The sequence below is a fragment of the Bacteroides sp. OM05-12 genome (assembly GCF_003438995.1).
In the GTDB taxonomy this organism is placed as follows: Bacteria; Bacteroidota; Bacteroidia; order Bacteroidales; family Bacteroidaceae; genus Bacteroides.
Map to the genome: position 1 here is coordinate 57,672 of NZ_QSUN01000012.1, position 44,311 is coordinate 101,982.

Below are 44,311 nucleotides of genomic sequence, written 5' to 3' on the forward strand. Positions count from 1 at the left end.
ATGTGAACATTACTTTCACCAGTGACATCAAAGAAGCATTAACAGGAGCCGAATACGTTGTTTCTTCGGGAGGAGCAGCACGCAAAGCAGGCATGACGCGTGAAGACCTGCTGAAAGGCAATGCGGAAATTGCCGCACAATTCGGTAAAGACGTTCGCAAGTATTGTCCGAATGTGAAGCATGTTGTTGTCGTATTCAATCCGGCAGACATCACCGGACTTATCACTTTATTATATTCCGGTCTGAAACCATCGCAAGTATCCACGCTTGCAGCATTAGACAGTACCCGTCTGCAAAACGAACTCGTGAAATACTTCAAAGTTCCGGCTTCCGAGATTAAGAATTGCCGCACATACGGCGGTCACGGCGAACAAATGGCAGTATTTGCTTCTACAACTACCATCAAGAATGAGCCGCTTTCTTCATGGATTGGTAGCGAGCACCTCCCCAAAACGGAATGGGATGCAATCAAACAACGTGTGATTCAAGGTGGTAAGCATATCATCGACTTGCGCGGACGCTCCTCTTTCCAAAGCCCGGCTTATCTTTCTATCGAAATGATTGCTGCGGCAATGGGCGGTGCACCTTTCCGCTGGCCGGCAGGTGTTTACGTGCATTCCGGGAAATTCAACCATATCATGATGGCGATGGAGACATCCATTACCAAAGATGGCATCAGCTATAAAGAGGTTAAAGGCACTCCGGCAGAAGAAAAAGAGCTGGAAAACAGTTATGAACACCTTTGCAAGCTACGCGATGAAGTAATCGCGATGGGTATCATACCCGCAATCAGCGAATGGCATACGCTTAATCCGAATATTGATTAAGACAGGCTCAATTATAAGGATACGGCTTGCTCTATTAATTTAGGGCAAGCCGTATTATTAATCCGCAATGACTAACCTAAACCGGCTTTCCACAAATCAGTTCTTCCCTTCCCTCAAACTCACATATAGCAGCTTTGCAAGCCTCCGAAATAGGTTGAGACTGTTTGGTGGCAATGTCATATCCTACCATTACAGTCTGGCAAACACATTTTACTTCACCTGTTTCCGTATTCACGGCACGCTGCACCAGTGTAAAACTCTTATTCCCGATCCTCGTCGTAGCAGTTTGTATCGCTACTTTCTCCGAGAAAAAGATCGGAGAAAAGAAATTCGCCTGTACGTTGGCCACTACTATCCCTGTCTTACGCCAATCCACTTTACCCTCCATTACATCATTCAAATAAGTGGTCTTAGCCAAATCATACAAAGAAAAATAAACGGAATTATTCACATGACCGAACTGGTCTACGTCACTAAAACGCAACTGCACGGGAAGCGTATGTTTAAATTGTATGTTATCCTCCATCTTTCCTTTATTTTTGCTGCAAAAATACTCTTTTATGGTCAAAATGCAACAATCTAACCATTTATTCTTTACTTTTGCGGTATGTTTAAAGCATAATATAATTTTCAATTAATATCATATGAATAAGAAATTTAAAAAAGGAACAGTCTGCGTACAGGGCGGGTGGGCTCCCAAAAACGGCGAGCCAAGAGTATTACCTATCTACCAAAGCACAACATTCAAGTATGACAGCAGCGAACACATGGCTCGTTTGTTTGATCTTGAAGACGCAGGGTATTTCTACACTCGTTTGCAAAACCCTACCAACGACGCTGTTGCCGCAAAGATAGCAGAACTTGAAGGTGGTGTTGCCGCTATGCTCACCTCTTCCGGACAAGCTGCCAATTTCTACGCCGTATTCAACATTTGTGAAGCCGGCGACCATATGGTTTGCTCATCTACTATCTACGGAGGCACGTTCAACCTTTTCGGCGTCACACTGAAAAAGCTTGGAATAGATGTAACCTTCGTTGATGCCGACGCCAATGAGGAAGAAATAAGCAAAGCCTTCCGTCCGAATACTAAAGCACTGTTCGGTGAAACGATGTCCAATCCGGGTATGAACGTTTTAGACATCGAAAAGTTCGCACGCATTGCACATAATCACGGCGTTCCTTTGATTGTAGATAATACTTTTGCCACTCCTATCAACTGCCGTCCGTTTGAATGGGGTGCAGATATCGTAACCCACTCCACGACCAAATATATGGACGGACACGCCACTTGTGTAGGTGGGGCTATCGTAGACAGTGGAAACTTCGATTGGGAAGCTCATGCGGATAAATTTCCGGGATTGACACAACCCGACGAGTCTTACCACGGTTTGGCTTATTCGAAGAAATTCGGAAAATTGGCTTACATCACAAAAGCCACAGCACAATTAATGCGTGATCTTGGTTCCATTCAGTCTCCGCAAAATGCATTTCTATTAAATCTAGGATTGGAAACGCTACATTTACGTATGCGCCAGCACTGTAAGAATGCTCAAGCTGTTGCAGAATATTTGGAGGCAAACGACAAAGTGGCATGGATAAACTATCCGGGACTGAAAAGCAGCAAGTATTATGACTTAGCTCAAAAATATATGCCTGAGGGGACTTGTGGCGTAATTGCCTTCGGTCTGAAAGGAAGCCGAGAAGAAGCCATTCATTTCATGGATAGCCTGAAAATGATTTGCATCGTAACACACGTTGCAGATGCCCGCACATGTGTTCTTCACCCCGCAAGCCATACACACCGCCAATTGTCTGATGAACAGCTGATAGCTGCAGGTGTAGCACCGGACTTAATCCGCTTATCTGTCGGGATTGAAGATGCAGAAGACATCATCGCCGATATTGAACAGGCTATCAATGCTTAACAGATAAATTCCGTTAAGGCAATCTGAGCCATATCGGAAGAAAAGAATTAGTAACGGAATTGTCAAAAGTCAAAGCATCCAAGTTTCCCCGCTTGAGCGGGGATTAAGGGGTGTGTGATCTTTCTTTGATTATTAAACTGTTAGAAAATTCACACACCCCCTACCCCCGCTCAAGCAGGGGAATTGAGATAGTTTTGACAACCTCTTATATAATTCAAACAAGACAATTAATCCCCACACAAGTACAAAGAAATGTATTCGCAAGGTAAAAGTAGTTATCTCACATATTATGAGGTAGCTGTCTCACAGTATGTGCAATAGTTATCTCACCTATTGTGCAATAGCTATTTCACAATAGGTGAGACAGTAAATTGTTCTTTATAAAACGACTAAAGAAGCAGAGAGAATCAACTAAAGACGGAGGAGGCAAAGGTTAGTTAAGGCATTCCCTTGAAGAATCATAATATATACCGCTATTTTCCGTTCTAAGAATAAAAAAGAATATGGACATACATACAATAATTGCCACTTATCAACAAACGATTCAACAAGGCCGGGAAAAACTATCGAAGGTTAAGAATAAAATATACCGTATCGGTTCCCTCAAGTTATTACTATTTGTCGCCTGTATTGCCGGCATCATCTACTTTGTATCGGCAGGCTGGACCACCATTCTGGGAGTTATCGCAATAACGCTTATCCCGTTTCTCGTACTGGTCAAGTACCACAACCGCTTATTCAACGAAAAAGATTATCTGGAGAAAGAGATAGAGGTGAACGAGCAGGAGCTTTCCGCAATCAATTACGACTATTCCTGTTTCGACGGAGGAAAGGAATATATCGATTCAGCCCACTTATACACATTCGACCTAGACATATTCGGTGATAAATCTTTATTTCAATACCTCAACCGTACTTGTACCGCTTTCGGAAAGCAGAAACTCAGTGAATGGTTCATGGCGCCTTCAAATAACAAAAAAGAAATAGAACAACGGCAGAAAGCTGTACAAGAATTGACACCGGAACTAAATTTCCGGCAACATTTCCGCATTCTGGGATTACTTTATAAAGGCAATGCCAACGACGGAAAAGAGATTATCCAATGGACGAAAGAACGGAATTATTTCTCGGAGAAGAAATTGTACCGTTTCGCCATCTACTTCGTACCGCTTACCAATCTCATCTTGTTCATATTGGGAATTGCCGGGATCATCTCGTTCAACTGGTTCGGGCTGGCTTTCGTAGCTTTCGTCATCCTCAACTTCTCACTTCAAAAAAGTATCACACTGTTTCAAATATCTTATGATAAGAAGTTGAGTGTACTCTCTACGTATGCCAAACTAATGGAAATAGCCGAACAAAAAGAATGGAAAGCAGACGAGCTTAAACAAATCAAAAGCCAACTATCCTCGGCATCTAACGCGGTAAAGCAACTGTCTGAGATGATGAACTCTCTCAACCAACGAAATAACATTATTATCTCGACCATACTGAACGGGCTCTTGTTTTGGGAGCTACGGAAAGTAATCAATATCGAGAAATGGAAGAATCAGTATGCCCGACAGCTTCCCGAATGGCTAAAGGCAATCGGGGAAATGGATGCCTTGTGCTCTCTTGCAACTTTTGCCTATAATCATCCGGAATATACCTATCCTACTATCGCTACAACTCCATTTACACTGGAGGCGACAGAAATGGGACATCCCTTGATGGAACGTGAGAAATGTGTCAGAAACAGCATTCATATCACAAAGAAACCATTTTTTGTCATTATCACCGGTGCAAATATGGCGGGCAAAAGCACTTATCTACGCACCATCGGAGTGAACTATCTTCTGGCATGCATCGGAGCTCCCGTGTGTTGCGACAAGATGGACATATATCCGGCTCATCTTATCACCAGTCTCCGTACATCGGACTCTCTGACTGACAACGAATCTTACTTCTTTGCCGAGCTGAAACGTCTGAAACTTATCATCGATAAACTAAATGCTCAAGAGGAACTTTTCATCATTCTGGACGAAATCTTAAAGGGAACGAACTCTATGGATAAACAAAAGGGCTCGCTCGCATTGATAAAGCAATTCATGTCACTACAAGCCAATGGAATTATTGCTACCCACGACCTATTATTAGGTTCACTAGCCGAAATATATCCCAATAATATAAAGAACTTCCGTTTTGAAGCCGATATAACCAACAATGAATTAACCTTCTCTTACCGGCTCAAAGAAGGGGTTGCGCAAAACATGAATGCTTGTTTCCTGATGAAAAAAATGGGGATTGTCGTCAATGACGACTAATCCCCACTAGAACATATATGATAGAAATTAAAAAGAGTTGTCTATCTCTTGCTTTGCTGCAAATAAGTGTTCAAAGCCAAAGCCTTATCACCAGTAAAATAAAATACCTTCGTAACCGGATTATAAGTATAAGGTACGAATTGGAACAGTTGAACTGCTGCAAATTTCGAATCCTGCGAACGCAGGATATCTAAACGAAGATTACCGTTACCTACCGTTTTAATACAGCTCTCCAAGGGAAATGTTCCTTCTTCAAGTAAAGAAATGAGTTTATCCATGTACTTCGGATCGAAAAACAGAGAAGATTCTTTCGTTACACTTCCGGTGGGAGCATAAACCAAATGTTTGGATTTCCAGAATAAGCGGAAAACGCCCATAAGCAAAGCCGCCGTACCAACCACCAATAATAGCATACCGATGCTGGATGCCTTATCATTCAACTGAAATGCAGAAATAAAAACTCCCAGACCGGCAACGATCAATGCGGAAGACAATATTAAGGAAGGAACAGACGCACGTTTAACAACATCCGGATGAGGACTTACAAATAAAGTAGCCTCTATAGCTTGTGAATTATTCATAATCATAAGTTTTAAATATTAATAATAAAGATATTAGAGGTAATAAGCACTCATAAATGCCTGCTACCCCGCTAACTGGATATTAATAAAAAAGGCCTAAATGATTATACGCCTTAGAGCAAAGACATAATAATGTTTGCTGAAAGGTTCACACACAGAGCAATTAACTGCATTATAGAAACGCCCGGAATTAAGGGCGGAAGCAGAATCTAAATCGGACAAACAGCGTGATACATTCTTAAAAAAGGAAGATATCTGCAATGAAACAGCACGTTTCATCCGTGGAAGATTAACCCCTTGCTGAGAGGAAGAATAACTATTTATCTCAATAGCTGCAAGTGTATTGTGAAAGCTATTCCCGTCTACATAATTCGTATTTTCATTAGAAGTTTGACTCATAGCTTCAATTTCCTCTACATTCATAGAGAAAGCGGTCTCTGCTATCCCGCCTGTAAAGAGCAAGATAAACATAAAACATATAGCCATCCAAAACTTCTTCATATCACTTAAATTTGCACAAATATAATCATTAATTGATTGCTTCAAAAAATTATCTGCTTGAAAGGAATGATTAAAACGATTCTTCAAACTTTTATATCTAACTTAACAAACAAAACCGGATATTGTTCAGTAAAAGTAAATATGAGGAAACAAAAAAAGGCCACCTTCACAGATGACCTTTCTTTTAGTATATAGTTCAGAATTATTCTGCTTTCGGTTCTTCAGCAGCAGGAGTTTCTGTTGCAGGAGCAGCTGTTTCAGCAGCAGGGGCAGCTTCAGCACTCTTTTTAGAACGACGAGTACGAGTTGTTTTCTTAGCAACCTTTTCCTTAGCCATGTTTTCGTTGTAATCAACAAGTTCGATGAAACACATTTCAGCGTTATCACCTAAACGATGACCGGTTTTAATGATACGAGTATAACCACCCGGACGATCAGCAATCTTCACAGAGATTTCTTTGAACAATTCCGTTACAGCAAACTTATCTTGCAAGTTGCTAAATACAACACGACGAGAATTAGTTGTGTCGTCTTTAGACTTTGTAATTAAAGGCTCAACGAATTTCTTCAAAGCTTTAGCCTTTGCTACAGTCGTAGTGATTCTTTTGTGCTTAATCAAAGAGCAGGCCATGTTTGACAGCATAGCTGATCTATGAGAAGCAGTACGACCTAAATGATTGAATTTTTTATTATGTCTCATTTTTTATTCTTTATCTAATTTATATTTAGAAATATCAGTTCCAAACGATAGATTCAGACTCTCGAGCAAATCATCAAGCTCCGTGAGCGATTTCTTACCGAAGTTTCTGAACTTGAGCAGATCGGTCTTATTGAACTGTACAAGATCTCCTAATGTTTCAACATCAGCAGCCTTCAAACAGTTAAGCGCACGTACTGACAAGTCCATATCAACAAGCTTCGTCTTAAGCAACTGACGCATATGCAATACCTCTTCATCAAATTCTTCATTCCCGTCAGAATCACTCGTTTCAAGAGTAATCTTCTCATCAGAGAATAACATAAAGTGATAAATCAATATTTTAGCAGCTTCTTTCAAAGCATCTTTCGGGTGAATGGAACCATCCGTTGTAATCTCAAGAACCAATTTCTCATAGTCAGTTTTCTGTTCTACACGGTAGTTTTCTACTTGGTACTTAACATTACGAATCGGAGTATAAATAGAATCAATTGGAATTACATTCACATCGGTACAGAGTTCCTGATTTTCAGTATAAGGAACGTATCCGCGACCTTTGTTGATTGTAAGATCAATTTGCATTGTTGCTTTTGAATCTAAATGGCAAATAACTAATTCAGGATTTAACACTTCAAATCCAGTCAAATACTTACCTATATCACCTGCCTTAAATTCACTAGAATTCTCGATAGTTATACTAACCTTTTCGCTCTCGAATTCTTCAACAACTTGCTTGAATCTCACTTGTTTAAGATTCAAGATAATGTTGGTTACATCCTCCTTAACTCCCGGTACAGAAGAGAATTCATGCTCAACACCATCAATTTTGATAGTAGTAATAGCAAATCCTTCCAAAGAAGAAAGAAGAATACGGCGCAAAGCATTACCTACAGTAATACCGAAACCAGGTTCTAACGGACGAAACTCAAACTTACCAAATTTGGAATCCGCCTCCAACATTAATACTTTATCAGGTTTTTGAAATGCTAATATCGCCATGAAATTAATTATTATTTAGAATACAATTCTACAATCAAATGTTCTTTTATGTTTTCAGGAATGTCTGCTCTTTCAGGAACATGCAATAATTTGCCGACTTTAGAGCTTTCGTCCCATTCCAACCAAGGATACTTGCTATGATTAAATCCTGCAAGTGCATTTCCGATCACTTCCAAAGATTTTGATCTTTCACGAACACCAATCAATTGTCCCGGTTTCACTGCATAAGAAGGAATATTCACAACCTTTCCATCAACTGTAATGTGCTTATGACCTACTAATTGACGGGCAGCTGCACGAGTAGGAGCAATACCTAAACGGAAAACAACATTATCAAGACGTGATTCAAGTGCTTGAAGTAAGGTTTCACCTGTAATACCACTAGCACTAGCAGCCTTCTCAAACATATTACGGAATTGTTTTTCTAATACTCCGTAAGTATATTTAGCTTTTTGTTTTTCAGCAAGCATAATACCATATTCAGAAGTTTTTCTTCTTCTAGTATTACCATGCTGTCCGGGAGGATAGTTCTTCTTTGAAAGAACTTTGTCTGCTCCAAAAATACCTTCACCGAATTTACGGGCAATTCTTGATTTTGGTCCAGTATATCTAGCCATTTTATTTTTAAAATTAAATTGTTACTAATGAACTCAATTTGTTGCAGCCGCGATTACAGAAAGGAAATTGTAATCCATTAACTAAACCAAGTTTCATCTTATAATAAGGAAAACTTAAACTCTCCTTCTTTTAGGAGGACGACAACCATTATGTGGCAATGGAGTTACATCAATAATTTCCGTAACTTCGATGCCAGCTCCATGTATAGTTCTGATAGCAGACTCACGTCCGTTACCCGGTCCTTTAACATATGCTTTCACCTTTCTCAAACCAAGATCAAACGCAATCTTTGCGCAATCTTGAGCAGCCATCTGTGCTGCATAAGGAGTATTCTTTTTAGAACCTCTAAATCCCATCTTTCCTGCAGAAGACCAAGAGATTATTTGACCTTCACTATTCGCGAGAGAAACTATAATATTGTTGAAAGATGAATGAACATGCAACTGTCCATTAGCATCAACTTTTACATTTCTCTTCTTAGCTGCGACTGTTTTTTTTGCCATATCAACAATTATTATTTAGTAGCTTTTTTCTTATTTGCAACAGTTTTCTTTCTTCCCTTACGAGTACGTGCGTTATTCTTAGTACTTTGACCTCTTACCGGTAAACCGATACGATGACGCACACCACGATAACAACCAATGTCCATTAATCGCTTAATGTTCAATTGTACTTCAGAACGAAGATCACCTTCAACTTTGAATCCAGCGCCAATAATCTCACGAATCTTAGCAGCTTGATCATCTGTCCAATCTTTCACTTTAAGATCTCTGTCTATTCCTGCTTTATCTAAGATCTTTGCTGAACTACTACGACCTATACCATATATATAGGTTAACGCTATCTCACCTCTCTTGTTTTGAGGTAAATCTACACCAACTATTCTTATAGCCATATACTAAATTATTTTTTTTGCAAAAATAATAAATTATCCTTGACGTTGTTTATACTTAGGATTTTTCTTGTTAATTACATACAAACGGCCATTACGTCTAACAATTTTGCATTCCGGCGTACGTTTCTTTAATGATGCTCTTACTTTCATATCTTATTTTATTATTTATATCTAAAAACAATTCTTCCTTTAGACAAGTCGTAAGGTGACATTTCCACCCTGACCTTATCACCGGGTAAAATTTTAATGTAATGCATTCGCATCTTGCCTGAGATATGTGCTGTAATCTCATGCCCGTTTTCTAACTCTACACGAAACATTGCATTAGACAATGCTTCTACAATTACTCCATCTTGTTCTATTGCGGATTGCTTTGCCATATATTAATTAAATTGCTTTATTTCCTAAAACTTGTTCTACAAACTCAAATGAGGATAATATATCTGCCTTTCCAACACCAACAGCAATTGTATGTTCAAAATGAGCAGCAAATTTCCGGTCTTTTGTACGTACAGTCCAACCGTCTCTTTCCATTACTATTTGACGACTGCCTTGTGTTATCATCGGCTCGATAGCAATACACATTCCTTTTTTAAGAAGTGTACCATACCCCCTTTTTCCATAATTGGGAACTTGAGGTTCTTCATGCATTTCCTTACCAATCCCATGACCAACAAATTCCCTGACAACGCCAAAAGAATTAGATTCACAATGTTGCTGAATTGCATACCCTATATCACCAAGCCGTTTACCCTGAACTGCATTCTCTATTCCTAAATAAAGAGCTTCTTTTGTTGTTTCCAAAAGATGATACACCTCCGGTTCAACTTCACCCACACAAAAGGTATAAGCGGAATCTCCACAGAAACCATTCATAAAAGTACCACAATCAACTGAAACAATATCACCATCTTTCAACGGAATATCATTAGGAATTCCATGAACTACCTGATCATTGACCGAAGTACAGAGTGCATTTGGGAAAGGAGATCCATATTGATTTGGAAATCCTTTAAAAGTAGGAATAGCCCCATTATCTCTAATGAACTCTTCTGCTACTTTATCCAATTCCCGTGTCGTAACACCTGGCTTTATCAATTTTGCTACTTCCGCCAAAGTTCTACCAACAAGCAGATTACTCTGTCGTAACAACTCTATTTCCTCTTCTGTTTTAAGAAATATCATTTCTTAAAAATTAATAAGCGGCAACACCACCAGTACGTCCCTTAATTCTTCCAGACTTCAACAGTCCATCATAGTGTCTCATTAACAGATGACTCTCTACTTGCTGAAGAGTATCCAAAACAACACCAACAAGAATCAATAAAGATGTACCACCAAAAAATTGTGCAAACTCAGCTTTTACACCAAACACACCAGCAAACGCAGGCATAATAGCAACTAAAGCCAAAAAGAAAGAACCTGGTAAAGTAATACGAGACATAATCTCATCAATATATTCCGCAGTCTTCTTTCCCGGCTTAATGCCTGGTATAAAACCATTATTTCTCTTCATATCCTCAGCCATCTGGGTAGGATTAATTGTAATTGCTGTATAAAAATAAGTAAATAATATAATCATAACAGCAAATATCAAGTTATACCAGAATCCAGTATGGTCAGTCAAAGCACGCGCTACACCACTTGCACTTGCAACATTTGAATAACCAATAAATGCAATTGGAATAAACATTATTGCTTGAGCAAAAATAATAGGCATCACATTTGCAGCATTAACTTTCAAAGGTATATACTGTCTTGCACCACCGTATTGTTTATTACCAACAATTCTTTTTGCATATTGAACAGGAATTTTTCTAGTTCCTTGCACTAAAAGAATAGCAGCAGCAATAACAAGCAGTAAGAATACTATTTCAAATAAAAACATAATCAAACCACCAGCACCCGGAGAAGCCATTCTAGAAACTATTTCTTGGAACAAAGCCTGCGGCAAACGGGCAATAATACCTACCAAAATAATAAATGAGATACCATTACCAATACCTTTATCCGTAATTCTTTCACCAAGCCATAGAATAAACATACTACCAGCTGCCAATATAATGGTAGAAGTAATCATAAACACTGTCCAATCTAAAGAAGCATTTAAAGAAGGACCTGCCTGCATTTTAAGATTAATCAAATATGAAGGTGCTTGGAATAACAATATAGCAATTGTTAAATAACGCGTATATTGATTGATCTTTCTTCTGCCGCTTTCTCCCTCACGTTGCAATTTCTGAAAGTAAGGAACAGCAATTGCCAAAAGTTGAATAACAATTGATGCTGAGATATAAGGCATAATCCCTAACGCAAAAATAGAAGCATTAGAAAATGCTCCTCCAGAGAACATATTTAACAAGGCTAAAAGACCTTCACTCGTTTGCTGATGTAATTGAGTCAACATTGCCGGATTAATTCCTGGCAGAACGACATAAGATCCGAACCTATAAATCGCGACAAACAATATAGTGATGAGGATCCGTTGTCTCAGATCCTCAATCTTCCATATATTCTTTAATGTTTCAATAGATTTTCTCATTGAATCAGAGTTTTACTGCATTTCCACCTACTGCTTCTATAGCCGCAACTGCACTTTTTGAAAAAGCATTCGCTTCTACATCAAGTTTAGAAGTAAGGCTACCGTTGCCTAGTATTTTCACTAACTGATTTGAAGAAATATAACCAGCAGCAACAAAATCACTGATTCCAACTTTTGACAAATTGTTTGCTTCAGCCATTTTCTGTACAGTATCAAGATTGATAGCTTTGTACTCTACACGGTTAATATTCTTAAAACCAAATTTTGGAACACGACGTTGAAGAGGCATCTGTCCACCTTCAAAACCGATCTTTCTAGAATATCCAGATCTAGATTTTGCGCCTTTGTGTCCTCTTGTTGAAGTACCTCCTAGACCAGAACCCGGTCCACGACCAATTCTCTTTCTAGTTTTCGTAGATCCTTCAGCAGGCTTTAAATTATTTAAGTTCATATTGTAATATTTTTTACTATTCAACAATAAATTACTTAACAACGGTAACTAAGTGTTTTACTTTCTCTACCATTCCAAGAATTGAAGGAGTACATTCGTGCTCAACAACACGATTTAATTTACGAAGTCCTAGTGCATCGAGTGTTCTTTTCTGATCTGCCGGAGCACCAATTCTACTTTTAATTTGTTTAATCTTTATAGTTGACATAAAACCTCCTTATCCTCTAAATACTTTATCCATACTTATACCTCGGTTTTGAGCAACCATTCTGGCATCTCTCATTTCTCCTAACGCCAAAATTGTAGCTTTAACCAAATTATGTGGGTTTGACGAACCTTTAGATTTCGCTAAAACGTCTGTTACACCTACACTTTCCAAAACAGCACGCATAGCACCGCCAGCCACAACACCTGTACCAGTAGAAGCAGGCTTAATGAATACTTCAGCACCACCAAATTTTGCAGACTGTTCATGAGGTACAGTACCTTTCAAAACCGGAACTCTTGTCAGATTCTTTTTTGCAGACTCAACACCTTTAGCAATAGCTGCTGTCACTTCACCTGCTTTACCAAGTCCCCAACCAATAATTCCATCTTCATTACCAACTACCACTATTGCAGAAAAGCTGAAAGTTCTACCACCTTTAGTTACTTTAGTAACACGGTTAATAGCAACTAATCTATCTTTCAATTCAATATCGTTAGTTATTTTAACTCTATTATTTACTCCTGCCATAATTGATTAAAATTTAAGTCCACCGTTACGAGCAGCATCAGCTACCTCTTTTATTCTCCCATGATATAAGTAACCGTTACGGTCGAATACGACAGTCGTAATGCCAGCTTCCTGAGCTTTTTTAGCAACTAGTTCACCAACTTTAGCAGCTTGTTCCTTTTTAGGCAACTTATTTTCTAAACCTAAAGAAGAAGCAGCAGCCAACGTTTTTCCCGATAAATCATCGATTATTTGAACATAAATCTGCTTGTTACTTCTAAATACACTCATACGTGGACATTCAGTAGTACCTGAAATCTTATTACGTACTCTATATTTAATTTTTATTCGTCTTTCTAATTTTGTAGTCATGATAATACAAATTTACGTAAATTACTTAGCGCCGGCTGATTTACCAGACTTTCTGCGAATTTCTTCACCAACAAACTTAATACCTTTGCCTTTATAAGGTTCAGGTTTACGGAAAGAACGTATTTTAGAACAAACCTGACCAAGCAGCTGTTTATCGCATGATTCCAAAATAATAAGAGGATTCTTATTTCTTTCTGACTTAGTTTCAACCTTAATTTCGGGAGGTAATTGCATAAAGATATTATGCGTATATCCTAACGAAAAATCAATAATGTTACCATTATTTGAAGCACGATAACCAACACCTACCAACTCTAATTCCTTTTTATATCCTTCTGATACACCAACAACCATGTTATTGATCAATGAGCGATATAAACCATGGAACGCACGTTCTTGCTTTTCATCACTTTGACGGCTCAAAATAATATGTCCATCTTCAACAACTACGCTAATAAGTGGATTAACATATTGGCTTAATTCACCTTTTGGTCCTTTTACAGTAACCACGTCATCCTTTAGAGTTACAGTAACTCCTGCTGGGATACTAATGGGTAATTTTCCTATTCTTGACATTGCTTGTTTCCTCCTAAATTAATATACATAACACAAAACTTCACCACCAATCTTCAAATCAGCAGCCTCTTTGTTAGTCATTACACCTTTGGAAGTAGATATTATAGCAATACCCAAACCATTAATAACACGTGGCATATCTTTATATCCAGTATACTTACGCATACCCGGAGAAGATATTCTTTCCAACTTCTTAATTGCATTCACCTTATTTACAGGATCATACTTCAAAGCAACTTTTATAGTACCTTGAGGTCCGTCTTCTACAAACTTATAATTAAGAATGTAGCCCTTTTCAAAAAGGATTTTTGTAATTTCCTTTTTAAGATTTGAGGCAGGAACTTCTACAATTCTATGCTTAGCATTGATTGCATTTCTCAACCTCGTTAAATAATCTGCTATTGGATCTGTCATATAAAAATAATTAAATTAATCAGGACTACCCTGACAATATTTAAACAATAATTTACCAGCTTGCTTTTTTCACTCCTGGAATAAGACCATTTGAAGCCATTTCACGGAATTGGATTCTTGAGATTCCAAATTGGCGAATATAACCTTTTGGACGACCCGTTAATTTGCAACGATTATGCAAACGAACAGGAGAAGCATTTTTAGGCAAAGCCTGCAAAGCTTCATAATCTCCGGCCTTTTTCAATTGAGCTCTTTTCTCAGCATACTTGGCTACGAGTTTAGCACGTTTTACTTCACGTGCTTTCATAGATTCTTTTGCCATATTATATTAGTCTTTTTTAGAACTTTTAAAAGGTAAACCAAATTCCTTCAATAATGCATATCCCTCTTCATCTGTTTCCGCAGAGGTTACAAAGGTAATATTCATTCCGAGAATTCTAGTAATACTATCAATATTTATTTCAGGAAAAATAATTTGCTCCTGAATTCCTAATGTATAATTACCTTTTCCATCAAATTTACTTTCGATACCCTTAAAGTCACGAATACGAGGCAATGCTACACGTACTAACTTCTCCAAGAATTCATACATTCTTTCACGACGCAAAGTTACCATAACACCAATAGGCATTTTTTTACGTAACTTAAAATTTGCAATATCCTTACGAGAAATAGTAGCTACAGCTTTTTGTCCTGTAATAGCAGTCATCTCATTTATAGCAACTTCAATTATTTTTTTATCAGCAACAGCCATTCCTAGACCTTGATTGATAACAATCTTCTTAAGAACAGGTACTTGCATTGATGAAGAATACTGAAATTGTTTTTTTAATGCAGGCGCAATACGTTCTGCATATTCTTTCTTTAGGCTAGCAGTATTACTCATTATTTAATCTCCTCTCCTGATTTTTTAGAATAACGCACTAAAGTTCTTCCATCAGAACTCTCTTTTCTCCCAACACGTGTTGGCTTACCCGTTTTCGGATCAACTACATTCAAGTTAGAGATATGTATAGCAGCTTCTTGCTTTACTATACCTCCCTGAGGATGTTTTGCACTTGGTTTAGTACTTTTAGATACCATATTGATACCTTCAACAAATGCACGTCCTTCTTTAACTAGAACTTTCAACACGCGACCAGTCTTACCTTTATCTTCACCAGCATTAACGTAAACTGTATCGCCTTTTTTAATATGTAATTTACTCATTACTTAAATCTTTTACAATATTAAAGTACTTCAGGTGCAAGTGATACAACTTTCATATTTACCGCACGAAGTTCTCTCGCCACTGGACCGAAAATACGGCTTCCTCTTATTTCGCCGGCATTATTCAATAACACACAAGCATTATCATCAAAACGTATATAAGAACCATCCGGACGACGGATTTCTTTTTTAGTACGCACGATTAAAGCTTTTGACACAGCACCTTTTTTAATATCACTTGAGGGGATCACACTCTTCACAGAAACAACAATAATATCCCCAACAGAGGCGTAACGTCTTCTTGTACCACCTAAAACGCGGATACATAAAGCCTCTTTTGCTCCACTGTTGTCACAAACTGTGAGTCTCGATTCTGTTTGTATCATAATTACTTAGCTCTTTCGATTATTTCTACTAATCTCCATCTCTTAGTTTTGCTCAAAGGACGAGTTTCCATGATGCGAACAGTATCACCTATATTACATTCGTTCTTTTCGTCATGAGCATGGTATTTCTTCGTTTTACTAACGAACTTACCATAAATAGGGTGTTTTTCCTTGAACTTAGCAGCAACAGTAATGGTCTTATCCATCTTATTGCTCAAAACGACACCCGTTCTTTCTTTTCTTAAATTTCTAGCTTCCATCAAGACCATTATTTATTGTTAAGTTCTCTCTGACGCAATTCTGCTTTCATACGCGCAATCGTTCTGCGTAATTGTTTGATTTGTGCAGGATTATCCAACGGAGAGATAGAATGGTTCAACACCATTTGATTATAATTGGCAACTTCAGTCTCAATTCTTTCCACCAATTCATTGGTACCAATTTCTCTAATTTCTGCAATTTTCATAACTCTTATGCATTTTGATTTTGAGTATCGTAATCACGTCTAACTATAAACTTAGTAGTAACAGGAAGTTTTTGAGCCGCAAGGCGCAAAGCTTCTTTCGCAATTTCGTAGGATACACCTTCAGCTTCAATAATAATTCTTCCTGGTGTAACTGGAGCGACAAACCCTTCTGGACTACCTTTACCTTTACCCATACGTACATCAGCAGGTTTTCTAGTAATCGGTTTATCAGGGAAAATACGAATCCAAATCTGTCCTTGACGTTGCATATATCTTGTCACTGCAATACGGGCAGCTTCAATTTGACGACCCGTAATCCATTTGGTTTCTAAAGCCTTAATCCCAAAAGAGCCAAAAGCCAACTGGTTCCCTCTTTGGGCATTACCTTTTGAACGGCCTTTCTGTTGTCTTCTGAATTTTGTCTTTTTCGGTTGTAACATATTTCCTAAAATTCAAATTCGTTAGCGATTGTTTTTCTTTCTTTTGAAGTTTTTTCCGCCGTTGCTTCCACCATTGTTTCCACGACCACCTTCTTTGTTTTGAGTAAAGTTAGGAGCTAATTCCTTCTTGCCATAAACTTCACCTCTACAAATCCAAACCTTTATACCGAGAAGACCTACTTTTGTCAATGCTTCTGCATGACAGTAATCAATGTCTGCTCTAAAAGTATGCAACGGAGTTCTTCCTTCTTTATACATTTCAGAACGAGCCATTTCAGCTCCATTCAAACGTCCTGAAATCTGCACCTTTATACCTTCTGCGCCCATACGCATTGTATTTGCGATAGCCATTTTAATGGCACGACGATAGGCAATTTTTCCTTCAACTTGGCGAGCGATATTATTTGCTACGATAACAGCATCAAGTTCCGGTCTCTTAACTTCAAAAATATTAATCTGAATATCTTTGTCTGTGATCTTCTTCAACTCCTCTTTCAGTTTATCAACTTCTTGACCACCTTTACCGATAATGATACCTGGACGTGCTGTACATACAGTAATAGTCACAAGCTTCAACGTACGTTCAATTACAATTCTTGATACGCTAGCCTTGGCAAGTCTTGCATTCAGATATTTGCGGATTTTGCTATCTTCAAGTAAAGAATCACCATAATCATTTCCGCCATACCAATTGGAATCCCATCCTCTGATAATTCCTAAACGGTTACTTATTGGATTAACTTTTTGTCCCATCCTAGCCTTTAATTTTGATCATCATTAGTACTCTTAGAATCAACAAACAAAGTCACGTGATTTGAACGTTTGCGAATTCTATATCCTCTTCCCTGTGGAGCCGGACGCATTCTTTTCAATGTAGCACCACCATCAACATAAATTTCAGTCACAAACAATTCACCACTTTCTGCTTTGCGTTCGTTCTTCTGTTCCCAGTTAGCAATTGCAGAGCGTAACAATTTTTCCACTCTTGCAGAAGCTTCTTTTGAAGAAAACTTCAAAACTCCAAGTGCTCTATTCACCTCCATGCCACGTATCATGTCAGCCACCAGACGCATTTTACGAGGAGAAGTAGGGACATTTTGCAATTTTGCAAAATACATGGTTTTGAGGGCTTCTTTCCTTTTATCAGCCGATATTTTTTTTCTTGCTCCCATTATTATTACTTATTTTTCAAATTTATTTTTTCTTATTACCAGCATGGCCTCTGAAAGTACGAGTAGGTGCAAACTCACCTAGCTTGTGACCGACCATATTTTCGGTAACGTAAACAGGAATAAATTTATTTCCGTTATGAACTGCAATGGTATGACCTACAAAATCAGGTGAAATCATTGAAGCTCTGGCCCAAGTCTTAACAACAGCTTTCTTGCCAGATTCATTCATGGCAAGAACTTTGTTTTCAAGCTTTACATTAATATAAGGACCTTTTTTTAATGAACGACTCATAGTTTACTCAATTAATTCAGATTACTACTTTCTTCTCTCAATAATATACTTAGAAGATTGTTTCTTCGGTGCTCTTGTCTTCAAGCCCTTAGCATACAATCCCTTACGAGATCTTGGGTGACCTCCGGAAGCACGTCCTTCACCACCACCCATTGGGTGATCAACCGGGTTCATAACAACACCGCGGTTACGAGGACGACGTCCTAACCATCTCGAACGACCAGCTTTACCTGAACTTTCCAATCCATGGTCAGAATTACCCACACTACCGATAGTAGCTTTACATGTACTAAGTATTTGTCTTACTTCACCTGAAGGCAATTTGATAACACAATATTTACCTTCTCTTGAAGTTAACTGAGCAAAATTACCTGCCGATCTTACTAAAGCAGCACCTTGTCCCGGACGCAATTCAATATTATGAATTACAGTACCCACAGGAATATTCTGCAAAGGAAGTGCATTACCAATCTCAGGCGCTGCATTCTCTCCAGACATCAACGTACTACCAACTTGCAATCCATTGGGAGCAATAATATATCTCTTTTCTCCATCTGCATAAAACAACAAAGCAATACGAGCCGAACGATTCGGATCATATTCAATTGTTTTAACAACAGCTGGAACACCGTCTTTATTTCTCTTGAAATCTATAATTCTTATTTTCTTCTTGTGACCACCACCAATGTAGCGCATAGTCATTTTACCGACATTGTTACGACCACCAGAAGAACGCTTACCAAATACAAGAGACTTTTCTGGTACTGATGCAGTAATTTCTTCGAAAGTACCAATAATTTTATGTCTTTGCCCCGGTGTAGTGGGCTTAAATTTACGTACTGCCATTTTTATTAAATATTGCTATAAAAATCAATAGTTTCACCGTCTTTCAATGTAACAATCGCTTTTTTATAAGCATTTGTTCTACCATTGATAATACCGGCCTTTGTGTAACGACTCTTATTCTTTCCTGAATATCTTACCGTATTCACATCAACTACTGTAACATTATACAAAGCTTCAACTTCACTCTTAATTTCCAATTTGTTAGCCTCAGGACGCACAATAAACCCGAAACGATTATTTTTCTTTTCGGATATATTAGTCATTTTCTCTGTTACCAACGGTTTAATAATAATTCCCATTATTTAAGCCTCCTTTTAAATTAAGATTTTGTCGATAGCTGAAAGTGAGCCTTCAGTTAATACAAGCACGCCTGCATTTAATACATTGTAAGTATTTAATGCAGAGGCAATCATAACATTCGCACCTTCCACGTTACGAGCCGACAAATATACGTTTTTATTTGCTTCTGGTAAAACTAAAAGAAGTTTTTTATCAGAAACTTTAAGATTATTTATCACAGAAACGAATTCTTTTGTCTTTGGAGCCTCAAAAGCAAAATCTTCAACTACAACAATTGCATTTGCTTTAGCTTTATATGCTAATGCAGACCTTCTTGCCAAAGCCTTCACTTTCTTATTCAATTTGAAGTAATAGTCTCTTGGTTTAGGACCAAATACACGTCCACCACCTACTAAAACCGGAGAATTCATATCACCGCGACGTGCACCGCCACCTCCTTTTTGTCTACCGATTTTGCGAGTAGAACCACTGATTTCACTTCTTTCCTTAGATTTATGTGTTCCCTGACGCTGATTAGCCATAAATTGCTTTACGTCTAAATAAATAGCGTGATCATTGGGTTCAATCCCGAAGATAGATTCGTTTAACGTAATCTTTCTCCCAGTGTCCTCACCTTTAATATTATATACGTTAACTTCCATTATTTCTCAATTATTACGATTGAACCTTTGCAACCCGGAACGGAACCTTTTATTAAAAGAAGATTGTGTTCTGGAATTACTTTTAATACCTGTAAGTTATGAGTAGTCACTCTATCGCCACCTAACTGTCCACCCATACGCATTCCTTTGAATACTTTTGCAGGATAAGAACAAGCACCGATAGAACCCGGTTTGCGGGCACGGTTATGCTGACCATGAGTAGTCTGACCAACACCGCCAAAACCATGTCTTTTAACTACACCTTGAAAACCTTTACCTTTGGAAGTTCCGATAACATCAACAAAAGTTGAATCATTAAACAATTCCACGGTAATCGTATCACCGAGATTTAACTCATTCTCAAATTCTTTGAACTCGGCCAAGTGTCTTTTGGGTGTTACTCCTGCTCTTTTGAAGTGTCCCATCAATGGTTTGGTAGTATGTTTTTCCTTTTTGTCTTGGAAACCTACCTGAACAGCTTCATAACCGTCTTTTTCAACAGTTTTAATCTGAGTAACAACACAAGGACCTGCTTCGATAACAGTGCATGGTACATTTTTACCATCAGCACTGAAAACGGATGTCATTCCGATTTTCTTTCCTAATAATCCTGGCATTTCACTAATTTTTAATTACTATACTTTAATTTCTACTTCTACACCACTCGGTAATTCCAACTTCATCAGAGCATCAACCGTTTTAGCTGTCGAGCTATAAATATCAATCAATCTCTTGAATGATGATAACTCAAACTGCTCTCTTGATTTTTTATTCACGAATGTAGAGCGGTTTACTGTAAAGATACGCTTATGAGTTGGGAGTGGAATAGGACCACTAACTATTGCTCCAGTGTTCTTCACTGTTCTTACGATTTTTTCAGCTGACTTATCAACCAAGTTGTGATCGTAAGATTTCAATTTAATTCTAATTTTCTGACTCATTACTATTCAAATTAATAATTTATAAATAAGTGCGGGTTAAGAGTCATTCGCTAACCCGCAACTATAAAATTCATTTTAGATCAAATCAACACGACCTTTTACTTCTTCCAATACAGCCTTAGCGATAGAAGAAGATACTTGTGCATGGTGATCATATGTCATAGATGAAGTAGCACGACCTGAAGTAATGGTACGCAATGCAGTTACATAACCGAACATCTCAGCCAATGGAACCATTGCTTTCACAATTCTTGCGCCTGAGCGACTTGACTCCATACCTTCAACCTGACCACGACGTTTATTTAAGTCACCGATAACATCACCCATGTTTTCTTCCGGAGTTACAACTTCCAGTTTCATAATAGGTTCCATCAATACAGGACCTGCCTTGGCACATGCATTCTTATATGCCTGAATAGCACAAATTTCAAAGGACAACTGGTCAGAGTCAACCGGGTGGAACGAACCATCAATCAAAGTCACCTTCAATGAATCAAGTGGATAACCCGCAAGTACACCATTCTTCATTGCTGTAGCGAAACCTTTTTGAACAGAAGGAATAAATTCTTTAGGAATATTACCACCCTTCACTTCGTCTACAAATTGCAAACCACCTTGTTTGAATTCTTCATCAACCGGCCCGATCTTAACAATAATATCAGCAAACTTACCACGACCACCAGACTGCTTCTTATAAACCTCACGCAAATCTACAGTTTTAGTAATGGCCTCTTTATAAGCTACTTGAGGACGTCCTTGATTACATTCAACCTTAAATTCACGTTTCAAACGATCAATAATAATATCCAAGTGAAGCTCACCCATACCTTCAATCACTGTCTGACCTGATTGCTCATCTGTATGTACACGGAATGTCGGGTCTTCTTCTGCCAATTTAGCCAAGCCATTAGAAAGTTTATCAAGGTCTTTCTGGGTTTTAGGCTCTACTGCAATACCGATAACCGGATCCGGAAATTCCATAGACTCCAATACAATAGGAGCTGTTTCATCACACAAAGTATCACCAGTGCGAATATCCTTAAAACCTACTCCCGCACCAATATCACCAGCACCGATTAATTCAACAGGGTTCTGTTTATTAGAATGCATCTGGAACAAACGTGATACACGTTCTTTCTTTCCAGAACGGCTATTATAAATATATGAACCCGCTTCAATCTTACCTGAATACACACGGAAGAAAGTTAAACGACCTACATACGGGTCAGTAGCAATCTTAAACGCCAATGCAGATGTCTTTTCATCATCATCCGGCTTACGATCCTCTTCTGCGCCAGTAGAAGGATTTGTTCCTACAATATTCGGAGTATCTACCGGAGAAGGTAAAAACGCACAAACATAATCAAGCAATGTCTGAACACCTTTATTCTTAAATGAAGATCCACAGAACATCGGAACAATTTCCATTTTCAGAGTACCGGCACGTAAAGCACGTAAGATTTCTTCTTCAGTGATAGTTGAAGGATCATCAAAGAATTTCTCCATTAAAGCATCGTCGAACTCAGCAACTTTTTCGAGCATTTTTTCTCTCCATTCGTTAGCTTCATCAACCAAGTTTGCAGGAATATCTTCTACATCATAATCAGCTCCCATCGTTTCATCATGCCACAGAATGGCTTTCATCTTAATAAGGTCTACGACACCTTTGAAGTTTTCTTCTGCACCGATAGGAATTACAACAGGACAAGGATTTGCACCAAGTACGTCCTTCATCTGACGAACCACTTCAAAGAAATCAGCACCGGAACGGTCCATTTTATTAACGTAACCAATACGAGGCACATTATATTTATCAGCCTGACGCCACACTGTTTCTGATTGAGGCTCAACACCACCAACAGCACAATATGCAGCCACAGCTCCATCTAACACGCGTAAAGAACGTTCTACCTCAGCAGTAAAGTCAACGTGTCCCGGAGTATCAATCAAGTTAATTTTATAAGTATCGCCCGCATATTTCCAGCGAGTGGTTGTTGCAGCAGAAGTGATAGTAATACCACGTTCCTGCTCCTGCTCCATCCAGTCCATTGTCGCTGCACCATCATGAACCTCACCTATTTTGTGAGTCAAACCGGTGTAGAACAAGATACGTTCAGAAGTAGTTGTTTTACCAGCATCAATGTGAGCCATGATACCGATATTACGGGTCAAATGCAAATCATTTTTAGCCATTTTAATCCTTTTCCTTTTTAAATTTTACCTGATTAGAATCTAAAGTGAGCAAATGCACGGTTAGCTTCTGCCATTCTATGCATATCTTCCTTACGTTTGAAAGCACCACCTTGCTCATTAAACGCGTCAATGATTTCGGCTGCTAATTTATCTGCCATTGATTTTCCGCCTCTCTTACGTGCAAAAAGAATCAAGTTCTTCATAGATATAGATTCTTTACGTTCCGGGCGGATCTCTGTAGGAACTTGGAAAGTAGCACCACCTACACGGCGGGACTTAACTTCTACTTGAGGAGTTACATTATCCAAAGCTTTTTTCCAGATTTCTAACGCTGATTTTTCTTCGTTAGGAAGTTTTGTTTTCACTGTTTCCAAAGCTGCATAGAAGATTTCATATGAAGTGTTCTTCTTACCATCATACATCAAGTGGTTTACGAACTTTGAAACTTTTTGGTCATTAAACACAGGATCCGGTAGGATAATGCGTTTTTTTGGTTTTGCTTTTCTCATTTGTTTGAAAATAATGTTTTGTTTGGGCTGTATGCTTTGTGTGCTTCAACGCTCCCTCCGGAACATTTACTCAACCTTTATAGCTTTCTTCCAACAAATCAAAACGAGTTTAAAACTTTTTCTAAATTCTTTCTGCTAAAAGATTATTTCTTTTTACCAGCTGCAGCAGGTGCTTGTCCCGGTTTCGGACGCTTAGCGCCATATTTGCTACGTCTTTGAGTACGTCCGGCTACGCCAGCTGTATCAAGTGTACCACGAACGATGTGATAACGTACACCCGGAAGGTCTTTTACACGACCACCACGTACTAAAACGATTGAGTGCTCTTGCAAGTTGTGTCCTTCACCCGGAATATACGAGTTCACCTCTTTTTGGTTTGTTAAACGCACACGAGCTACTTTACGCATCGCAGAGTTCGGCTTCTTCGGTGTTGTAGTGTAAACTCTCACGCAAACGCCACGTCTTTGAGGACATGAATCCAATGCAGGAGATTTACTCTTTTCAACCAAAACAGCGCGCCCTTTTCTTACTAATTGCTGAATTGTAGGCATTTTAATTGTTTTTTAATTATTATATATTGTTTATTACTTATCAAATTTCGCAAGCAGACACGTTTCGAGAGTCTACATTTCGGGCTGCAAAAATACGAATAATATTTGAAATACCAATGGACGTCCCAAATATTTTTATCTTTTCCTCTCCAAAAAAAATCTGAAAGACAAGTATTTATTTATTTAAGGATAAAAAAAGAAGACCAGAAACCATCTCATAAGGATATATGGTCTCCAGTCTTTTTTACTATTTTTTTAATTTTTCCGTATTATGCTTCTCCTTTAAAATCAGTAATCGGAGGCATATAAGTTCCTTTTCCTTCCGGAATGCGTATCGGTCCAAAATTATTTTCATACTTGCCAATATTCTCTTGAAGGGCATGCAATAAACGCTTCGCATGTTCAGGGGAAAGTATTACTCTGGACTTTACACCCGCTTTTGGTACACCCGGAAGAACTCGGACAAAGTCAAGCACAAATTCTGAACTTGAATGAGTAATGATAGCCAAATTCGCATAAACTCCCTGTGCTATTTCCGGTGTTAATTCTATTTCAAACTGATTATTTGCTTTTTCTTTTTCCATGATTATTCCTATAATTTATAATGTGAACCATATTTTGTGCGATAAAGATACGAATAATCCGCCAATATTTCTTTCTCCATAAAACAATTTAATGGATTTATATTCTATAAAAGTTCATAATCAGAATTATTCTACTTCTATAATTTTAAAACGAAACTTTCACCTTTTATACATTCCAATATTAATTTTTCATCATTATTACCAATATCATTATCAGAAGATTTTTTTATTTATATTTGCATCAAAACCCATTAATACAAAATTAAAGATGGCATCACAAAACATAATTCCCATCCTACTCTTTTCATTGAGTATATTCGCTATGATATTAAATCTCATAGCAGATTTTTCTAATGGTAAATTTATCACTTGGAAAACTTTCAATGCAACAGCTTTAACCACACTTTTAGCAATAGTAAGTTGCATATTCATTTGGATAGTCAGCTCACGTGCTGAAATGTTTTCTTCGATACAGTTCACATCAAACACACTCATAAATTTTTCTTTAATGATTTTTGCGAGTATGTATATGACTTACCAAGAATTTCTACTGTTTAAGAATGTCATGCGATGGATCAGTAGTCGTACAAGCCCATTCGATCTCCGTTATTCACTCTATGCAATACTTATTCCTCTTATTGTTATGATTGTCAAAATGCCATTTACAAACACATTAGATAGCTTTCCAAAAGATTTCTGGGGAGCATTAACCTATGATTATGGTTTTTGGCATTTTATTACGGCTATCTCTATTGTTTATGCCGTAGTAATGGTTATTATACAGTTAATTCAGTTTGTTGTTTTACTTCGAAATCACATTTCTTATCTGATACTTGTTTTCTTTATTTATCCCCTCGTCATGTCATCTATCTTCTTTTTATCTATGTATGCAGTAGTAGGTATTGTTCTACTTTTTGTCATTCATTTTATACTAAAGATAATCAGCAGTCCAAATAAAAGATCCGAAGATGATGAATAATTTTCTTCCAATATTCGAAATAATCCTCATTAAAAAAGATAAAACTACATAACAAGGCGATAGGATATATAAACAGCAAGACACCTACTGAAATGCAACCTTACGCTCAAGGGGAAATATGCCGATACTCCTTTGCGAGTAACTCAACGCCCCGGTAAGTAAAAAAAAGAAAGGTACAGGATTTATAAAAGCAGCCTTGACGCTTTACAGAAGACAGTATAAACTTAAAAATAATCACTAGGTCAATTAAAAACAAACATACGGTCGATTGTCGACAAACGATAGGAGTTTGTAAACAATCAACCGTATGTTCATAAGATCCTATATATAGCTAAACTATTACGAGAAAAGAAAAAGCGGAACAGACATTTAGTCCACTCCGCTTTCTCACATATATAAAATTACAGTTTTATTCTACTTCGCTGTAATCCAGTACATTTTTGCGATTTGCCAAGATACGGTCGTATTCCTCTTTCGAACCTACGATAATCTTTTCAAATTCACGTTGACCTGTACCGGCTGGAATCAAGTGACCGCATATAACGTTCTCTTTCATACCTTCCAACTTATCTATCTTACCATTGATAGCAGCTTCATTCAACACCTTAGTAGTTTCCTGGAATGATGCAGCAGACATGAAACTTGAAGTTTGAAGAGCAGCACGCGTAATACCCTGAAGAATCTGTGTAGAAGTAGCAGGAATAGCATCACGCACTTCTACCGGTTTCAAGTCACGGCGTTTCAACATACTGTTTTCATCTCTCAACTTACGAGCTGTAACAATCTGTCCCGGCTGCATATTCTGAGAATCACCCGCATCTACAACTACTTTCTTGCCCCAAATACGGTCGTTCTCTTCCATAAACTCTAGTTTATCTACCACCTGTTGTTCCAAGAAGCGCGTATCTCCCGGTTCATCGATTTCAACTTTACGCATCATCTGACGAACGATAATTTCGAAATGTTTATCGTTAATCTTCACACCTTGCAAACGGTAAACGTCCTGTACTTCATTCACGATATATTCCTGAACTGCTGTAGGACCTTTAATGGCAAGAATGTCAGCAGGAGTTATAGCACCGTCGGATAACGGAGTTCCTGCACGTACATAATCATTTTCCTGAACAAGGATCTGTTTAGAAAGAGCAACCAAATACTTCTTAACCTCTCCGGTCTTAGATGTAACGATAATCTCACGGTTACCACGTTTGATCTTACCCATTGTCACCTCACCATCAATTTCAGAAACAACAGCAGGGTTAGACGGGTTACGTGCTTCGAACAACTCTGTAACACGAGGAAGACCACCGGTAATATCACCAGCCTTACCAACAGCACGAGGAATCTTCACAATAACTTCACCGGCTTTTACTTTCTGACCATCTTCAACAACAACGTGCCCACCTACCGGTAAGTTATATGTACGTATCAAGTTTCCGTCTTCAGTCATAATATGAGCAGAAGGAACTTTTGTCTTGTCCTTAGACTCAATAATAATGACTTCACGCAAACCAGTAGCTTCATCAGAGTCTACCTTATAAGTAACGTTTTCTATGACACCTTCGAATTCAATCTTACCGGTTGCTTCTGTGATAATAACAGCATTGAAGGGGTCCCACTTGGCAATAAGCTTACCCTTTTCAACGACTTCACCATCAGCAGCATAAAGTTTAGAACCATAAGGAACATTATGTGTAGAAAGAACAATACCTGTATTCACATCAATAAAGCGAACTTCAGCTAAACGTCCTACTACAATCTTAACTGCTTCACCCGTTTCTTCCACAGAATCAACAGTACGTAACTCTTCAAATTCCAAACGTGAATCATTCTTTGCCACGATACTTGCATTTGCCGCAATATTAGCAGCAGTACCACCGGCGTGGAATGTACGAAGTGTCAACTGTGTACCCGGCTCACCGATAGATTGTGCAGCGATTACACCGACAGCTTCACCTCTCTGAACCATACGGCTTGTTGCAAGGTTACGTCCGTAACATTTAGCACAAACACCTTTCTTAGACTCACAAGTAAGCACTGAGCGGATTTCCACACTTTCGATTGGAGAGTCTTGAATCTTCTTCGCAACTTCCTCAGTAATTTCCTCACCTCCGGCAACTAAAAGCTCACCAGTAGTAGGATGAATAATATCATGTACGGAAACACGTCCAAGGATACGTTCATACAGTGTAGCAATAACTTCATCGTTATTTTTAAGGTCTGTACAAATCAAACCGCGTAATGTTCCACAGTCTTCTTCCTGAATAATCACATCATGAGATACATCGACAAGACGACGGGTCAAGTATCCGGCATCAGCCGTCTTCAAAGCCGTATCCGCCAAACCTTTACGAGCACCGTGAGTTGAAATAAAGTACTCAAGCACTGACAAACCTTCCTTAAAGTTAGAAAGAATCGGGTTTTCAATAATCTGACCGCCTTCAGCTCCCGCTTTTTGAGGTTTGGCCATCAAACCACGCATACCGGACAACTGACGAATCTGCTCTTTAGAACCACGGGCACCGGAATCCAACATCATATACACAGAGTTGAAACCTTGGTCATCTGAAGAAATAGTTTTCATCAAGATGTTAGACAAATCGGCATTAACGTGTGTCCATGTATCAATAACCTGATTGTAACGTTCGTTATAAGTAATGAAACCCATGTTATAGTTATTCATGATTTGTTCCACTTCATCATAACCGCGTTGTACCAGTTCTTCTTTTTCTTTCGGAATGATAATATCATTCAAGTTAAACGACAAACCACCTTGGAATGCCATCTTATAACCTAAGTTCTTAATTCCATCAAGGAAGTCGGCAGCTTTTGCTACACCACAAACCTTAATAACATCACTAATGATGTCGCGAAGAGATTTCTTAGATATAATTGTATTGATATAACCTGCTTCAGGTGGTACTATCTCATTAACAATAACACGTCCGACAGAAGTTTCGCGCATTACATCAACAATATTACCATTTTCATCAAGGTCTTTTACAATAACCTTTACCGGTGCATGAATGTCTACTTTACCTTCATTATAAGCAATCAATGCTTCTTCCGGTCCGTAGAAAGTCAAGCCCTCACCCTTAGCGCCTTTTCTCAATTTAGTAATATAGTACAAACCGAGTACCATATCCTGAGAAGGAACTGTAATTGGAGCACCATTAGCAGGATTCAAAATATTATGTGATTGCAGCATCAGCATCTGAGCTTCCAGAATCGCTTCATTACTCAAAGGCAAGTGAACAGCCATCTGGTCACCATCGAAGTCAGCATTAAATGCCGTACATGCCAATGGGTGCAATTGAATAGCTTTACCTTCAATCATCTTAGGTTGGAATGCCTGAATACCCAGACGGTGCAATGTCGGTGCACGGTTTAACAATACCGGATGGCCTTTCATTACATATTCCAAAATATCCCAAATAACAGGTTCTTTACGGTCTACAATTTTCTTGGCCGATTTAACAGTCTTCACAATACCACGTTCAATTAACTTACGTATAATAAACGGTTTATAAAGTTCTGCAGCCATATCTTTCGGAATACCACATTCTCCCATTCTCAATTCAGGACCTACAACGATTACAGAACGTGCAGAATAGTCAACACGTTTACCAAGTAAGTTCTGACGGAAGCGCCCTTGCTTACCTTTCAAACTATCTGAAAGAGATTTTAAAGGACGATTGGCATCTGTCTTAACAGCACTGGATTTACGAGAGTTATCAAACAATGAGTCTACAGACTCTTGAAGCATACGTTTTTCATTACGTAAAATGACTTCCGGAGCCTTAATTTCAATCAATCTCTTCAAACGGTTATTACGAATGATAACACGACGATAAAGATCGTTCAAATCCGAAGTTGCAAAGCGTCCTCCATCCAATGGCACCAAAGGTCTCAGTTCCGGCGGAATAACCGGGACGATACGCACAATCATCCATTCCGGTTTATTACGTCCACGAGAAGCACGGAAAGACTCTACAACCTGCAAACGTTTCAACGCTTCATTTTTACGCTGTTGCGAAGAATCATTGCCAGCTTTATGTCTTAATTCATACGATAAAGCATCAAGATCAAGTCTTGACAACAAATCGTAAATAGCTTCTGCTCCCATCTTAGCAATAAACTTATTGGGATCAGTATCTTCCAAATATTGATTATCTTTCGGAAGTGTATCCAAGACATCCAGATATTCTTCTTCTGAAAGTAAATCAAAAGCGCTAATACCATCATCAGCCTTTACACCCGGCTGAATAACGACATAACGTTCATAATAAATGATAGAATCTAATTTTTTAGTAGGTAATCCCAAAAGATAACCTATTTTATTAGGAAGTGAACGGAAATACCAGATATGAGCAACAGGAACAACCAACTGAATATGTCCCATACGTTCACGTCTTACTTTCTTCTCTGTTACTTCCACACCGCAACGATCGCAGACAATTCCTTTATAACGGATACGTTTGTATTTACCGCAATGACATTCATAATCCTTAATAGGACCGAATATACGCTCGCAGAACAAACCGTCACGTTCCGGTTTATAAGTACGATAGTTGATGGTTTCAGGCTTCAAAACTTCACCACTCGAATTCTCAAGGATTTCTTCCGGAGAAGCCAAACCGATAGAGATCTTCGAGAAATTACTCTTTATCTTATTTTCTTTTCTAAAAGCCATACGTTTAATTTAATGTAAAGAGTTTATTTATTAGTTGAAAGCGGAGAGATGGAAACAAAAAAACTACTTCTCAATTTCCAGCTCTCAACTTAATATATTATTCCAGGTTGATACTTAATCCCAAACCTCTTAATTCGTGTAATAACACATTGAGAGATTCCGGTATTCCCGGTTGTGGCATCGGCTCACCCTTAACGATCGCTTCGTAAGCTTTAGAACGTCCAACCACATCATCAGATTTGATGGTCAAGATTTCCTGAAGAATATGTGCCGCACCGAATGCTTCCAATGCCCAAACCTCCATTTCTCCAAAACGCTGTCCACCAAATTGTGCCTTACCACCAAGAGGTTGTTGAGTAATCAACGAATAAGGACCAATAGAACGTGCATGCATCTTGTCTTCAACCATGTGACCCAATTTCAGCATATAAGTCACACCAACAGTTGCCGGTTGGTCAAACTGTTCACCAGTACCACCATCACACAAGTAAGTTCTACCATAACGAGGCAATCCGGCTTTATCAGTCCACTCGGTTATATCATCCAATGATGCACCATCAAAAATAGGAGTAGCAAACTTAATACCAAGTCTTTTACCCGCAGCTCCTAATACAGCTTCAAATATCTGTCCAAGGTTCATACGGGAAGGCACACCCAGCGGATTCAATACGATATCAACAGGAGTACCATCTGCAAGGAACGGCATATCTTCCTGACGAACAATACGAGACACGATACCCTTGTTACCGTGACGTCCTGCCATCTTATCTCCTACACCAATCTTACGTTTCTTGGCAATATAAACTTTAGCCATTTGAATGATACCGGCAGGAAGTTCATCACCAATAGTGATAGCAAACTTCTTACGCTTCAATTCAGCATCAAGTTCTTTATATTTCTTCAGGTAGTTCATAATAAGATCACGAATCATATCGTTCTTATGAGCATCCTGAGTCCATTTACTTAACTGGATGGTAGTAAAATCTAATGTTTCAAGATCTCTTTTCTCGAATTTTGCACCTTTAGCAATTACTTCAGTTCCCAAGTAATCTTTGACACCTTGAGAGACTTTATCCTGAGTCAATACGAGCAATTTATCAATCAAGATATCTTTTAAAGCAGCAACCTTAGATTCGAATTCATCATCAATCTTTGGCAATAAAGCTTTATCTGCAAGTTTCGAGCTGCGGTTCTTAATTACACGTGAGAAAAGTTTCTTATCAATAACCACACCTTTCAATGAAGGTGAAGCTTTCAATGAAGCATCTTTCACATCACCTGCCTTGTCACCAAAGATAGCACGAAGCAATTTTTCTTCAGGAGAAGGATCAGATTCTCCTTTCGGAGTTATCTTACCAATCAAAATATCTCCCGGCTGAATTCTTGCACCAATTCTTACAATACCATTCTCATCAAGATCTTTAGTAGCTTCTTCGCTCACATTTGGAATATCAGAGGTTAATTCTTCCATTCCACGTTTTGTCTCACGTACTTCTAAAGAATACTCCTCTACATGAACAGAAGTAAGCAGGTCTTCGCGAACAACTCTTTCGTTCAATACGATAGCATCCTCATAATTGTAACCTTTCCAAGGCATATAAGCTACCAGCAAATTCTTACCCAACGCTAATTCACCGTTTTGAGTAGAATAACCTTCAGTCAATATATCACCTTTTCTAACCCGTTGACCTTTCTCACAAATCGGACGCAAGTCAATCGTCATGTTCTGGTTAGTCTTACGGAATTTTGGTATCCTATATTCTTTTAATGCCGGTTCAAAACTTACAAATTCTTCATCATCCGTTCTATCATAAAGAATACGGATTGTTGTTGAATCAACATAATCGATAACACCGTCACCCTCTGCCGCAATTTGCGTACGAGAATCCTCAACCAACTGTTTCTCAATACCTGTTCCAACAATCGGTGCCTCAGTTCTTAACAATGGTACAGCCTGGCGCATCATGTTAGATCCCATTAATGCACGGTTAGCATCATCGTGTTCCAAGAAAGGAATCAAAGAAGCAGCAATAGATGCAATCTGTTGTGGAGAAACATCCATCAATTCTACTTGACTCGGTTCCACTACCGGATAATCTGCATCCTGACGAGCTTTAACCCTGTTACGAATAAAGTTACCATTATCATCCAAAGGAGCATTTCCCTGAGCAATAATCTTATCTTCTTCTTCTTCAGCAGTTAAATAAGTTATTCCATCCTGACTTATGTCAACCTTACCTTCAGTTACCTTACGATAAGGAGTCTCAATAAATCCAAGATCATTAATCTTTGCATATACACACAAAGAAGAAATCAAACCGATATTCGGACCTTCCGGTGTTTCAATCGGGCATAAACGGCCATAATGAGTATAGTGCACGTCACGTACTTCAAAACCAGCGCGTTCACGTGACAAACCTCCAGGTCCCAAGGCAGATAAACGTCTTTTATGAGTTATTTCAGCCAACGGGTTGGTTTGGTCCATAAACTGAGACAATGCATTAGTTCCGAAGAATGTATTGATTACAGAAGAAATTGTCTTCGCATTAATCAAATCAATCGGAGTAAATACTTCATTGTCTCTAACATTCATACGTTCACGAATCGTACGCGACATACGGGCTAAACCGATAGCAAACTGATTCGATAACTGCTCACCTACTGTACGAACACGTCTATTACTTAAGTGGTCAATATCATCAACATCAGCTTTTGAGTTAATCAACTCAATCAGATATTTGATAATCTCAATAATATCTTCTTTTGTAAGCACCTTGACATCCATATCGGTAGTCAGACCTAACTTTTTGTTAATTCTGTATCTACCTACTTCACCAAGGTCATATCTTTTTTCAGAGAAGAATAAGTTATTGATAACTTCACGAGCACTCGCATCATCTGCAGGATCTGCATTACGAAGCTGACGATAAATATAGAGAACAGCTTCTTTTTCGGAGTTACTCGGATCTTTCTGAAGCGTATTAAATATAATAGAATAATCAGACTGATTAGCTTCTTCTTTGTGAACAAGGATATTCTGAACACCGGATTCCAATATCTCGTCAATATGTTCCTGTTCAAGTACAGTCTCACGATCAATTATGACCTCATTACGCTCTATAGAAACAACTTCACCGGTATCTTCATCCACGAAATCTTCTACCCAAGTCTTCAGTACACGTGCAGCCAATTTTCGTCCAATCATCTTCTTTAGATTGGTTTTATTGACCTTGACATCCTCGGCTAGATTAAAGATTTCCAGAATATCTTTATCATTTTCAAAACCTATTGCTCTTAATAAAGTAGTAACAGGCAATTTCTTTTTACGGTCGATGTATGCATACATCACATTATTAATGTCCGTAGCAAATTCGATCCATGATCCTTTAAAAGGAATAATACGGGCTGAATATAGTTTCGTACCGTTGGCATGTACACTTTGACCGAAGAACACGCCTGGAGAACGGTGAAGCTGAGAAACAACAACACGCTCTGCCCCATTGATGACAAATGTCGCTTTATCTGTCATATAAGGAATAGGACCAAGAAACACATCCTGAATAACCGTATCAAAATCTTCATGGTCAGGATCTGTACAATATAGTTTAAGTTTCGCTTTTAAAGGAACACTATAAGTCAAACCACGTTCAATACAATCATCAATTGTATAACGAGGCGGATCAATATAATAATCCAGAAACTCAAGAACAAAATTGTTTCTTGTGTCAGCAATTGGAAAGTTTTCAGCAAATACTTTATACAAGCCCTCGTTCTTACGTTTTTCTGGCGGGGTGTCTAATTGTAGAAAGTCTTGGAATGACTTCAATTGTACTTCCAGAAAATCCGGATATTGCATCGGATTCTTGATAGAAGCAAAATTAACTCTTTGATTTACAGTATTTGAAGACATCTGTTAATGAATTAGTAGAACTTAATTTTAAATATATACACAAAAAGGTTAAGAACCCTCTTCCGGAGGATTCTTAACCGAATTACCTGATAAACAGGCTAATGTTATTTAAGTTCAACTTCAGCTCCAGCTTCTTCCAATGCTTTTTTCAATGCTTCAGCTTCATCTTTAGCTAAACCTTCTTTAACTGTACTAGGAGCAGCGTCTACCATGTCTTTAGCTTCTTTCAAACCAAGGCCACAGCTTTCTTTAACTGCCTTTACTACTTGTAATTTTGCAGCACCAGCGCTCTTTAAGATAACGTCAAAAGATGTTTTTTCTTCAGCAGCTGCTGCACCACCTGCAGCAGGACCAGCAGCAACAGCAACAGCTGCAGCAGCAGGTTCAATACCATATTCATCTTTAAGGATAGTCGCAAGTTCATTAACTTCTTTAACTGTCAAGTTAACTAATTGTTCTGCAAAAGCTTTCAAATCTGCCATTTTTGTATGATTTTAATTGTTTGTTTACTAATTGATTATAAATTTATTCTGGTCTTTCACCAAGAGTCTTAAGAACTCCGTGAAGGGTGTTGCCACCTGATTGTAAAGCAGAAACGATGTTCTTGGCCGGAGATTGCAACAAAGCAATAACTTCAGCAATAACTTCATTTTTACTCTTAATGCTAACAAGTGCATCCAATTGATCTGCTCCCACATAGAAGCTTTCTTCCGCATAAGCAGCTTTCAAACCAGGGATACCATCTTTAGCAACTTCTTTAAGCAATTTAGCAGGAACGTTAGCTACTTCGCTAAACATTACTGCAGTTGAGCCTTTCAGTGATCCATAAAGAGGAGAATAATCTGTTTCAAGACTCTCCAAAGCTTTGTGAAGCAATGTATTCTTCACAACAAGCAATTTCACATCCGATTCAAAACATTTTCTCCTCAAAGCACTGGTAGCAGCTGCATTCATAGCAGTCATATCAACCAAATAAAAATGAGCATGTTCTTGTATAGTCTGTGCAATTTGCCCGATAATAGCGTTTTTATCTTCCTTTCTCATTGTTTCCTCCTTTATTAGACTTCTTCAACTGTTTTAGGGTCAATTTTAACACCCAAACTCATCGTAGAAGAAAGATAAATACTCTTTATGTAGGTTCCTTTAGCCGCAGTCGGTTTTAATTTATTCAAAGTAGAGATAAATTCTTTCGCATTATCGCGAATTTGCTCTGAAGTGAAAGATACTTTACCGATTGAAGTATGAACAATACCGCTCTTATCAACTTTGAAGTCAATCTTACCTTGTTTTACTTCTTTTACAGCTTTAGCAACATCCATTGTTACAGTTCCGCTTTTAGGATTAGGCATCAAACCACGAGGACCTAATACACGACCTAAAGCACCAATCTTACCCATGATAGATGGCATAGTGATGATAACATCAATATCAGTCCATCCACCCTTGATCTTTTCAATATATTCGTCAAGACCAACATAGTCAGCACCTGCTTCTTTTGCAGCAGCTTCAGCATCAGGAGTACAAAGGACAAGAACCCTAACTTGTTTTCCAGTTCCATGAGGAAGTGATACAACACCTCTTACCATCTGGTTTGCCTTACGGGGGTCTACACCTAAACGTACGTCAATATCTAATGAAGCATCAAATTTAGTAAAAGTAATTTCTTTTACTAATTGTGCGGCTTCTTTCAGTGAGTATGCTTTCCCTGCTTCAATTTTTCCTGCAGCTAACTTTTGATTTTTTGTCAGTTTACCCATTATAATTGAAGTTTATTAATTATTACCCGGGAAGTCCCCTTTTACAGTGATACCCATACTTCTAGCTGTACCAGCAACCATTCTCATGGCAGCTTCCACAGTAAAACAGTTTAAGTCAACCATTTTATCCTGAGCAATCGTACGAACTTGTTCCCAAGTAAGCTCGGCAACTTTCTTACGGTTTGGCTCAGCAGAACCACTCTTAATCTTAGCCACTTCAAGTAATTGAATGGCAACAGGAGGAGTCTTAACTATAAAATCGAAAGACTTATCTGTGTAGTAAGTGATAATCACAGGCAAGATTTTACCTGCTTTGTCCTGGGTTCTGGCATTGAATTGCTTGCAAAACTCCATGATATTGATTCCCTTAGAACCTAACGCAGGTCCAACGGGAGGTGATGGATTTGCAGCGCCTCCTTTAATCTGTAATTTGATTAGTCCAGCAACTTCTTTAGCCATTGTTTTTTTATTTTTTTATATAAACATTAATTAAAGAACAACACATGTAACAACTGTATTATTCTTTCTCAACCTGCATAAAGCCTAATTCAAGCGGTGTTTTACGCCCGAATATCTTCACCATAACCTTCAGCTTTTTCTTTTCGCTGTTTACCTCTTCAATGATACCACTGAATCCACTGAAAGGACCAAAAGTAACTTTTACAGTTTCGCCTACAACATAAGGGATATTCAATTCTTCTCCCGTTTCTTGCAGCTCGTCTACTGTACCAAGTATACGATTCACTTCCGATTGCCTAAGAGGGGTAGGATTATCTGATCCTCCCAAGAAACCAATCACATTAGGAGTATTTCTTAAATGATGAGCTACCTCACCAACAAGAGCTGCCTCCACCAAAACATATCCAGGGAGATAACTTCTCTCTTTCACAATTTTTTTACCATTGCGAACCTGATATACTTTTTCGGTAGGAATCAATACCTGAGATACATACTCTCCAAGGTCGCTGTTCTTAAGATCAGCTTCAAGATATTCTTTTACCTTGCTTTCTTTTCCACTAATAGCACGCAGAACGTACCACTTCTTTTCAATCTCAGACATTTTATTCACTAATTTAATGCGGATAGATTACTTTCTCCATGACAAACTGGAAAACAGAGTCCATTGCGAACACCACCAATGCAATAAGTAGGGAAGCATATAAAACAACTACTGCACTATTAGTAAGTTCAGAACGAGTAGGCCATGATACTTTATGGACAAGTTCGTTATAAGATTCTTTACAATAATCTGCTAATTTCTTAAACATATTCTTTCAATATTTGCACGGGAGGAGAGGCTCGAACTCCCGACACCCGGTTTTGGAGACCGGTGCTCTACCAACTGAGCTACTCCCGTAAATAATCAGTCCTTAGCCAAAGCTAAGAACTGATTTATAATTTTATGCTAAAAGTTCTGTAATCTGACCAGCACCTACTGTACGTCCACCTTCACGGATAGCGAAACGAAGACCTACGTTAAGAGCTACAGGATAGATCAACTCTACAGTGATAGTTACGTTATCACCCGGCATTACCATTTCAGTTCCTTCCGGAAGAGTGATTTCACCAGTACAGTCCATAGTACGCAAATAGAACTGAGGACGGTATTTGTTATGGAATGGAGTATGACGACCACCTTCTTCTTTCTTCAAGATATAAACCTCAGCTTTGAATTTTGAATGAGGTTTAATCTGTCCCGGGTGGCAAATTACCATACCACGTTTGATTTCAGCTTTGTCAATACCACGAAGTAACAAACCAACATTATCACCAGCTTCACCTTGATCCAATAATTTACGGAACATTTCAACACCAGTAACAACAGATTTCTTATCTTCACCTAAACCTAAGATCTGAACTTCATCACCAACTTTGATGATACCAGCTTCGATACGACCTGTAGCAACAGTACCACGACCAGTGATAGAGAATACGTCTTCAACAGGCATCAAGAATGGTTTATCAACATCACGCGGAGGAAGTGGAATCCAAGTATCAACAGCTTCCATTAGTTCCATCACTTTGTCTTCCCATTCAGCAACACCATTAAGTGCACCAAGAGCAGAACCACGAATGATAGGAGTATTGTCACCGTCGAAATCATAGAATGCAAGCAATTCACGCATTTCCATTTCTACCAATTCCAACATTTCTTCGTCGTCAACCATATCACATTTATTCAAGAAAACGACCAAACGAGGAACGTTTACCTGACGAGCTAAAAGGATGTGTTCACGAGTTTGAGGCATCGGACCATCAGTAGCAGCAACTACGATGATAGCACCATCCATCTGAGCAGCACCAGTTACCATGTTCTTTACGTAGTCAGCGTGTCCCGGACAGTCTACGTGAGCATAGTGACGGTTAGCAGTTTGATACTCTACGTGAGAAGTATTAATAGTAATACCTCTTTCTTTTTCTTCCGGAGCATTATCAATCTGATCGAAAGATTTTACTTCAGAAAGACCTTTTTTAGCCAACACTGTAGTGATAGCAGCAGTTAAAGTGGTTTTACCGTGGTCAACGTGACCGATAGTACCAATGTTAACATGTGGTTTTGAACGTTCAAATTTCTCTTTAGCCATAGCTTTACTTTTTATTTATTTGATTAATAATCAGCGTTTACTTATATATTATGAGCTGTTAACGAGACTTGAACTCGTGACCTCTTCCTTACCAAGGAAGTGCTCTACCACTGAGCTATAACAGCAAAATAAGAGCGGAAGACGGGGCTCAAACCCGCGACCCTCAGCTTGGAAGGCTAATGCTCTATCAACTGAGCTACTTCCGCATTTTGCCAAAGCTTTCACTTTGTCTCTTTGTGGGCAAAGATGGATTCGAACCACCGAAGGCGTAAGCCAGCAGATTTACAGTCTGTCCCATTTGGCCACTCTGGTATTTGCCCTAATAATGTACACTTTTGAGCCTCTTGTCGGATTCGAACCAACGACCCCGAGATTACAAATCACGTGCTCTGGCCAACTGAGCTAAAGAGGCATTGCTATTAAAAATACAGCCGTTCGTTTATAAAGTAAGCGAAACGGCTGCAAATTTAGCTATTTCTTTTGAACCACAAAAACATTTGTGATTTTTTTTATTTGCTACGTTGTTTTTCTTTGTATTTCAGCAACTGCTTAGACAAAGCCTCAACACTTTCATCAACAGCTTCCTCAAAAGTATCTTTCACTTTATTAGCGTATAACTCACCACTTGGAACGACAACTTTCACGCCAGCCTCTTTATTTTCAGCAGTTTCTGGTTTTACGACCTTTAACGACACCTCCACTAATTTTATATCATCGTAAAACTTCTCTAGTTTTGCTACTTTTTTCTGAATAAAAGCTTGCAACTGTTCTGTTGCATCAAAATGAATTGATTGAATTCTCACTTCCATACAAACCTCCTTTTTTACGCTCTCGGATGAGCTTGTTTATAAACCTTTTTTAGTTCCTCAAAAGTAGCATGTGTATAAACTTCTGTTGCAGAAAGGCTGCTATGTCCCAAAAGTTCTTTCACGGATTCCAATCCTGCTTCATTATTAAGCATCGTTGTCGCAAAAGTATGCCTTAAAACATGCGGACTTCTCTTCTTCAACGTGACTACTTTCGATAAATTCCTTTTCACTAAATTATAGACCTCATTATCATAAAGACGCTTCCCATTTTTATTCACAAAAAAAGCTTCGCATCTATCTGACACCTCTTCATTTCTTACCTTAATATATTCTTCCATCGACTGCCGGAGTTCATCTGCAAAAGGTATTAATCTTTGCTTATTTCTCTTTCCGGTTACCTTTACCAATGAAGCTGGGAAATCAACATCTACATCGTTCAGACCAATTAATTCCGACCGTCTCATGCCGGTAGCATAAAACATTTCGATAATCATTTTGTCCCGGCATCCGATAAAACCTTGACCGAAATCCGTTTCATCAATCAACCGGTTCATTTCCTCCTCTTTCAAAAAAGAAGGTAAAGGCTTCTTATTCTTAGGCCCTGTGACTTTACGTACCGGATCTTTTTCTACCTTACCCCTAATTAAAAGAAAACGATAAAATGAACGAAGTGTGCTTAACTTACGATTCACAGAAGTCGACGTATAACCTTTTTCCATTAATGAGATTTCCCACTGCCGGATCAAGTCCGAATCAACTTCTTCTACCGTTAACTCCTCATCAACACTTTTGATAAAATCTTCAAACTGAGTTAAATCTATACCGTAACTAACAACCGTAGCTTCCGAATAGTTCCTCTCAAAACGAAGATAGTCCAAAAAAGAATCTCTCAACATAAGAAACATTGCTTCTATAATTCAGCAACGAATGTATGAAAAGAATTCAATAATTCAAAAGAAATTACGAATTATTATTCTTCTACTTGCTGAAGTTTCTGAACGTAAACGGCACGTTCTTTCTTAAGTCTTTTAAGAACAGACGGTTTGTCAAACTGTTGTCTGCTTCTTAATTCTTTAACTACACCGGTTTTTTCAAATTTTCTTTTAAATTTCTTCAGCGCTTTTTCAATGTTTTCGCCTTCTTTTACAGGTACTACTATCATTTTACTATTATTAAATATATAAATTGTTTTTAATTTACGTGTTAAAATTGCGGGGCAAAATTACACATAGTTTCTTTATCCACAAAACTTTCGGCAAATATTTATGGTAAAAAACGAAAGAATTTATTAAAACTGCACCTATCGTTAATTCATTCATATATAGAAACTAATGTATTTAACAGCCACACCAAGAAGAAAGCATGGACTATTTAGCTAAAACGATCAGTTACCATTGATTATCCGGTTAGTTCTCCGTTTCTTTTGATACAGTCAAATAAATATTCTGTATATTTGCAAATGACTATAAATGAATCATTATGAAACAAGTAATAAAGGAACGCATTGCAACTCTACGCCAATTTATGAAAGCACATAAGCTGGCTGCATTCATTATCCCTACAACGGACCCGCACCTTAGCGAGTACACCGCTTCTCATTGGGAATCAAGAAAATGGATCTCCGGTTTCACCGGGTCTGCCGGAACGATTGTTATCACAGATGAGAATGCCGGTCTATGGACAGACTCACGTTATTTTCTTCAGGCAGCAGAACAAATAGCCGGAAATGACATTCAACTATTCAAGGAAGGTCTACCCGGTACGCCTTCTATTACAGAATGGCTCTGCAAGACATTAAAACCGAATGACTGCGTAGGTGTAGACGGACAGATATTTTCTGTAACTGAAATAGAAAGAATTAAAAAAGAATTGGAAATTTGCCGAATCAACTTAAATACAGAATTCGATCCGATGGATGAGTTGTGGAAAGACCGTCCTGATATGCCACAAGCTCCGGCATTTATCCACCTCATTCAGTATGCCGGGAAAAGCTGCATTGAAAAGGTTGCTGAAATTCGTAATGCAATGGCACAGAATGATGCAGACGGACTATTAGTATCGGCTCTTGACGAGATAGCATGGACACTCAATCTGAGAGGCAGTGATGTAAAATGTAATCCGGTCGTAGTTAGTTATCTGATAATCACCCGTCAAGACATTATCTATTTCATAGCACCGGAGAAAATCACGCAAGAAGTAAAAGAATACTTGCATTCGCAAGGGGTAACGATAAAAGGATATACAGAGCTTTGCAGTTACCTGAATTCATGTCAGTTAAAGAAACTACAGTTAAATCCGGTAAGCACTAATTACGCAGCTTATTCTTCTATTAATCCCGATTGTCACATTTTGCGTGAGAAGTCTCCGATTGCTCTTTTAAAAGCAATAAAAAATGAACAAGAGATTCAGGGTATTCATGCAGCTATGGTTAGAGACGGGCTCGCACTTGTTCGCTTTCTCCGCTGGCTTGAGCAAGCCGTTCCTGCAGGAAATGAAACCGAGATAAGTATAGACAACAAACTGCATGAGCTACGTGCCGAACAAGAGTTTTATATGGGCGAAAGCTTTGATACGATTGCCGGATATAAAGAGCATGCGGCCATAGTACATTATTCCGCCACTCCTGAAAGTGATGCTGCACTACATCCCGAAGGTTTTCTGTTATTGGATTCAGGAGCACAATATCTTGATGCCACAACAGACATCACCCGGACAATTGCTCTCGGTTCACTAACAGAAGAAGAGAAGAAAGATTATACCGCAGTTCTGAAAGGACATATTCAACTTGCCATGTGCAAGTTCCCTCATGGAACCAGAGGTGCACAAGTTGACATTTTAGCCCGACTTGCTCTCTGGAAAAGCGGAATGAACTTTTTACACGGAACAGGTCATGGTGTGGGAGTATTCCTTAGCGTACATGAAGGTCCACAAAGTATCCGAATGAATGAAAATCCGGTTATATTACTTCCCGGCATGTTAACTTCCAACGAACCGGGTATCTACAAAGGAGGCAGGCACGGTATCCGTATCGAAAACCTGGTTCTTGTATGCGAAGATCAGGAGACTGAATTCGGAACATTCTATAAATTTGAAACAGTCACGATGTGTCCGATCGATACAACCGGTATCATTAAAACGATGATGACGCAAGAAGAAATCGACTGGCTGAATGAATACCATCAAACGGTTTACAAGAATCTGGAAGCATACCTGACACCGGAAGAAAAAGAATGGCTAAAAGAAAAAACATCAGCAATTTAATGTAACATACAATATATAAAATATAAAAACAATGGCTTTAATAAAATCAGTCAGAGGGTTCACACCGGAATTCGGCGACAACTGTTTCCTCGCAGACAACGCAACAATTATAGGAGATGTAGTAATCGGAAACGATTGCAGCATTTGGTTTAACACTGTTTTACGGGGTGACGTCAATTCCATTCGCATCGGCAATCAAGTCAATATACAGGACGGAAGCGTACTGCATACTCTTTATGAAAAATCAACGATAGAAATAGGTGATAATGTTTCCATCGGGCACAATGTAACCATACACGGAGCCGCAATCAAAGACGGTGCATTAATCGGCATGGGGGCTACTGTGTTGGATCATGCCATAGTGGGAGAAGGTGCCATCGTTGCTGCCGGTTCTTTAGTTTTAAGCAATACCGTAATCGAGCCGGGAAGTATCTGGGGAGGTGTACCTGCCAAATTCATTAAAAAGGTAGATCCCGAACAGGCAAAGGAACTCAACCAAAAGATAGCCAAGAATTATCTGATGTACTCGCAATGGTATAAAGAGTAGGGAATATTCCCTACTCTTCATTATCACCAAAATCCAGTTCCTCCATATAATTGTCCGTAGGGAGAGTAAACATAATACAGGAAAGCAATATATTCAGGACAATTATCAAAAAAGACAGCCAAAATCCTCCTGACAAATATCGGAAATTATTTAAAGCCAACTCTGCATTACATAAACATATAATAAAGAAAACAGAAGATAATAATGTAAAAACGATGCGAAAACTCCTTTTCACCAACGAATGATTCTTCCAAAACAGAATATTAAGAAGAAATCCTCCTACCGCTCCAATAACCACTAACCACGGAGCAAACGGATGCCCCAATTCCGAAGAACTGCTTGTTAACAACTCAAGTCCTGTTCGCGCATACTTCGCATCGGCAAAGATATCTGCAAACAAAAATATTACCAGAGCAATCACATTCAATAAATTCGATAGTAGCCCCATAATAGTAGATTTTAATAGTTAACAATCGCATTTGCTAACTCTTTCTTTCCCAAGAGTTATGGATAATACAAATGTATCGAATAAAAAGAAGAAAAACAAGGAAACAGCTCATTAGTTAGTAAATCAGGCATAAAAGTATGATTTTCAGATTATATTAAAGTTACCTTCACTTATCACTATTTGGAGATAAACAACTGTAACACAGAATATAAAAGTGAAGGAACTTTTATCAGTTGAGAATTAAGAGTTGAGAATTGAGAATTTAAAGAAAGAAGGTGGACTCTCCACTCTCAATTTTCAACTCTCAACTTTAAAATTGAACTGCACCCCAAAAGTTGGACAGTTAATTATTTGTTTCTATAATTGATTCTATATT

At 38.4% G+C, this 44,311-nt stretch carries 57 protein-coding genes and 5 tRNA genes (1 of these 62 running past the window's edge); 6 read left to right on the forward strand and 56 right to left on the reverse strand.

The features are described from left to right. Window positions 1–827, forward strand: the 3' portion of a protein-coding gene (locus DXB63_RS10775; protein ID WP_122126427.1) for a malate dehydrogenase. It extends 175 nt beyond the left edge of the window; 827 of the gene's 1,002 nt are visible here — the last part of the coding sequence; its start codon lies beyond the left edge, outside the window; the stop codon is at window positions 825–827. 76 nt (window positions 828–903) lie between these two features. Here the strand turns inward: DXB63_RS10775 and DXB63_RS10780 are convergent, their stop codons facing one another. Then, window positions 904–1,353 (reverse strand): thioesterase family protein, encoded by a 450-nt coding sequence (locus tag DXB63_RS10780; RefSeq protein WP_122126428.1) that lies wholly within the window; start codon window positions 1,351–1,353, stop codon window positions 904–906. 118 nt (window positions 1,354–1,471) lie between these two features. Here DXB63_RS10780 and DXB63_RS10785 point away from each other — a divergent pair, with 118 nt between their 5' ends. Beyond that, a complete protein-coding gene (locus tag DXB63_RS10785) occupies window positions 1,472–2,752 on the forward strand; it encodes an O-acetylhomoserine aminocarboxypropyltransferase/cysteine synthase family protein (RefSeq protein WP_122126429.1) in 1,281 nt (426 codons plus the stop codon). A 503-nt stretch (window positions 2,753–3,255) separates the two neighbouring features. Continuing rightward, window positions 3,256–5,055, forward strand: a complete 1,800-nt coding sequence (locus DXB63_RS10790; protein WP_122126430.1) for a MutS family DNA mismatch repair protein — start codon at window positions 3,256–3,258, stop codon at window positions 5,053–5,055. 41 nt (window positions 5,056–5,096) lie between these two features. Here the strand turns inward: DXB63_RS10790 and DXB63_RS10795 are convergent, their stop codons facing one another. The 37 genes from DXB63_RS10795 to DXB63_RS18110 form a co-directional block, all read right to left on the reverse strand. Beyond that, window positions 5,097–5,636: a hypothetical protein gene (locus DXB63_RS10795; protein ID WP_122126479.1), complete on the reverse strand. Its 540-nt coding sequence runs from the start codon at window positions 5,634–5,636 to the stop codon at window positions 5,097–5,099. Between the two features lie 96 nt (window positions 5,637–5,732). Beyond that, window positions 5,733–6,137 (reverse strand): hypothetical protein, encoded by a 405-nt coding sequence (locus tag DXB63_RS10800; protein WP_147332285.1) that lies wholly within the window; start codon window positions 6,135–6,137, stop codon window positions 5,733–5,735. A 202-nt stretch (window positions 6,138–6,339) separates the two neighbouring features. Next, complete coding sequence (gene rplQ, locus DXB63_RS10805; RefSeq protein WP_122126432.1) at window positions 6,340–6,837, reverse strand: 50S ribosomal protein L17; 498 nt, start codon at window positions 6,835–6,837, stop codon at window positions 6,340–6,342. A 3-nt stretch (window positions 6,838–6,840) separates the two neighbouring features. Next, window positions 6,841–7,833 carry a DNA-directed RNA polymerase subunit alpha gene (locus DXB63_RS10810; protein WP_122126433.1) on the reverse strand — a complete coding sequence of 331 codons (993 nt, stop codon included), beginning with the start codon at window positions 7,831–7,833 and terminating at the stop codon, window positions 6,841–6,843. Between the two features lie 11 nt (window positions 7,834–7,844). After that, a complete protein-coding gene (gene rpsD / locus DXB63_RS10815) occupies window positions 7,845–8,450 on the reverse strand; it encodes a 30S ribosomal protein S4 (RefSeq protein ID WP_122126434.1) in 606 nt (201 codons plus the stop codon). 114 nt (window positions 8,451–8,564) lie between these two features. Next, on the reverse strand, window positions 8,565–8,954 hold the full coding sequence (gene rpsK, locus DXB63_RS10820) for a 30S ribosomal protein S11 (protein ID WP_004296327.1): 390 nt from the start codon (window positions 8,952–8,954) through the stop codon (window positions 8,565–8,567). An 11-nt stretch (window positions 8,955–8,965) separates the two neighbouring features. Next, window positions 8,966–9,346, reverse strand: coding sequence for a 30S ribosomal protein S13 (gene rpsM / locus DXB63_RS10825; protein WP_122126435.1), 381 nt, complete (start codon window positions 9,344–9,346; stop codon window positions 8,966–8,968). Between the two features lie 33 nt (window positions 9,347–9,379). Next, the gene (gene ykgO / locus DXB63_RS10830) at window positions 9,380–9,496 is read right to left on the reverse strand and encodes a type B 50S ribosomal protein L36 (protein ID WP_002558051.1); all 117 of its coding nucleotides are present in this window, start codon (window positions 9,494–9,496) and stop codon (window positions 9,380–9,382) included. 11 nt (window positions 9,497–9,507) lie between these two features. Next, window positions 9,508–9,726 carry a translation initiation factor IF-1 gene (gene infA / locus DXB63_RS10835; protein ID WP_002558052.1) on the reverse strand — a complete coding sequence of 73 codons (219 nt, stop codon included), beginning with the start codon at window positions 9,724–9,726 and terminating at the stop codon, window positions 9,508–9,510. A 7-nt stretch (window positions 9,727–9,733) separates the two neighbouring features. Then, a complete protein-coding gene (gene map, locus DXB63_RS10840) occupies window positions 9,734–10,531 on the reverse strand; it encodes a type I methionyl aminopeptidase (protein WP_122126436.1) in 798 nt (265 codons plus the stop codon). Window positions 10,532–10,541: 10 nt separating this feature from the next. Then, window positions 10,542–11,888 carry a preprotein translocase subunit SecY gene (gene secY, locus DXB63_RS10845; protein ID WP_122126437.1) on the reverse strand — a complete coding sequence of 449 codons (1,347 nt, stop codon included), beginning with the start codon at window positions 11,886–11,888 and terminating at the stop codon, window positions 10,542–10,544. A gap of 4 nt (window positions 11,889–11,892) precedes the next feature. Then, a complete protein-coding gene (gene rplO, locus DXB63_RS10850) occupies window positions 11,893–12,339 on the reverse strand; it encodes a 50S ribosomal protein L15 (protein WP_122126438.1) in 447 nt (148 codons plus the stop codon). Window positions 12,340–12,370: 31 nt separating this feature from the next. Beyond that, a complete protein-coding gene (gene rpmD / locus DXB63_RS10855; RefSeq protein ID WP_122126439.1) occupies window positions 12,371–12,547 on the reverse strand; it encodes a 50S ribosomal protein L30 in 177 nt (58 codons plus the stop codon). 9 nt (window positions 12,548–12,556) lie between these two features. Beyond that, window positions 12,557–13,075, reverse strand: a complete 519-nt coding sequence (gene rpsE, locus DXB63_RS10860; protein WP_122126440.1) for a 30S ribosomal protein S5 — start codon at window positions 13,073–13,075, stop codon at window positions 12,557–12,559. Between the two features lie 6 nt (window positions 13,076–13,081). Next, window positions 13,082–13,426 carry a 50S ribosomal protein L18 gene (rplR, locus tag DXB63_RS10865; RefSeq protein WP_122126441.1) on the reverse strand — a complete coding sequence of 115 codons (345 nt, stop codon included), beginning with the start codon at window positions 13,424–13,426 and terminating at the stop codon, window positions 13,082–13,084. Window positions 13,427–13,447: 21 nt separating this feature from the next. Next, window positions 13,448–14,002, reverse strand: a complete 555-nt coding sequence (gene rplF / locus DXB63_RS10870) for a 50S ribosomal protein L6 (RefSeq protein ID WP_122126442.1) — start codon at window positions 14,000–14,002, stop codon at window positions 13,448–13,450. 18 nt (window positions 14,003–14,020) lie between these two features. Continuing rightward, a complete protein-coding gene (gene rpsH, locus DXB63_RS10875; RefSeq protein ID WP_122126443.1) occupies window positions 14,021–14,416 on the reverse strand; it encodes a 30S ribosomal protein S8 in 396 nt (131 codons plus the stop codon). Between the two features lie 52 nt (window positions 14,417–14,468). After that, on the reverse strand, window positions 14,469–14,738 hold the full coding sequence (gene rpsN / locus DXB63_RS10880) for a 30S ribosomal protein S14 (protein WP_122126444.1): 270 nt from the start codon (window positions 14,736–14,738) through the stop codon (window positions 14,469–14,471). A gap of 6 nt (window positions 14,739–14,744) precedes the next feature. Then, on the reverse strand, window positions 14,745–15,302 hold the full coding sequence (gene rplE, locus DXB63_RS10885) for a 50S ribosomal protein L5 (RefSeq protein ID WP_122126445.1): 558 nt from the start codon (window positions 15,300–15,302) through the stop codon (window positions 14,745–14,747). Then, window positions 15,302–15,625 carry a 50S ribosomal protein L24 gene (rplX, locus tag DXB63_RS10890; RefSeq protein WP_122126446.1) on the reverse strand — a complete coding sequence of 108 codons (324 nt, stop codon included), beginning with the start codon at window positions 15,623–15,625 and terminating at the stop codon, window positions 15,302–15,304. The genes rplE and rplX overlap by 1 nt, the downstream gene beginning before the upstream one ends. Before the next feature lie 20 nt (window positions 15,626–15,645). Further along, on the reverse strand, window positions 15,646–16,011 hold the full coding sequence (gene rplN, locus DXB63_RS10895; protein ID WP_122126447.1) for a 50S ribosomal protein L14: 366 nt from the start codon (window positions 16,009–16,011) through the stop codon (window positions 15,646–15,648). A 2-nt stretch (window positions 16,012–16,013) separates the two neighbouring features. Next, window positions 16,014–16,271: a 30S ribosomal protein S17 gene (gene rpsQ / locus DXB63_RS10900; RefSeq protein ID WP_122126480.1), complete on the reverse strand. Its 258-nt coding sequence runs from the start codon at window positions 16,269–16,271 to the stop codon at window positions 16,014–16,016. Between the two features lie 8 nt (window positions 16,272–16,279). Then, the gene (gene rpmC, locus DXB63_RS10905) at window positions 16,280–16,477 is read right to left on the reverse strand and encodes a 50S ribosomal protein L29 (RefSeq protein ID WP_122126448.1); all 198 of its coding nucleotides are present in this window, start codon (window positions 16,475–16,477) and stop codon (window positions 16,280–16,282) included. A gap of 5 nt (window positions 16,478–16,482) precedes the next feature. After that, window positions 16,483–16,917: a 50S ribosomal protein L16 gene (gene rplP / locus DXB63_RS10910; RefSeq protein ID WP_122126449.1), complete on the reverse strand. Its 435-nt coding sequence runs from the start codon at window positions 16,915–16,917 to the stop codon at window positions 16,483–16,485. A gap of 21 nt (window positions 16,918–16,938) precedes the next feature. Continuing rightward, window positions 16,939–17,670: a 30S ribosomal protein S3 gene (gene rpsC, locus DXB63_RS10915; RefSeq protein WP_122126450.1), complete on the reverse strand. Its 732-nt coding sequence runs from the start codon at window positions 17,668–17,670 to the stop codon at window positions 16,939–16,941. Between the two features lie 8 nt (window positions 17,671–17,678). Further along, on the reverse strand, window positions 17,679–18,089 hold the full coding sequence (rplV, locus tag DXB63_RS10920) for a 50S ribosomal protein L22 (protein ID WP_122126451.1): 411 nt from the start codon (window positions 18,087–18,089) through the stop codon (window positions 17,679–17,681). Window positions 18,090–18,111: 22 nt separating this feature from the next. Further along, a complete protein-coding gene (gene rpsS, locus DXB63_RS10925; RefSeq protein WP_122126452.1) occupies window positions 18,112–18,381 on the reverse strand; it encodes a 30S ribosomal protein S19 in 270 nt (89 codons plus the stop codon). A gap of 24 nt (window positions 18,382–18,405) precedes the next feature. Then, entirely contained in the window at window positions 18,406–19,227 is an 822-nt protein-coding gene (gene rplB, locus DXB63_RS10930) for a 50S ribosomal protein L2 (protein ID WP_122126453.1), read from the reverse strand. Between the two features lie 5 nt (window positions 19,228–19,232). Next, window positions 19,233–19,526, reverse strand: coding sequence for a 50S ribosomal protein L23 (gene rplW / locus DXB63_RS10935; protein ID WP_122126454.1), 294 nt, complete (start codon window positions 19,524–19,526; stop codon window positions 19,233–19,235). Window positions 19,527–19,541: 15 nt separating this feature from the next. Then, window positions 19,542–20,168, reverse strand: coding sequence for a 50S ribosomal protein L4 (rplD, locus tag DXB63_RS10940; RefSeq protein ID WP_122126455.1), 627 nt, complete (start codon window positions 20,166–20,168; stop codon window positions 19,542–19,544). Then, on the reverse strand, window positions 20,168–20,785 hold the full coding sequence (gene rplC / locus DXB63_RS10945; RefSeq protein WP_122126456.1) for a 50S ribosomal protein L3: 618 nt from the start codon (window positions 20,783–20,785) through the stop codon (window positions 20,168–20,170). The genes rplD and rplC overlap by 1 nt, the downstream gene beginning before the upstream one ends. A gap of 18 nt (window positions 20,786–20,803) precedes the next feature. After that, window positions 20,804–21,109, reverse strand: coding sequence for a 30S ribosomal protein S10 (gene rpsJ / locus DXB63_RS10950; RefSeq protein WP_122126457.1), 306 nt, complete (start codon window positions 21,107–21,109; stop codon window positions 20,804–20,806). Between the two features lie 75 nt (window positions 21,110–21,184). Continuing rightward, window positions 21,185–23,302, reverse strand: coding sequence for an elongation factor G (gene fusA, locus DXB63_RS10955; protein WP_122126458.1), 2,118 nt, complete (start codon window positions 23,300–23,302; stop codon window positions 21,185–21,187). A 32-nt stretch (window positions 23,303–23,334) separates the two neighbouring features. Further along, window positions 23,335–23,811: a 30S ribosomal protein S7 gene (gene rpsG, locus DXB63_RS10960; RefSeq protein ID WP_122126459.1), complete on the reverse strand. Its 477-nt coding sequence runs from the start codon at window positions 23,809–23,811 to the stop codon at window positions 23,335–23,337. 143 nt (window positions 23,812–23,954) lie between these two features. Further along, on the reverse strand, window positions 23,955–24,362 hold the full coding sequence (rpsL, locus tag DXB63_RS10965; protein ID WP_122126460.1) for a 30S ribosomal protein S12: 408 nt from the start codon (window positions 24,360–24,362) through the stop codon (window positions 23,955–23,957). A gap of 269 nt (window positions 24,363–24,631) precedes the next feature. Further along, complete coding sequence (locus DXB63_RS10970; RefSeq protein ID WP_122126461.1) at window positions 24,632–24,946, reverse strand: DUF3467 domain-containing protein; 315 nt, start codon at window positions 24,944–24,946, stop codon at window positions 24,632–24,634. A gap of 213 nt (window positions 24,947–25,159) precedes the next feature. Further along, a complete protein-coding gene (locus tag DXB63_RS18110; protein ID WP_178300851.1) occupies window positions 25,160–25,441 on the reverse strand; it encodes a hypothetical protein in 282 nt (93 codons plus the stop codon). Window positions 25,442–25,454: 13 nt separating this feature from the next. Here DXB63_RS18110 and DXB63_RS10975 point away from each other — a divergent pair, with 13 nt between their 5' ends. Continuing rightward, on the forward strand, window positions 25,455–25,925 hold the full coding sequence (locus DXB63_RS10975) for a hypothetical protein (protein WP_233522846.1): 471 nt from the start codon (window positions 25,455–25,457) through the stop codon (window positions 25,923–25,925). 409 nt (window positions 25,926–26,334) lie between these two features. On the opposite strand, the gene rpoC is transcribed toward DXB63_RS10975, so the two are convergent. From rpoC to rpsU, 17 genes are all read right to left on the reverse strand, one after another. Beyond that, the gene (gene rpoC / locus DXB63_RS10980; protein ID WP_122126462.1) at window positions 26,335–30,618 is read right to left on the reverse strand and encodes a DNA-directed RNA polymerase subunit beta'; all 4,284 of its coding nucleotides are present in this window, start codon (window positions 30,616–30,618) and stop codon (window positions 26,335–26,337) included. Between the two features lie 97 nt (window positions 30,619–30,715). Beyond that, window positions 30,716–34,528, reverse strand: a complete 3,813-nt coding sequence (gene rpoB, locus DXB63_RS10985) for a DNA-directed RNA polymerase subunit beta (RefSeq protein WP_122126463.1) — start codon at window positions 34,526–34,528, stop codon at window positions 30,716–30,718. A gap of 104 nt (window positions 34,529–34,632) precedes the next feature. Beyond that, window positions 34,633–35,010 carry a 50S ribosomal protein L7/L12 gene (rplL, locus tag DXB63_RS10990; protein ID WP_122126464.1) on the reverse strand — a complete coding sequence of 126 codons (378 nt, stop codon included), beginning with the start codon at window positions 35,008–35,010 and terminating at the stop codon, window positions 34,633–34,635. Between the two features lie 43 nt (window positions 35,011–35,053). Then, entirely contained in the window at window positions 35,054–35,572 is a 519-nt protein-coding gene (rplJ, locus tag DXB63_RS10995; RefSeq protein ID WP_122126465.1) for a 50S ribosomal protein L10, read from the reverse strand. A 14-nt stretch (window positions 35,573–35,586) separates the two neighbouring features. After that, window positions 35,587–36,285: a 50S ribosomal protein L1 gene (rplA, locus tag DXB63_RS11000; protein WP_122126466.1), complete on the reverse strand. Its 699-nt coding sequence runs from the start codon at window positions 36,283–36,285 to the stop codon at window positions 35,587–35,589. A 15-nt stretch (window positions 36,286–36,300) separates the two neighbouring features. Then, window positions 36,301–36,744 carry a 50S ribosomal protein L11 gene (gene rplK / locus DXB63_RS11005; RefSeq protein WP_122126467.1) on the reverse strand — a complete coding sequence of 148 codons (444 nt, stop codon included), beginning with the start codon at window positions 36,742–36,744 and terminating at the stop codon, window positions 36,301–36,303. Between the two features lie 58 nt (window positions 36,745–36,802). Beyond that, entirely contained in the window at window positions 36,803–37,345 is a 543-nt protein-coding gene (gene nusG / locus DXB63_RS11010; protein WP_122126468.1) for a transcription termination/antitermination protein NusG, read from the reverse strand. A 13-nt stretch (window positions 37,346–37,358) separates the two neighbouring features. Beyond that, window positions 37,359–37,553 carry a preprotein translocase subunit SecE gene (gene secE / locus DXB63_RS11015; RefSeq protein ID WP_122126469.1) on the reverse strand — a complete coding sequence of 65 codons (195 nt, stop codon included), beginning with the start codon at window positions 37,551–37,553 and terminating at the stop codon, window positions 37,359–37,361. Between the two features lie 16 nt (window positions 37,554–37,569). Next, window positions 37,570–37,642 (reverse strand) — tRNA-Trp (locus DXB63_RS11020). A gap of 43 nt (window positions 37,643–37,685) precedes the next feature. After that, window positions 37,686–38,870: an elongation factor Tu gene (gene tuf, locus DXB63_RS11025; RefSeq protein ID WP_122126470.1), complete on the reverse strand. Its 1,185-nt coding sequence runs from the start codon at window positions 38,868–38,870 to the stop codon at window positions 37,686–37,688. Between the two features lie 53 nt (window positions 38,871–38,923). Beyond that, window positions 38,924–38,995, reverse strand: a tRNA-Thr gene (locus tag DXB63_RS11030). 8 nt (window positions 38,996–39,003) lie between these two features. Then, window positions 39,004–39,076, reverse strand: a tRNA-Gly gene (locus tag DXB63_RS11035). Between the two features lie 31 nt (window positions 39,077–39,107). After that, window positions 39,108–39,190 (reverse strand) — tRNA-Tyr (locus DXB63_RS11040). An 18-nt stretch (window positions 39,191–39,208) separates the two neighbouring features. Then, window positions 39,209–39,282: transfer RNA gene (locus DXB63_RS11045), tRNA-Thr, on the reverse strand. A gap of 97 nt (window positions 39,283–39,379) precedes the next feature. Beyond that, window positions 39,380–39,679, reverse strand: coding sequence for a ribosome hibernation-promoting factor, HPF/YfiA family (gene hpf, locus DXB63_RS11050; RefSeq protein WP_122126471.1), 300 nt, complete (start codon window positions 39,677–39,679; stop codon window positions 39,380–39,382). 14 nt (window positions 39,680–39,693) lie between these two features. Further along, window positions 39,694–40,575, reverse strand: a complete 882-nt coding sequence (gene xerA, locus DXB63_RS11055; RefSeq protein ID WP_122126482.1) for a site-specific tyrosine recombinase/integron integrase — start codon at window positions 40,573–40,575, stop codon at window positions 39,694–39,696. A 74-nt stretch (window positions 40,576–40,649) separates the two neighbouring features. Next, window positions 40,650–40,841: a 30S ribosomal protein S21 gene (gene rpsU, locus DXB63_RS11060; RefSeq protein WP_122126472.1), complete on the reverse strand. Its 192-nt coding sequence runs from the start codon at window positions 40,839–40,841 to the stop codon at window positions 40,650–40,652. A gap of 317 nt (window positions 40,842–41,158) precedes the next feature. On the opposite strand from rpsU, the gene DXB63_RS11065 reads away from it, so the two are divergent. Together DXB63_RS11065 and DXB63_RS11070 are read left to right on the forward strand one after the other, a co-directional pair. Beyond that, window positions 41,159–42,940: an aminopeptidase P family protein gene (locus DXB63_RS11065; RefSeq protein WP_122126473.1), complete on the forward strand. Its 1,782-nt coding sequence runs from the start codon at window positions 41,159–41,161 to the stop codon at window positions 42,938–42,940. Between the two features lie 31 nt (window positions 42,941–42,971). After that, complete coding sequence (locus DXB63_RS11070; RefSeq protein WP_122126474.1) at window positions 42,972–43,487, forward strand: gamma carbonic anhydrase family protein; 516 nt, start codon at window positions 42,972–42,974, stop codon at window positions 43,485–43,487. 10 nt (window positions 43,488–43,497) lie between these two features. On the opposite strand, the gene DXB63_RS11075 is transcribed toward DXB63_RS11070, so the two are convergent. Continuing rightward, entirely contained in the window at window positions 43,498–43,935 is a 438-nt protein-coding gene (locus DXB63_RS11075) for a hypothetical protein (RefSeq protein WP_122126475.1), read from the reverse strand. Between the last annotated feature and the right edge of the window lie 376 nt (window positions 43,936–44,311).

Bases quoted from the DNA above. Each gene is read 5' to 3' on its own strand.
- secE (WP_122126469.1), bottom strand. From the start codon at position 37,553: ATGTTTAAGAAATTAGCAGATTATTGTAAAGAATCTTATAACGAACTT.
- rplB (WP_122126453.1), bottom strand. From the start codon at position 19,227: ATGGCAGTACGTAAATTTAAGCCCACTACACCGGGGCAAAGACATAAA.
- tuf (WP_122126470.1), bottom strand. From the start codon at position 38,870: ATGGCTAAAGAGAAATTTGAACGTTCAAAACCACATGTTAACATTGGT.
- infA (WP_002558052.1), bottom strand. From the start codon at position 9,726: ATGGCAAAGCAATCCGCAATAGAACAAGATGGAGTAATTGTAGAAGCA.
- DXB63_RS11065 (WP_122126473.1), top strand. From the start codon at position 41,159: ATGAAACAAGTAATAAAGGAACGCATTGCAACTCTACGCCAATTTATG.
- xerA (WP_122126482.1), bottom strand. From the start codon at position 40,575: ATGTTGAGAGATTCTTTTTTGGACTATCTTCGTTTTGAGAGGAACTAT.
- rplA (WP_122126466.1), bottom strand. From the start codon at position 36,285: ATGGGTAAACTGACAAAAAATCAAAAGTTAGCTGCAGGAAAAATTGAA.
- rpsS (WP_122126452.1), bottom strand. From the start codon at position 18,381: ATGAGTCGTTCATTAAAAAAAGGTCCTTATATTAATGTAAAGCTTGAA.
- fusA (WP_122126458.1), bottom strand. From the start codon at position 23,302: ATGGCTAAAAATGATTTGCATTTGACCCGTAATATCGGTATCATGGCT.
- rplO (WP_122126438.1), bottom strand. From the start codon at position 12,339: ATGAACTTAAATAATTTAAAGCCTGCTGAAGGATCTACGAAAACTAGA.
- rpsK (WP_004296327.1), bottom strand. From the start codon at position 8,954: ATGGCAAAAAAAACAGTCGCAGCTAAGAAGAGAAATGTAAAAGTTGAT.
- rpsD (WP_122126434.1), bottom strand. From the start codon at position 8,450: ATGGCTAGATATACTGGACCAAAATCAAGAATTGCCCGTAAATTCGGT.
- rplR (WP_122126441.1), bottom strand. From the start codon at position 13,426: ATGACTACAAAATTAGAAAGACGAATAAAAATTAAATATAGAGTACGT.
- rplD (WP_122126455.1), bottom strand. From the start codon at position 20,168: ATGGAAGTTAACGTATATAATATTAAAGGTGAGGACACTGGGAGAAAG.
- rpoB (WP_122126463.1), bottom strand. From the start codon at position 34,528: ATGTCTTCAAATACTGTAAATCAAAGAGTTAATTTTGCTTCTATCAAG.
- map (WP_122126436.1), bottom strand. From the start codon at position 10,531: ATGATATTTCTTAAAACAGAAGAGGAAATAGAGTTGTTACGACAGAGT.
- DXB63_RS11070 (WP_122126474.1), top strand. From the start codon at position 42,972: ATGGCTTTAATAAAATCAGTCAGAGGGTTCACACCGGAATTCGGCGAC.
- rplJ (WP_122126465.1), bottom strand. From the start codon at position 35,572: ATGAGAAAGGAAGATAAAAACGCTATTATCGGGCAAATTGCACAGACT.
- rpsU (WP_122126472.1), bottom strand. From the start codon at position 40,841: ATGATAGTAGTACCTGTAAAAGAAGGCGAAAACATTGAAAAAGCGCTG.
- DXB63_RS10790 (WP_122126430.1), top strand. From the start codon at position 3,256: ATGGACATACATACAATAATTGCCACTTATCAACAAACGATTCAACAA.
- DXB63_RS10795 (WP_122126479.1), bottom strand. From the start codon at position 5,636: ATGAATAATTCACAAGCTATAGAGGCTACTTTATTTGTAAGTCCTCAT.
- rpsM (WP_122126435.1), bottom strand. From the start codon at position 9,346: ATGGCTATAAGAATAGTTGGTGTAGATTTACCTCAAAACAAGAGAGGT.
- hpf (WP_122126471.1), bottom strand. From the start codon at position 39,679: ATGGAAGTGAGAATTCAATCAATTCATTTTGATGCAACAGAACAGTTG.
- DXB63_RS10970 (WP_122126461.1), bottom strand. From the start codon at position 24,946: ATGGAAAAAGAAAAAGCAAATAATCAGTTTGAAATAGAATTAACACCG.
- nusG (WP_122126468.1), bottom strand. From the start codon at position 37,345: ATGTCTGAGATTGAAAAGAAGTGGTACGTTCTGCGTGCTATTAGTGGA.
- rpsC (WP_122126450.1), bottom strand. From the start codon at position 17,670: ATGGGACAAAAAGTTAATCCAATAAGTAACCGTTTAGGAATTATCAGA.
- rplQ (WP_122126432.1), bottom strand. From the start codon at position 6,837: ATGAGACATAATAAAAAATTCAATCATTTAGGTCGTACTGCTTCTCAT.
- rplF (WP_122126442.1), bottom strand. From the start codon at position 14,002: ATGTCAAGAATAGGAAAATTACCCATTAGTATCCCAGCAGGAGTTACT.
- rpsQ (WP_122126480.1), bottom strand. From the start codon at position 16,271: ATGGAAGCTAGAAATTTAAGAAAAGAAAGAACGGGTGTCGTTTTGAGC.
- rplW (WP_122126454.1), bottom strand. From the start codon at position 19,526: ATGGGAATTATTATTAAACCGTTGGTAACAGAGAAAATGACTAATATA.
- rpoC (WP_122126462.1), bottom strand. From the start codon at position 30,618: ATGGCTTTTAGAAAAGAAAATAAGATAAAGAGTAATTTCTCGAAGATC.
- DXB63_RS10780 (WP_122126428.1), bottom strand. From the start codon at position 1,353: ATGGAGGATAACATACAATTTAAACATACGCTTCCCGTGCAGTTGCGT.
- DXB63_RS10785 (WP_122126429.1), top strand. From the start codon at position 1,472: ATGAATAAGAAATTTAAAAAAGGAACAGTCTGCGTACAGGGCGGGTGG.
- secY (WP_122126437.1), bottom strand. From the start codon at position 11,888: ATGAGAAAATCTATTGAAACATTAAAGAATATATGGAAGATTGAGGAT.
- rplL (WP_122126464.1), bottom strand. From the start codon at position 35,010: ATGGCAGATTTGAAAGCTTTTGCAGAACAATTAGTTAACTTGACAGTT.
- rplN (WP_122126447.1), bottom strand. From the start codon at position 16,011: ATGATACAAACAGAATCGAGACTCACAGTTTGTGACAACAGTGGAGCA.
- rpmC (WP_122126448.1), bottom strand. From the start codon at position 16,477: ATGAAAATTGCAGAAATTAGAGAAATTGGTACCAATGAATTGGTGGAA.
- DXB63_RS11075 (WP_122126475.1), bottom strand. From the start codon at position 43,935: ATGGGGCTACTATCGAATTTATTGAATGTGATTGCTCTGGTAATATTT.
- rplP (WP_122126449.1), bottom strand. From the start codon at position 16,917: ATGTTACAACCGAAAAAGACAAAATTCAGAAGACAACAGAAAGGCCGT.
- rpsL (WP_122126460.1), bottom strand. From the start codon at position 24,362: ATGCCTACAATTCAGCAATTAGTAAGAAAAGGGCGCGCTGTTTTGGTT.
- ykgO (WP_002558051.1), bottom strand. From the start codon at position 9,496: ATGAAAGTAAGAGCATCATTAAAGAAACGTACGCCGGAATGCAAAATT.
- DXB63_RS10810 (WP_122126433.1), bottom strand. From the start codon at position 7,833: ATGGCGATATTAGCATTTCAAAAACCTGATAAAGTATTAATGTTGGAG.
- rplC (WP_122126456.1), bottom strand. From the start codon at position 20,785: ATGCCAGGATTATTAGGAAAGAAAATCGGAATGACATCCGTTTTCAGT.
- DXB63_RS10800 (WP_147332285.1), bottom strand. From the start codon at position 6,137: ATGAAGAAGTTTTGGATGGCTATATGTTTTATGTTTATCTTGCTCTTT.
- DXB63_RS10975 (WP_233522846.1), top strand. From the start codon at position 25,455: ATGATTTTTGCGAGTATGTATATGACTTACCAAGAATTTCTACTGTTT.
- rpsE (WP_122126440.1), bottom strand. From the start codon at position 13,075: ATGGCAGGAGTAAATAATAGAGTTAAAATAACTAACGATATTGAATTG.
- rpsN (WP_122126444.1), bottom strand. From the start codon at position 14,738: ATGGCAAAAGAATCTATGAAAGCACGTGAAGTAAAACGTGCTAAACTC.
- rpsG (WP_122126459.1), bottom strand. From the start codon at position 23,811: ATGAGAAAAGCAAAACCAAAAAAACGCATTATCCTACCGGATCCTGTG.
- rpsH (WP_122126443.1), bottom strand. From the start codon at position 14,416: ATGACAGATCCAATAGCAGATTATTTAACGAGGTTGAGAAATGCAATC.
- rplE (WP_122126445.1), bottom strand. From the start codon at position 15,302: ATGAGTAATACTGCTAGCCTAAAGAAAGAATATGCAGAACGTATTGCG.
- rplV (WP_122126451.1), bottom strand. From the start codon at position 18,089: ATGGGAGCAAGAAAAAAAATATCGGCTGATAAAAGGAAAGAAGCCCTC.
- rpsJ (WP_122126457.1), bottom strand. From the start codon at position 21,109: ATGAGTCAGAAAATTAGAATTAAATTGAAATCTTACGATCACAACTTG.
- rplX (WP_122126446.1), bottom strand. From the start codon at position 15,625: ATGAGTAAATTACATATTAAAAAAGGCGATACAGTTTACGTTAATGCT.
- DXB63_RS18110 (WP_178300851.1), bottom strand. From the start codon at position 25,441: ATGAGTGTGTTTGATGTGAACTGTATCGAAGAAAACATTTCAGCACGT.
- rplK (WP_122126467.1), bottom strand. From the start codon at position 36,744: ATGGCTAAAGAAGTTGCTGGACTAATCAAATTACAGATTAAAGGAGGC.
- rpmD (WP_122126439.1), bottom strand. From the start codon at position 12,547: ATGTCAACTATAAAGATTAAACAAATTAAAAGTAGAATTGGTGCTCCG.